The sequence below is a fragment of the Rhodanobacter sp. MP1X3 genome (genome assembly GCF_014207165.1).
In the GTDB taxonomy this organism is placed as follows: Bacteria; Pseudomonadota; Gammaproteobacteria; order Xanthomonadales; family Rhodanobacteraceae; genus Rhodanobacter.
The window spans coordinates 1-57,671 of sequence record NZ_JACHCO010000003.1 but is presented as its reverse complement, the minus strand read 5'-3'; the positions used below and the strand labels follow the sequence as shown (position 1 = coordinate 57,671).

Here is a 57,671-nt window from a genome sequence, read left to right as displayed (position 1 = left end):
GCTCAAGCAATATCCCGATAGTGAGGATGTGCAGAGCCTGTTGCGCGCTTTGTTACCGCTTATCGAAGCGGCAAAGGCAGGGAGAGTGCTGGAACCTGTGGGACGACGAGATATTCCAGGCGCCTATAACTTCGGCGATGGCGTTTACACACCTTATAGAGACCCAGACGTAGACGAGGCCTATTCCGAATTCTCGGCCGAAATGCGAGGGGGGCGTGACGAGGAAGAGAACGAGATCATTGCGAGCGTTCAGGCCATGATCGATGGAGCGAAAGCCCGTGACTGATCAAGGCCTGACTCCCGAGGAACTAAAGCAGCAACATGCCGCCGAAATCAGCCGAAGCGAAACTTTCGTTACTCATGGGGTGAGTGAGCAAGCGGCAAAGAGTTATTTGAAGACGCCGGAGGGCAACTTATATTTGCAGCGGCTTGTGCAAGCTGATCCGAGCAGTTCGGCATCGAAAATAGCCGACCGAGCCATGGATCAAATCATCTCCGGCCGCGAACTTCCCCGCATGGAGCTAAACAGCGACCCGCTGGTGAAGATCGTGCCGACCGGCAGCAAGGTCTCGCCGTATTCGCCGTTTTTCGCCAAGCAGTCCGCGTTCGAAGACGCGCTGCACCAGGGTCACAACCTCTCGGACCGTTTCGGCCTGCCGATCCAGAGCGAAGCAACGCGCTACGACGTCTATCAAATTCAGCCCAAGGCCCCTACCGAAGTTTTCGTCAATCATGTCGCCCCGACCTCCGAGCTGGGTGGCCTGGTAACCAAGCCCGGTGGCGCCGAACAATATCTGGTGCCGCATCGCGGCCTGTATACCGAACCCACCTACCTGAAGAGTCTGGACAACAGCCTCGCCGTGCAAACCGAGCGCAGCGTCGGCACCGGCCTGTCAGCCGACGCGGCCAGCAAAGGGTTGGGTGCATTAGGCGCCGCGGCCATTGCCTACGACGCCGCCACCACCGGACAACGCACCGCCGACCTTCTCCACTCGGGTAACCGCATAGGTGGTCAATCCGAAATCCTGCATTTTGGCGGCCGCAATCTAGGCATGCTGGCCGGCGCGGAGCTGGGCGCCACTGCAGGTGCAGCACTTGGCGTGGAGTCTGGCCCCGGCCTGCTTGCTACCGGTGCCATCGGTGGCATCGCGGGCGCGATCGGCGGCAATAAAATCGCCGATGCCATCGATCACCACCGCATCTACAACCAATCCGATAGCCAAGGGAACAGCTGGCGCTTTGATCCGCAACAGCCTTCGCAAGGCTGGACACGCCGGGACGAACACCACACCCTGACCGCCGATGCGACACTTTCCAATCAGCTGAATTTCCAGGCGTCGAGCACCGCGGTGCAACTGGCCTTGGCGAACCCTGGCACGCCGAAAAATCCCTATACGCAAGCGTCTGCTGCGGGTGACACACCGAGCATGAGGGATGCCCCCTGGACACGTGATGCGCAGACGCATACATGGTCGCGCGAGGTCACCGACCAAATACTCGAACACGGCATGGTCAGCACGCACCAGGAGACCGCCAACCCCGCACGTGCCACACAACTCAATCAGGCGGCACGGCAAACCATTGCCGAGAATGTCGCGGCCTCACCACAGGGCATGGCCCAACGCTATCAGGCCGCTTATACGCAGTACGGCTGGCACCAGTACGGCGCCATGCCCGAGGCGGTGACCCATGCATTGAAGGCACCCGACAGCATCGTGCAGGCTTCGGACGGCCATACCTACACGCGGGCGGCTGATGGGCAGTGGAACACGCCCGGCATGCTCTATGGCACGAATGCCGCCAACGGCAACGTGCGCGACGAACTCAACGCCACGCGGCAAGCACAAGCAGCGCATGCCACCACCAGTTCGCCTATTGCCGCGCCGGTGCGCCTTGACGATCCGGCGCATCCCGATCACCTGCTCTATCAGCAGGCGCGGGGCGCCGTGCACAAAGTCGACGCACAGATCGGCCGCATTCCGGACCAACGCAGCGACAACCTATCCGCCGCCGTCGCCGTAGCGGCGCGCAGCAGTGGCTTGAAACAGATCGATCACGTCGTAATGAGCGACGATGGCCGCAAGGCCTTTGCCGTGCAAGGCGATCTGCGATCGACCACTAAACACATCGCACAACCGGTGGAGACAGCGCAGGCGGTTCAAACGTCCATCGCACAAAGCAGTGCGGCGATGGAACAGGCGACGCAGAAGCAGCACGCGCATGCGCAGGCACCGACTCCCGTGCAGAACCCGCAGGAAGTGCAGCAGCAAAAAAGCGCTACGCCGTTATCGCGGTTGTAAGGGCTGCGCTGCGCGCGCAGACAGCACGCTTGCCGCAGGCACAAAGCTCCCCTTTTTATCCACTAACCCACTCTCTTTTCCCTCCGCATCCTGAAGTCCGGAATTGTACGAGTAGAAGAACATGGGTCCGATCGGTATCCGTTGCCCCAGATCATCGAACGCATCGAGCATCTCCTTCATTCCCTGACTGGCCGTCTGCCCCTTCGCGTTTGGAAACTTGGTAGCGTCGGTAAAGCCCCACTCTGTAATCCACAACGGCTTATTTCGACCCAATGCCCAAATATCCTGGCGCAATAAGGCGGTCGCGCTTTGGCCCGCATTGGCTGGCGATGCATAAACGTGAGTCCCGTAAGCGGTCACGTGATAGCTGGCGTTGTCGAGATAGTTAAAGCCATCGACACTCTTCAGCATCGCGACTACCTGCGCCGGATTGGAGAGGTTGTGTGATGGATGGCCTGGCGCGGTGTATCCATGCGCCATACCAAACGTGATGATCTGCGACTGCGGATAGTCGTTGGGTTCGTGCAGGATCTCTGCACCGGTCTTCAGGAACTCCCCATATCCGTGGAGCCAAGTGTGAAGCTCAGTCTGACTGGCACTGTGTCCGTTCGGCACATCCGCGTCGTAGTAGTAGCTATCGTCTTCATTGCCGAATTCGACGGCATCGATCGAAAGATTAGCTTCCTTCAAAGCCCCAAGCAGATGACGGAATCGCTGAGAAAACTTCTTCAAGTCGATCTGGCTTAATTTCTTCGCCCTCCAGCCGTGGTCATTCATCGGCAGTGCGTCATCGTAGTCTTCGTCCATCTGAAGGATGTTTATCAGCACTTTCAGATTTTGTTGTTTTGCCAGTCGAACCTCGTCGACGAAGTTGGCAACGCCCTGCGCCGATCCGGAAGTCGGTCCGTCACGAAACCAAGCGGCATGAAGCGTACGAATATCTTCCAGTGTCTTTTTCCGTGTGGCTTCGTCCTCCCTACTCAATCCGGAACGATCGATACCAATCGCCGAAACTTTTTGAGCGAGTACCGGACTCGATAGCAACGAAAGAGCCACCAGAATGCATGGAACGACCGGGATACTGGTTCGTTTCATTTCAGACATATGGTTTAGACCCAATAGGTTTTGTCTGCATTTTGGTCAATGCAAGATGCCGAGGACTGGAGGGCAATGGATACAACTAGCCGCACTTACTGACCTACAGTTCAAATACGTATGGCTGACCCCTGTTTTCACTACCTGCAGTGCTGCAGCTGTACGCCGTACTCGCGAGCGAGGTTATCGACGACATCGGCGGTCTGCAACAGATGGCGATCGTGTCGCCACTGGCCGCTACGGTAGCCGCCGATACCTTCGTGGTAAGCCAGGTACAACTGCTTCGGGTCCCACTTGGAGATACCCAACTCGCGATGGATGCGGTCGGTGTACCAGCCAAGAAAATCGAGCGAGTTGTTCATGTCCTTACGGCTCTTGAACCAGCGGCCGTTCGCCTTTAGATACTCCTGCCACACCGGATCCTGCGCCTGCGCGTAGCCATAGGCGCTGGACCGGCGCGGCAACGGAATAAACAGAAAGTGTGGCCGATCCGGGCGAGCCTTCTCGCGGAAGTCGGATTCCCGCTGCACGAACGCCATCAACACATTGACCGGGGTGCCCCAGCGTTTCTGCGCCGCGCGGGCATCGCGATACCAGCTCGGGTACTGCTCGAAGACCTGGCAGATGCTCTGGCTGTTACGAGGCGGCGCGGTGGCGCATCCGCCGAGGGCCAGCAGGCCGACAGCAAAAAGGGCGACGCCGAGACGTCGAGCCGTCGTGACGTTCCATATTCTGATCATGATCGCAGGGTAGCAGCCGATGGCGCGTGCGGTGGGTTGGGTATTACGGAAAATTCCCGACGCTTTTCTGCTGCACGACCAGTGCAGTTGTATCCCGTGGCGCCATCGAACTGCCATAGCACTGCGCCACAGTGGCATGCGCCTTCGATCATTGCTGCCTCCTTCGATTTGAACGCATGCTAATTCAAAGGGGTGCCATCTTGCCCGCGCGTTTTGCTTTTGCGTCGGCGTACTATCCGCTGGCCATTGCCGAATTGCCGAATTGCCGATGGTCGCTCGGTGTCCGGGCGGCAAGCGGTCACCACCAATCATCAGGAGAATGCCTTATGCAGACCCGTATCCAGGGCACGGTGATGCCCGTGCTGGAAGTGCAGCTTGATCCCAACGACAGCGTGTTCGCCGAGAGCGGCGAGCTGTCGTGGATGACCGCGTCGATCCAGATGACCACGCACACGCAGATGGGCGGCGGTGGCGGACTGATGGGCATGTTCAAGCGTGCCGTCGGTGGCGGTAGTTTCTTCATGACCGAATACCGCGCCGTGCAGAGGCCCGGTGAGGTCGCGTTTGCCACCAAGGTGCCTGGCCATATCGTGCCAGTGCCGGTGAGTCCTTCCAACGAGTACCTGGTGCATCGGCACGGTTTTCTTTGCGCTACACCGCAGGTCACCTTAGGCGTGGGCTTTCAGCAGTCGCTGGGCGCCGGCATTTTCGGCGGCGATGGTTTTCTGCTGCAGAAAATCGGCGGCAACGGGACCGCGTGGCTGGAACTCTCCGGCGAACTCATCCAGAAGAATCTGGCGCCCGGTGAAACCTTGCGGGTGCACCCGGGTCACGTCGGTGCATTCCAGGCCTCGGTAGGTTTTCAGATCACGACGGTGCCCGGCATCAAGAACGCGATCTTCGGCGGCGACGGCATCTTTCTGGCGGCGCTCACCGGCCCCGGCACCGTATGGCTGCAGACGCTACCCATCTCTCGCCTCGCCCACCAGATCGCCGAGTATCTGCCCTCTGGCGGCGCTGGCAGAGCGGCCTCGATAGGTGTGGGCGGTGGTCTGCTCGGCGGTATCGTCGGCTCGATGCTCAACGGTAACGACAACTGAGTTGCCCTTGACAACTTTTTCACCGTGGTGAGAAACAGCGGTCAACTTCACGCTGCCGAAGCACGCAAGCTGACCGCTCATTTTAATTGACCAGGTTAATTAACCTGGCTCCAATCGCCGCCCTCGCCTCAGCCGGCCTTGGCCCAGGCCACGGCATCCTCACCGGCGGGAATGCGCAGCGGGGTCGATGGGTCGGTTGCGGCACGCCACACCGCCTCGGCCACGTCGGGCGAGTGCGTGACCGGGCCGGAGTCATCGCGCATGCGGGCGAGCACGTTGGTCACCAGTTCGGTGTAGGCCTCGTTTTCCATGCCATGCATGTGGGCGCGGGCGTTGTCGCCGAAGCGGGTCTCGGGCGAACGCCCCGGCAACACCAGCCGCACGCGCACGCCGAACGGTTCGACCTCCGCCGCCATCGACGCGGTAAACGCGTTCACCGCCGCCTTGCTGGCGCTGTACACGCCGACCAGCGGCAGCGCTTTCAGGGTCACGCTCGAGGTCACGTTGACGATGACGCCGGCGCCGCGCTCACGAAACTGCGGCACGAAGGCCTGCGTCATCGCCATGGTGCCAAAGGTGTTGGTCTCGAACAGTTCGCGCGCGGTTGCCATCGGCGTCAGTTCAACCGGCGACGCCGCGCCGAAGCCGGCATTGTTGACCAGCACGTCGATGGGACCCGCAGCCTCGACAACCTGCCGGATGCTTTCCGCATTGGTGATATCGAGGGGCAGCACGCGCAAGCGCTCAGACTTGGGCAGCACGTCTTCGCGCGGCGTGCGCATGGTGGCGATGACCTGCCAGTCGCGGTCGAGGAAATAACGGGCGATCTCGACGCCGAAGCCGGACGAGCAGCCAGTGATCAGGACGGTATTCATGGGGAAACTCCTGCGGTAGTGCATGGGGGATAACGCCACGATAGGCCGCCAACACCGTACTCACTACAATCCAGAGTCCATGTTTCATCGTCAGGAATCCGGACATGATCGATCCACTCGCCGAGGTGGTGTCGCTGCTGCAGCCGGGCGCCCGGTTTTCGAAGGTCGTGATTGGCGCCGGCCCGTGGCACATCCACCGCTCGGATGCCGGGCAGCCGTTCTACTGCGTGGTGCTGGAGGGTGCATGCCATGTCGAGGTCGACGGGCAAGCAGCGCTGACGCTGCAGTCGGGCGACTTTCTGTTGGTGCCCGCATCTTGGGGCGTTGCCATGTCCAGCCTGGAGCCGCCGCCGGCGGGCATCAAGAGCCTGCCCGTCGCGCAGGGCAACGGCGTTTTCCGCATCGGCGACCAGGATGGCCCGACCGACCTGCGGATGCTGGTGGGCCACTGCAGCTTTGATTCGCCGGATGCCGACCTGCTCGTTGCGCTGCTGCCACGGCTGGTGCATATCCGCGGCGAGCAGCGGCTGGCGACGCTGATGACCCTCGTCGGCGAGGAGTCACGCGAGCAGCGGCCCGCACGCGAGGTGGTGCTGGCACGGCTGCTGGAAGTGCTGCTGATCGAAGCGCTGCGCTCGAACGCCGGCACCACGGCATCGCCGGGCCTCGTGCGCGGGCTGGCCGACGATCGTCTCGCGCTCGCGATCCGCGCGATGCACGCGCAGCCCGATCGCAACTGGACCGTGGCGCAACTGGCGAGTGAAGCCGCGCTGTCGCGCTCGGCGTTCTTCGAGCGCTTCAACCGCACGGTGGGCGTCGCTCCGATGGCCTACCTGCTCGCCTGGCGCATGGCCCTGGCCAAGCATCTGCTGCGAAAAAACGAAGCCGGCGTCGCCGCCATCGCCGAACGCATCGGCTACAGCTCGGCCAGCACCTTCAGCACCGCCTTCACCCGCCACGTCGGCCAGCCACCGACGCATTACGCGCGGGAGTATGTCCGCACGTCGGTGCAGGATCACGATCAGGAGCAGGTCATTAGCGTACGCAGCTAAAAGGTGTGGAAAAGAGCCTCTTACCCGGTTAGCTCTGTTGTTCGCCGGGTGCCTCAGAATCATTTTTAATGAACCTGCCCCCTTTTTGTTCGCCCCCTTTTTTGTTCCGAATGCTCTCAGCGGTGATGCTTGGCCGTGGCGGCGTTGCCATCAGTCAAACCTCGAAAATGCGGGTTATTCCAGGTGCCCCCAGGAGCTGGACAGAGGCTGGTTGCCATATACTGCCAAGACTCAAGGGGCGATTAAGTGGATTGTCCCATTGCAACCAAGGAGAGATGCTCAATGAAGTCACGTTACGTCAGGATTGCCATTGCCGGACTGATGCTCGTGTTGGGTGCGGTATCAGTCCAATTGCTTACGCCTTCCACGGCTTACGCACAGTCTTCGAGCACTGCTGCGATGACCAATGCGGATGTCGTCAAGTTGGCCAAGCTGGGTTTCGGCTCGGAGATCATCAAGGAAAAGATCAACGGGGCGTCCACGGTCAATTTCAAGCTGGAAGTCGATGATCTGGTCAAGCTGAAGAACGCCGGTGTTTCGCAGGACGTCATTTCCGCGATGCTCAAGCGTGCCGACGGTGGTGGCGCCTCCAGTACTGCCGCTGCTTCCGGCCCGGCAAATTATCCGGGCAGTCCTGCCGATGTCACCCTGGTCACGAAGGATGGCGGCAATGTGCACCTGCGTGGCATATCCGGCACGATGAGCACGACGAACGCCGTTGTCACGGTGCTGATGCATTACAACTATCCGGGTATGGCGGCCGGCGTGCGCACGCACGACACGCGACCCTCGTTCATTGTCAATTCGACGGATCAGCCGAAAGGTCGCATCTACATCGTATCGCTCGACGTGGACAAGGGAGACCAGGATCGTTCGCTGAAGATTGGCAATGCCCGCTTCTGGGGCGGGATGAAGAATGTAGGCGCTCCGGACAAGGACAACCAGGTCGACTACGACGCCGTCTCGATGGGCAACGGCAACCAGTGGAAGCTGACGCCGACCAAGGATCTGAAGCCCGGCGAATACGGCCTCTACAGCGGCGGACTGTTTGACTTCGGCGTCGACCAGTGATGCCGCTGGCTGTTTAAGCGAGTCAGTTTAATTCTGTTTGAAAGGGAGCCGCTTGCGGCTCCCTTTCCGTTCAAGCGCAGGCAATCGCGCGCAGGGGGAAAAATGGATGGAGGTCGGTCCAAGCCTTCACCTACCGTCGGTAGTGTCTCTGATCCCTTTGCATCGATTACCAGGGTTCAACGCCCTCCGTGCTGGTGAACCCGCCCGTCGGGCCATCGTCGGTAATCTGGGCCATCCGAACGGTTTCGGCGGCGCCTTCCTCGATCGACTGGTGGCCACTGTTTCCGTTGAGGTCGGTGGCGGTGTAGCCCGGGTTGACGGCGTTCACCTTGATGCCGGTGTCCTTGAGCTCGGCAGCGAGCAGTACGGTGAACATGTTCAGCGCGGCCTTCGAGGCGTTGTAGCCAGTGAGCTTGACGGCGGCGTACGCCCAGTTCGGGTCGGCGTTGAGCGCGATCGAGCCGAGGCCGCTGGATACATTGACGATGCGGCCGGCGCTGGATTTCTTCACCAATGGCAACAGTGCCTGGGTCACAGCGACGGTTCCGAAAAAGTTCGTTTCGAACGTGCGCCGCACGGCGTCGAGGTCGGTGCTGCCGGGCAGCCCGTCGCCCTGTATCGCGACACCTGCGTTGTTGACCAGGATATCGATGCAGCCCTCATTGGCCTCGATATCGGCAGCGGCGGCACTAAGCGATGCGGTATCGGACAGGTCGATGGCGACGAAGCGCACGTCGATGCCTTCGTCCCGCAAGGTTTTCTCGGCCTCCCGGCCGCGCGCTTCGTCGCGGGCACCGAGCAGTATGTGGTGGCCGGCCTTGCCAAGCTGCCGCGCGACTTCCAGGCCGATGCCCTTGTTGGCGCCGGTGACCAGGGCGATACGGCGATCTGCTGTGTTCATGGCGATTCCTTCGGATGGTGAGTGTGGAGGTGGTGCTGTACTGTGATATATGAATCATCCTTCGGCTTTTACATTCGCATATGCCTGTCGTGCCAACAGACGCGCTCAAGCCACGTAAATCGCCACGTCAGACGCGCTCGACGGCAACGGTGACGGCGATTCACGAGGCGACGATTCAGGTTTTGCTGTCCGATGGCATCGCCCGGCTTACCACGACACGCGTGGCGCAACGCGCCGGCGTGTCCGTTGGCACGATGTATCAATATTTCCCGCACAAGCAGGCGCTGTTGTATGCCGTGCTGGATCAATATCTGGACGAGGTAGTCGTCGCCATCGAAGAGGCATGCGCACGCTACAAAGGTGCGCGTTTATGCGATATGTCGGACGGCCTGGTCCGCGCATACCTCGATGCGAAGCTGCGTTACCTGCCCGGCTCACTCGCCCTGTATACGGTCGCCGCGGATCTGGACACGGCAAGCCTGATCAGCGATGTGCTGCAGCGGACCGACCGTGCCATCGAGCGTCTGCTGGCTAGTGCGCCGGACGCCGGCTTCGCCGACATCGCCACCGTCACGTTCGCCGTGCGCGCCCTGCTGGTGGGAACCGTGCGGGCCGGCCTGGAAAACGATGCATCCCCGGCAGCGCTGGCGATGCTACGTACGCAGGTGCCGCTGATGTGCCGGGCGTATCTGGTGGCGGCTTCGCGAGGCGGCGTTCCTTAGCAGAAACTGGGATCAGAGTAGCCTCTTCAAGGCATCTACCCCATAGAAAGTGCACTCTGCCCCGGGTTTTGCCAGTCAGTCATTAGGGTCTGAAAAGGCGTCTTTGAGAGGTACGCCACGATGACGCATCAGAGAACGCCAAAAAATGGAGAATACGTTCGCTGACATACTGAGGACGATAAGAATAATCCATCCCCAAATCTCCGAGTTGGGCGATCCCAACCAGCCATTTCGAGCGATGATAGAACGCAGCGCCTGCAATTCGACGACAAGCAAGATGGTGGCAAGCGTCCAGCCTCCCGTTAGCCAGAGCGATCGTCGATTGAACGAAGCTCGGATATTCCCATGGAACACGGAGCGCCCAAGCCAAAAGGCTACGGCGGCTGAGAATATGAGGAGGACCTCCCAACTGCCGGTGTGGTCACCGGTATACGTGGATGTATACCAGCCACGACCCACAGCATGGGTTTCTGTCACGGAGGAAGAATATTGGATGTAGGTCACTACACCCAGCTGGTTGGCGAGCCACTCTGAAATCTTCAGTGACCCGTACAGGATTCCCCCTGAGATGAGCAGTGCGATTATCAGGCGTTGGCGCTCACTACGTGCTTGCCACTTTACTTTTGGTGGAGAGAGCGGCTTCGTTAAGGCCGACGATGCCTCATCGGCTCGCTTCGTCGCATTTGCATCCACAACGCTCTTTCGCCAAGCCTTTCTTTGTTCGCTCTTGCCGCTCATGGCTATCGATTTCGTCAACTAAACAGGGGCCGAGTGTACTTTTTTAAATGCCAAGCGGAAAAGTTGACTCTGCCCCCTGTTTTTCTCATACCTTCAAAGTGCACTTGCCGCGTTTGCTTTCGCGACAGTACTGCCAATCGGACGAATGCCATCGGTATTGGCCAAACGCATCTCCAGGCCCCATCCCCAATGTTGCTGACCACCGGCGAAGTTATCGTCGATAGCGACGGCCACTTGATTGGCGCCCTTGTGCAGGGGAAGGTCGAACGATCCATTGGTCAGGGAGAGGCGTCCACCCGGCTCTTTGCTCGCGCCCTTGACGCCGTAGAGATTCTTGCTCTGGAACGCCAGCTTGCCGTTGACGAAGACCCAGACTTCTCTGGTCCATCCAATATCCACATGCTTGATCTGATCATGGTCAGCGTTGATCGTGGTCTTCAACCACATGCCGGCGATGGCCTGCCCAGTCTGCGCATCGCCGTACCATCGCGTCAAATTGATGAGGCCACCCGGATCGGGCGTAATCAGCTTCCACAACGCCGTCTCTTTCGGCATCGACGAATAAACAGGATCGATACCGGTGTTTTCCTGAAGCGTGGCATCCATCCGACTAGGCATCACGAACGGCGTTGAAGCGAGCCAATGGCGAACGACTCGGAGGTCACTCTTCGCGGGGTCGTTGAAGGCCACCGCAGGCAAGCCATCAACGACATCGGGAGCGAGGCTCAGGTGGGCGTAGGACGCCGGTCCATGCAGCCTGATCGTGCCGTCGGGGAACCCGCCGACCAAGGTTCCGACGGCCAGCGTTGGCGAACGCGCACCGTTGATGAAAACATTCATGCGTGCGCCGGAGAGCACCAGCTTGATGTGGTTCCAACCATCGGGATTAATAGGCGCGTGCGTTTGATACTGCCCATACAAATCCCATTCGAACACATGATGCGCCGTAGGCATGTACTGGATGCATTCCTCCGAGACAGCACAGTCCGCGCTAGATCGAAAATACAAAGCATCGGCTACGTCATCATGTTGGCGAAAGGTGATGCCGGTAATTCGCTCTCCTACAAATTTAGTGTCGAATTCCATCGTGCCATTGCTGAAATTGGTGTTCTTCAGCTCGGCATAACCCTTGTTGACCACAAGGACACCCTGTTTGGTCGGATCGTGTTGAAACGACACATCACCGTTCGTCACCCATTGCGCAGGTGTCATCGGAATAGGGGTAACGTCGAATGCAAGAATGGGTTGTGAGAGCCCCATGATGGAGGCAAAAAATAGCGAGCTTCGTAGCCAATAAAGCGCCGTTGCCCGGCTTATGTACTTGCATACCTTTGACACGTGTTCTCCCTCTCGCCTGACGCAGCATGGAGGAACACTGTATTGGCCACGCGGCGTACGCTTTGCTCAAATGTTCCGAAGCGGATCACTGATGTTTCAAAGCGGTCGCGTGCGTAAACGAAGCGGAACGGAGGTTTGATCTTGCGGCCTGGTTTTAGCCGTCGATGATGTCCACCAAAGGACGCGCGACTGTTCATCACGAACCGACAACAACGACGGCAAAAGTTGAGGGCATACTTTCAACTATGAAAAACCAACTTGTGATGCTGCTGCTCAGCCTTGGAGTAACCCTCCCGGCCGCTGCCCGGAATGTGCCTGCGCAAGACTGGCCCACGTTCGGCGGCAATGTGCAGAGCACCAGCGCCAACCCCGAGCCGACCGGCATCACGGCCGCCAATCTCGGACACCTTGTGCGGCAGCAGATAAAGATCGATGGCACGGTGGATGCCAGCGCCATCTATTTGCATGGCGTCAGCATCCATGGCGCCGCGCATGACGCCATCTTCGTCACCACCACCTATGGCAAGACGCTGGCGATCGACGCGGCTAACGGTGCGGTGTTGTGGAACTACACGCCAGCCAGTTACCAGCAAGTAGCCGGCACACGGCAGATCACCAACAGCACGCCGGTGGCTGATCCGGACCGTCAATTCATCTATGCCGCCTCGCCCGACGGTTATGTGCAGAAGCTGACGATCAGCGATGGTCATCCCGTATGGCGCACCGCCATCACCTTGCTGGCCAAGCGCGAGAAGATGGACTCGCCGCTGAAGTTTTCCCAAGGCCATGTGGTTGCCGTGACCGCCGGTTATATCGGCGACAAGCCGCCTTACCAGGGCCACGTCGCCGTTCTCGATGGCGCCTCTGGCAAGCTGCTGCACGTATGGAACTCGCTGTGCAGCGATCGCAGCGGTCTGCTCCAGCCGGCGTCCTGCCCGCAGAGTGATTCGGCCATATGGGGTCGCGCTGGCGCAGTGATCGATCCGGCCAGCGGCAACATCCTTGTCTCCACCGGCAACGCACCATGGGATGGCAAGACCGCCTGGGGCGATTCGGTGATCGAGCTCAATCCCGACGCCACCGCCATGCTGGGCAACTACACCCCAGCCAATACCGCGGCGCTCAATACGGATGACGCCGACCTGGGCTCCAGCTCACCGGTGCTGCTCGGCGGCGACCTGATCGCCCAGGGCGGCAAAGACGGTAAAATCCGCCTACTCAGCCGCAAGGCCATGGCTGGCGTTGCGCCGCACATGGACCACGAGCTGCAGATCGTCTCCACCCCCAGCGGCACCGATCTGTTTTCCCAGCCAGCAACTTGGGATCACCAAGATCAGACCTGGATCTTCGCCGCCGATAACGGCGGCACGGCGGCGTGGACGCTGGAGCACGGCAAGCTGCAGCAACAATGGAAAAACAGCACGGGCGGCACCAGCCCGTTTGAAGCCGGCGGCCTACTGTTTGTCTACGCCCCGGCAGGCGGACTGAATATCTATGACGCGGCGTCAGGCAAACACCTCACCACCCTGCCCTGCGGCGCCGGCCACTGGAACAGCCCGATCGTGCTGCAAGGCCACATCATCCTTCCCGAAGGGAACGCCAACGCTCACGCTGCCAACGGCGTGCTGAATATCTGGAGCCTGCCCGCCGGGAATGGCTGAGGCGCGTTACGCGTCTACCAGCGTTGGTCGTGTCGAGCCGCTACGCGGTTACGCACGTCGGAGCTACTGGATGCAGATCAAAGTACAACAGCAACGGGCTCTGACCCGGTTGGCCCGAGCTGTAGTGTCCCGGACAACTTTTCCCCATGACTATTCAGCGTCGGTATGCCGATATCCATGCATTCTCGATGAGCCATCGCTCGTGCGTGCAAAGCATGCCGGGTCCGCGGCAACTCAAAAACCCGAGGCCTCGTCATCATGATTCGAAAACGTGTAATCGCTGTGCTGTTCACGGCTGGCGTGACTCTCTCCGGCTCGGTGCTGGCGCAGGCTCAGGAAGTTCAGCCCGCTTCCGCCACCGCACCGGCAGCGGCGCCGAGTGCGACATCCAAAGCCACTGATAAAGCTGCCAGGAACGCTGACAAGGCTTCCAAGAAGGCTGCCAAGCAAGCCCAAAAAGCCAAAAAGCAGGCTGCCAAAAAGGCCAGCAATGCCGCCAAGGCCCAGAGAAAAAAAGATAAAGCAGCGGCGGCAGCGGCTTCACCTCCGCGCACGAAGTCACACAAGAAAGCCACTACCCCCGCTCCGCCCCCCGCCAGCGCTCCCGCCAGTGCACCAGCAGCTAGTAGCTCTGCGGGCGGGTGAAGTCATCGTTGTAATGGTTGTCAGGGAATCAGTGAACGTTGCATGTGCTATCTCATTCTGAGCCTGAGTTTTTTGCCATTGTTTGGAGCGTCCTATTCTCGCCGCAGGCAGCGCGCGGAGCCGTCAATCCAAGCCCTTACTCACCGTCGGTAGTGTCTCTGACACTTTTGTTCCTACGGCGGCCCCGACATAACACTCACGTCTTTGCCAATCTCAGCAAAAAGCGCGTCTCGCGTGTTTTTGTCAGCCTTCGATCCCGTGAGAAACGCGGCCACGATGACGGTGTGGCCGTTGGGCCAAGTGATGATGCCGATATCGTTATAAGCGGCCGTTTCGCCGTCCAGCGAATAGGAAGTGCCGCACTTGTCGGCAAAGCGCACGCCGGCGGGCAGGCCGGCGCGCAAACGAACCGGTTTCGTCTGGCCATACATCAGATCGAGCAGCCGCTTGGTCGAATCCGCCGAGAGCAGCCGACCCGTCCAAAGCTTTTCAAGAAGCTCGGGTGCTGCGTCCGGCGTCGTTCGATCGCGCGGGTCATTGAGATAGGCGCGATAACCGCGCCGCCGCCGTGCCAGCGCCGCCTCATCGGTTTCGTTGGTCGGGATGGTCTGTCCGTTAGCCGTCTCGTCGAAGATGTGGCTGATGTCGCCCTAGCCAAGGTCCACGCGCATACCCTCGATGCCGTGCTTGCGCAAGAAGTCCGTGACCACCTGCGGGCCGCCCAGCAATCGGATCAACGCATCGACGGCGGTGTTGTCGCTTTCGCTCACCGCAGCCGCCAGCAATCGCTCGACAGTGAAGTGCATCTGCTCCCCCGAGAAATGCGCGCCGATGGAAGGTACGGCGGTCCCATCCACAACTTGTGCGCGGGTGATCGTCACTTCCTGACTCAAACGAATGCGACCCGCATCTACCTGCGCAAGCACCGCCGCGGCGACCGGCGCTTTGAACACGCTCATCATCGGATAGGCGCGATCGGCGTTGATTCGGATACGCGCTCGCGTATCCAGGTCCACAACGGTGATGCCCAGGACACCGGGTTGCGCCTTATCGACGAGCTGCGCCAGCGCGTGTTGCAGGCGTGCATCTGGCGCTTCGGCAGCGATGGCAGGCGTGACTAATGAAAGTGCCAGGCACAGATTCAACCAGCGGCAGGTGAATAATCTAATGTACTTGCTCATGGATTTCCGAAGGTCAGGTGTGCGGCCAGGTCAATATCCCCCCACCTGACCTGACCCCGCACGTGTAGCGGCCCAAGGTGGACATAGATCATAGGGGATCGGGCTCTAACGTCTCGGTTAATACCGGAGGACATCGCCGGGGCCTGCGTTCTAAAACCGGGCAGAGCGGATTTTTGCTGTCGCGTCGAGAAAGTGACTCTGAACCAGTTTTAGTGCATTCTTTCGCCGTAAGATTTTACGTATGCTAGGGTTCCGCCCTTCGTCGCCCTATTCGAGCGTTTTTTCCTGACGCCCATGCAGCGGAAACCCGGTCCCTTGCCTGACGATCTTTCGTACTGTCCGGCCCAGGGAAGCAATCATCAGCAGACAGGGAGTTCAGCTATGGATGCAATCCATTCCAAGAGCGCATTTGTGTATGGAGAGGTCAGACGCGCTCTGCAATCGGGACGCTATGCACCTGGGCAGCGGATCGATCCGTCGGGGCTTGCAGCAGAGTTCAACACCAGCCCCACGCCGGTTCGGCTCGCGCTGTATCGACTCGTCGGTGAAGGCCTGATTGCCGATCACGCACGCAGCGGATTGCATGTGCCGCTGCTCACCGAAGTCGCGCTGCGCGACCTCTACGACTGGATGGAGCGCCTGTTGTTGATGGCCTGCGATATCGGTGTGGCGCGGACATTTCAGCCAAGCGCCAAGCTGGAGATCGCGTCCGCCGACGACGATCTGGTGAAGCTGACGTGGCAGCTGTTCGATGCGATCGCCCGCGCGACAACTCACTGGTCGCTGCACCATGCCGTGAAACGAGCCAACGACCGACTGGCACCGATACGACGGGCGAAAAAGGGATTGATCGAGCACGCCGACGAAGAGCTTTCGCAGCTGGACCGGCATTGGCGGACACGCGATATTCCCAGTTTGAAGTCTGCACTGCGCGACTATCACGAGCGCCGCAAGCAACTCGTGCCGACCATCGTGGCTTTACTGAACGACCGCATCGATTACCTCCACTAGATCGCACGCTGGCTACGCGCCATCGATCCGCATTGCGTGCCGCAATGGCAGCATGCGTCGACCGATGAGACGCCCGCGCAGGCGACATAGCACGACCGCCATCACACTCCGGGATTAATCACCGAATGACAACGCAATAATCATTGGCAAATGAAAATTGCCGACGCCTACGCTGCGCGCGTCATGGAACTGCCATGACGCGAACGTAGGAGACTGACATGAACACGAACGAGAACATCCGCACCGACACGCCGGAAGACGTCGAGCTCGGCGTCGCCAGCGTCGAGACCCAAGGCGGCCCGCTGATGAACGAGGTGATCGGTGGCTTCACCACCTCGGGCATTTCGCAAGACTAAGTCGTAGGGACGCGTCCAACGGGCGCGTCCCTTTTCTATGGGAATACGGACATGACCCGCTATGTACTGCGCGACGATCTCTCGTACTGCCGTATCGATCAACGACTGGTTTTTCTGGATATCGGCAGCGATCGGTACTTCCAACTTCCCCGCTCGCTGGAGCAAGCCTTGACCGCCTACCTCGATGGGGTCGAATGCGCGCAGTCGGAGATAAACGCATTGGTCGAACGCGCCCTATTGGTCGAACGAACGGATACGGCGATCCGTAGCCGTCCAAACATCGAACCCGCTGCTCGCAGTGCGGTGGAAGCACCGCAGCCGCTGCGGCATCTTCGCGTCGTCGAACTGATGGAGGTCTTTGCCATCGTGCTGCGCACGCGCGTCGCTATGAAGCTCTCTACGCTCAAGCACATACTCGATAGTCTTACCGCCGAAAGACATCTCAAAACAGCGCAAATCGAACCACATGCAGACATGTCGGAACCGCGCCGCGCCGAGGCAGCCGCCGTATTTCGCCGTGCGCGACTCTACGTGCCGATCGAGATGCGCTGCTTGCTCGACGCCATCGCGATGACACGATTTCTACTTAGACGACGCATCCACGCGCATATCGTCTTCGGCATCGCCCTCGATCCTTTCTCCGCCCACTGCTGGGTGCAGGTGGACGACCTCGTGTTGAACGACACCGTCGGCAATGTCGCCTCGCACACGCCGATACGAGTCGTGTGATGTACCGATACATCGCCTTGCTCGACGGACGTGGCCGCAACGGTCGCGATGGCCAAATCGATGAAACGCTTTGCCAGATCGGCCTTCCGCACCGGCTGACTTTAGGAAGCATCGACCTCTATACCGCCGATGACACGCCCGTTCTCCCTCTGGCATCCGGCGGCGCGCTTATCGGCCACGTCTTCCCGCGCGAGCAAAGCGCTGCATGTGGAACCATGGATCTCGCCAGCCTTCGCTCCCGACACAATCTCGTCGAGTACCTCATCGACCGGTTCTGGGGCGAATACCTGCTGCTGCTTCCGCCGGAACACGATTCGGATGCTGCGACAGTCATGCGCGACCCGTCCGGTGGTGTCGACTGCGTCTATTCGCTGCGCGAGCGCTTCATCACCTCCGACATTTCGATCGCGGCGCGATCGGGCCTTTACCGCAGGGAGATCGACTGGGACTTCATCCGGAGCAACGTGGTTTACCCGCACTACAAGGCCGGTGCTACCGGTCTTTCCGGGTTGCGCGAACTGCTACCGGGTTGCCAACTGCATATACACGTAAGCAAATATTCGATAGAGCAAGCATGGTCGCCATGGTCCTTCGTCGCTCCACCGCATAGACACCGCGATCGGCGCGAAGCGCAGGCCGACATTCGGCGTGTCGTGTCGTCCACGGTGAAGCGCTGGGCCGAGACGGATCGATCCCTTCTGCTCGAATTGTCCGGCGGATTGGACTCCTCCATCGTGGCCGCTTGCCTGCGCGATGCGAAAGCGCGCGTGGCGTGCTGCAATCTGGTCACGCCCGTGCCCGGCGCCGACGAGCGGCGGTACGCATCGTCGATGGCGGATCTGCTCGGTGTCGAGCTTCACATCGAAAAACTCGGCTTCGATGAAACGCATCTCGATTTTCAGCCGCCGCCGCACGCGGTCGCGCCCAGCACCTGGTTTCTGCAACACGCAGCCAATGAACTGAACGAGGCGATCGGCACGCCGCTTGGCATCAACAGCTTCTTCTCCGGCGGTGGCGGCGATACCGTCTTCTGCTACACCCGAACCGCGGCACCGGCTGCGGACGCCTTCCGCGAATGCGGAACGATCGCGGGCATCCATGCCATTCGCGATCTCGCCGAACTCCACCAATGCACGTTCTGGAAAGCCGGAAGGTTGGCTCTGCGGAAACGGCTCGCCTTAGCCAAGCCACCGCGCAAGCCGGATACGTCGTTTCTGTCTGCCGCCTGCGCGCAGGCCACGCTGGAACCCCACCCGTGGTTCGATGCACCCGACAACGCGCTGTGTGGCGACCGCGAACGCATCGTCGACCTCGCCGGCACCCAGGTCTTCCGGGACGGGCTGGCGCGCGGTGCGAAGTGGCAAATGCGCATGCCGCTGCTTTCTCAACCAGTAATGGAAGCCTGCCTGAAGGTGCCCAGCTGGATGTGGATTGCGGAGGGTCGAAATCGCGCCGTCGCGCGCGACGCGTTTGCGGACGTCCTGCCTCCCGACATCCTGCACCGCCGCAGCAAAGGAACCTTCATGAACTACGCCGGCGCGTTCTATCGCCGGAACAAGAGTCGACTCCGGGATTATCTGCTGACGGGGCAACTCGAAGCGCACGGGCTTCTCGACAACGATGCGCTACGGCAGTTCTTCGAGCGCGATCTGGCCGCCAGAGACGACAGGTTCATGCGCATCTTCGACCTGTGCGCCATCGAAAACTGGGTCCGCCACCAGTCCTGAAGAGCGCATTGCCCAAATCATGGAGCGCGCGCCGTCATGCCCGCTTTGGGTGTGCTGCACCGAACGCATCACATGACCGATCATCGACGATCACCTAGCCAACCAGCATGATCAGTCGTATGTCGCCGCCGACCGGCAGTAGCCGACCCATGGCGTACATTCGATTCGATGTAATGTATTACTAACTCGACAATCGATAGACAACGTATTGAGCGAGGCCAATGAAGACACGTATAGCAATAGCTATGGTGAAGCTGACGCTAGTGATTTTTGTTGTCACGAGTGGCGCTGCGGCGATGGCAGCGCCAGGGGATGCGCAGGCTCGATACCGCTCTCCGCTCCAGTTCGGCGTCGATCGCTCCAACATGGCCACGCAGTGGACACTCGCACCACCACAAGAACCCAATATCTCGCCGTTCCTTGCATCCGAATACAACAAACCAGGGGACTTCGAAGCGCGTCGTATTGCCGTACTTGATGGGATCGCGAGGATCCATGCGCAATGGTTTCGAGATGGATTCGGCAAAGGTTCTCCTGACCTTTTCGTTGACCTAGTGAAATTGGTACATGCCCGCGGTATGAAAATCCTGGCGGTGTTCGGGGCGGCCGCATCCGACTATCCGCCGGGTGCGTACCTGACAAAAGCGCAGAGCGGCTGCCCATGGGGTACATACCCTTTGAGCAAGATCAATCTCAGCGCCTACCAGAAACGCATCGAGGAACAATTCGCGGCAGTGCGCGCCGCGGGCGAGACCGTTGACGCGTTCGAAATCGGCAATGAACTTGATCTGTATTGCAATGATGCGGACAGTCCGACCGGTGCGGAATGGGCCAAACATCAATGGAAATGGTTCTTAAGCCCGGCTCAAGTTCAGACATTCGTGCACGGCTACGCGCCTTATCTAGCTGCCTCTGTCGCGTCTATTCGCAAATATTTTCCGAGAGCAAAAATCATCACCTACGGCAATTCCATGCCGGCGTCGGCACCGTTGATGGAGGCGTTAGCCAGCGTGCGGGATGCGGATGGGAAAATCACCGATTACACCAAATTGGTCGACGGCTATGGGTCACATCTGTACCCCGTTTCGAGTACCACTTTGAACATGGTCGAGGACGCAACCAACTCGCTACGCTACGAGGCAGCCCACTATCCGCATATCGATGAGAAACCCATCTGGATCACCGAGTGGAACCCTGCAGGGTCGAGCTGGTGGAACGGTCAGCCATGGTATTTTCAATACAACGCGCAAGGACAGCCTGGCGGCGAACTGAACAAGGCCGATGCTCAGGGCGTTTACGAGGCCATGGATCGGGCTGCCGCCATTCGCACCTTCAACCGTGATGTTGTGGAAAAGCTCCGCTCATCGACAACGGCATCGGTGAATATCAGTCACGTCTTTTATTACTCTTACGATTCTGGCGGAAAGTCACCGAAATGCGATCACGTCGAATATAACGGAGCACCGCACCTTACTGGCTTTTGCATTGATGGCCTGATTGATTCGACTACTGGTAATTTGCTGCCCGGTGTTGCAGCGGCGGTTGTTGATGCGGTGCGTTAGCGTGCTCAGTCTCAGAGGGAGTAAAGATAAAAGTCGGGTCACGTTCACTTATTCGTTCATCGGATCGAAATGTCCGCTCTCACCCACAACGGACATAATCAGTGGACGTTTCCGCGCCGTCCAACTTCAGCGCCAAGTCCGATCAAGGGGGAAAAATGCGCAGTGGCACAATCCTGATTTGCGTTGCCGCCGTTGCCGCGGTATTCGCTGGGCAAGCTCTGGCCGTCGACACTCCGACCAATGACGGCATAACAGCTAAGTGGATGATCGAAAAAGAAAGGGCTTGGGCAAACATGGCTTGCGGAGGGGAATGGGTTGCAACTGAGATCCTTGCGGACGATTTTCAGGGGACAGCTCCCAAAGGGATGCGCTACGGCAAGCCAAAAAGTGCGCCGACATACGACCCAAAGACTCAGTGGTCAACCGACTGCCGTCTGGATGAGGCAGATGTACGATTCTTCTCCCCTGATGTTGCGGTTGTTTACGGGGCAGAATCAAAAACGGTTGCCCTACCGGATGCAAAGCACGAGCGGCGTTGTCTAGTGTGGAGCGATATGTGGCTCCGGCGCAAAGGGCGATGGCAGATTATTGCCGTTCAAGACAACCGCGTTGAGTGCCCTACTAAATGACGCATGCCTGACTGATCGTTTGAGTTGGATTGCTACGCCGACGGAGTCCGGAGCTAGTGTCCGCCACCCATTGCAGCCGGTCACGAACGGCCGCTTTCTAGAAAGCCACTCTCTGCGTAGAGCGATGAATTTGACTAGAAAGACCGAACTCTTCTGATCAAGGATTAAACGCTCAACCTGGCCGCGTCGCCACCACCGGAGTCACGTTGGAAGCACGGCGCGCTGGTATCCCCATATCTTTAGCGACCTAAAGTAGAGAATCGGCACTGCGGAGGTCACCCGCAACGCGCGCTTCGCCAAGCTCATTGCCGAGCGTATAGAAACGCCCCCGCCGACACCGGCAAGTAGAAGCCAAATTGCGTGAGGAGGCTTGAGTCCATGGCACATCTCCGGTCAATGTGAAGCCTTGGTGGACGTCAAGTTGGCGCTCCACACGGTACCCTTTTGTTTTAGCGCAGTGAAAGGGTAGTCGCCGATGTTGTCTTCACGAGTAATTTGCCGGGATAAAGCCCCTGGCAGAATTGGCCGCCATTGACCGCAGGCTTGAACGTGTAGTGACTGCCATCTTTATCCGTTTCGAGAAAGCTGGCATTGACGCTGCAGTTGGATGGTTCATCGAAATGCAAGCTGACGAGTTTCGGGTTGAAGTTGGCGTTGACATGCGCCCGAGCTTTGACGGAATGCATGACGCCACCCCATTCGCCGGTCGGTGCCGATGTTTGTTGCGATAACACGTTGCCGCAGACACAAAGCAGCAGAGCGGCGGCGATAGCATGGGACTTTCGGTTGAAACGGAACATGGGAATCTCCTGGTGTGTTGGCTAGTTTTTCTTTTCGCCTACAGCCGCGATCAGGTTGCAACCAAGATGGGGCTCCATCTTGCCGGAGATGATCTCGTTGGCAACGCGTACTGCATCCTCGATTGTTTCGAGTGACTGCATAGTTTTAAGCAGGCCCAATGCTGGAGTTAAGCGGCGGCGAAGCTGTCCGCTTTGAACGAGTTGTTAGATGCAGCTAACGCACCCGATGCGTAGCCGATACCGATTGCCGGGACGGTTGAAGATCATGGTGACTCAATGCGCTCAGCAGCGCGACTGACGACGCCAGCGTTTGCGCGAAAGCTACCCGTCGCTTTCCCTGGGATGTTGCGTATCTCAAAAAAGTTAGGGCCCGTAAAAAATCTAAGCGCATGTCGAAAGTTTTTTGCAACCGCCATTTAGCAAGTGGACCGAAGATTCTGTACCAAGTCGACGGCGCCGCTTTACAAGAATAGCTCCCGATGTTGCTTACATCCGAAATAGCTCAAGCGTTTCTTTGATGTCGAAATCGCACTGAAACGCCGACTCACCGATGAAGTCGTAAATTGCCCTCACCTCACTGGCCAGATCGCTGTACCAAGGTTAGGTTTAACGCGATTGCGGGGGATTGGCGCAGCGGAAGTAGCTGGTTTTAGCCTCCCGCGTGGGGGTGATGTTGACCACACCGATTCCCGCTTCATTGGGGATCGTCAAAGCGACATAATTGATGCCGTCTTGAGGCCGCTGCTTAACCGACTCAACCGCTTCGTCCTGCAATACTTGGCGGCCGCCCCCCGCTTTAACCACACCAAGGTTTTGCGCTAGATACCAGTTACGACTGCTTTCATTGATCAGCTGACACCCTGCGGAAGCATCTGGCAATTTGTACCCCACGCTGAGGACCTTGCCATTGCCCACCGCCACCGTTTGCACAACGCTCTCCATGATGGAATTTTGGTTCATGTTGTAACTGCAAGCTGAAAGGAGTGCCGTAAGCAGAAAGGCGGCTAAAAAGCGCGTCTGTGTGATTTTGGAAAAATATGACACGTTACCGAACTCCTTTAAGGGCTGGTTATCGGATGTTTCCAATGGCGTGGACTCATAGCCTCACAAGTGTTTGTCTCCCCTTTCCGACAGATAAGCTTTTTCGGACTAAAGTCCACCTCGACACTATTCGCGCGGAACAGGCCGAGTCCGCCGATGTAGCCGACGACCGGAGCCCCGATGACCCGGAAGACTCATGCCATAGGTGGGTATCTGTGTCGGGTGGAAATGATGCGATCCGGGTAAGTTCGAGACAGACTGGAGCGCCCCGGACGATTTGGGCTACGCCCTTCGCAGATGCGACATCCGTGACGACATGGGATCTGAATAACTGATGTTATTGGTGGATTATCCAGGTCTGCCCCGGATAGCCGTGGCAGGCGTTCATATCCAATTCGGTGTTGCCAGTGTTCGAACGAATCCCGAGACAGACACCCGGCCCCAGGAGTTGGCTCGTGACCGTGTAGGTGTCAGGCTGGCCCGTAGGCGTGAGCATCCATTGCTGGTTTTTAACGCTGGCGCATGAAGCCATCTTCACTGTGCTGGTGTCGGCCGCGGCCACGCCCAGGCAAGCGCCTGATCCCGTGCGCTGGCTCTGGAAGCGAACGAAACCATGTCCGTTGGGAGAGCTGGTGCTCCAGTTTTCGGCCGGGTAGCCGGCGCATTTCGCCATGAACGGATGGCTGAGATCGTTTTCCTTAACACCCAGACACTTATCTGGCGCCGAGGTGGCGTTATAGACGTGGCTCGAATAGCTCTGGGCCTGCGCTGACTGCGCCAAGGCCAGAGTACTGGCGAGCGAGACAAGCGAAATAAGTAGTTTAGTCATCGGAGTTCCCTTAACGTCCGTAGGCGAGCGTTGATATTAGGGGGCTCTACGCCGGCGTCGGTCGCGTTTTTGGGGTAGTTGAAAGACTTTGAAGGGTAGCGTCAGAGGTGGATTGGGGTAGGGCTGGCATTTTCCGTTTCATTCAACCGTCGCATTTCATCGTTGAATCCGCCGTTTCGACAAAAACTCTCATCAATGAGGTTCCATTGCCTCACCGATGAGCGGTGGAGCCTCATCGATGAGGCTCGACGAGTCACACGTGAATCTTTTGCCTCAAGCCCTACCACGGTGAGGAATTCAGCGCCGAGCTAGTGTCGTGGAGGCGACAGATGGGTCTTCAGGGGAGGGGTTGTGCCTAGTCAAAAACCGTTACTCTCGGGATCGTCCCCGCAGGGACTGGAGCATGCATTAGCGCTGGCAGACGAACGGCGTCTGGCAGCGGCGATGCGGGTCGGACTGTTTCGGCTTCACCCGCCACAGCAACTCGTGCATCTCGTCCTACGCCCTGCGTTGTTGGGCGTGCTGGATGAGGCGCTGCAGCAAAGGTTAGTGCTGCTTCAGGCGCCAGCGGGTTACGGCAAGACGACGCTCTTGGCTCAGTGGTGGAACAGCCTCGGTAGCCGAGGCATAAAGGCGGCCTGGCTGACCCTTGATGAAGATAGCCGCATCGCGGCCGAATTCCTGACCTATGTGATCCACGCCATCGCCGCCGTTGGCATCGATGTTGGCGAATTGGCCACAGCAACCCTCCAGTCCGCCGAGCCGTCCGCGCCGCGAACCGAGCTCAACGCCCTCCTCTATGAACTCGATCGGGTTGAGGGGCCCCTAGTGCTCATTCTGGATGACTATCACCTGGCGCAGTCGGCACAGACAGATGGCCTGCTCGACATGTTTATCCGGCGCATGCCGGAAAACGTCCATGTGGTGATCGCCAGCCGCTTGCGACCTGGCCTGACGCTGCCGGTTTTGCGCGCGCAAGGACAGGTTCGGGAGTTCGGCGCCACGCAGCTTCGATTTTCTCTGAACGAGGCGTTCGACCTGCTGCGGCCGCAGCAGGTCAGCGACGAAAACATCACCGTCCTGGCAGCACGCACGGAAGGTTGGCCCATCGCCCTGCAACTCGCCGGCCTTTGGGTCCGCGAGCATCAGGACGCACAAGGATTGATGCAATCGTTCTCCGGCTCGGTCGACGACATGGCTGATTATCTAGCGACTCAGGTGTTCGCTGATCTGCCGGAGCACCTGCAGACGTTTCTGCTCGAGACCTCCATATTCGATCAGTTTGGCAGCGAACTGGCCGATGCCGTCAGGGGCAAATCGGACTCCATGCTTTTGATGGAGGAGCTAAAGCGCGTCAATGTCCTCCTGATTCCTATCGACCGCGAGCGCGTCTGGTTTCGTCATCATCACTTATTCTCAGAATTTCTCGCCGCGCGCAGAGGTCGGCTTGGGGAGGCTAAGGAAAAGATGCTGCAGCAATCGGCCTCGCGATGGTTCGAGAGCCGAGGATCGCTCCTGGAGGCTATTCGCCACGCCCGCGCCGGGGGCGAACACGCACGCACGGTAAAATTAGTGGAGCAAGCTGGATGCGTTCGCGTGTGCCTGGAAGAAGGCATCTCGCGCGCCCAAGCCATTTTCTCCCTCCTTAGCCCGGCCGAGATCGAAGCTTCGGCGCACCTGCGCCTGGCCCATTCGCTCCTGTGTTTCAAGGAAGGAAAACTTCAAGTCGGCGACGCCGAGTTGGAGAGTGCCAGGAGGATGGCCAAGCTCGGGCCAGATACGCTGGATGGGGAAAGGTTTCGTAAGGATCTGTTGATCGTCGAAATGCTTCGAGCCGGTTACGGAGACACCCAGCAGGCGGATGAAGATTACGACACCCTGGACGCCATGAGCGCCGCCAGTCGCGATACGGACCCTTGGCTAAGCGGGCTCTTGGACAATCTCCTGTGTCTGCATTTTTTGCGCTGGGGCGACATCGGCCGCGCTGAACTCTGTGTGCACAAAGCGCTCGGCTATTACCGTGATGCGGGCAGCCTCCACGGCTGCTTGTTCATGAACTTTCACCTTGCGACTTTGAGCCTTGCGCAAGGCCATCTCTCCAAAGCCGCTAACGCTTTACATGTCGCCGAGGAACTAACCTTCACCCAATTCGGTGGCAACACCAGTCTGCTGGCGATCGCGCAGACCCTGATGGCCGAGGTCGACTACGAGCGGAATGACGTGACGCGGGCGACCGAGCTGTTGAACGAAAACCTTGCGATCATCGCCGTATCCGAGGGGTGGGCAGAGATCTATGCCAGCGGTTATGGCACCGCCGCGCTGCTCTGCTCAGCGCGCGGCGATGTCGCCAGCGCCGAGCTCACGCTTGATCGCGGTATGGAACTCATGCTCGCCCGCGGGCTTCCGACGCTCGGTTGCCTGCTGATGGCGCGTCGTGCCGCCATTCTCTGCCGCGCCTGCCGTCTCGAGGAGGCCAGCGTATGGCTCGCGAAGGCCGAACAGGTCCAATTTCAGGGAAGCAACCTTACCTGGGTCGAGGCTGATGAGCTATCCATCACCCGAGCCAGGATTGCGCTTGCCAACGGCACGGCGGATGCGGCCCTGGACATACTGGAGGCAATTACCGTCGAGGCGGAGGCCCTAGGACACGTTCGTTCCACCCTACGCGCGAATGCTCTGCGCGCGCTCGCCCTGAGCGTCTTGGAACGCCCGGAGGAAGCCGCCAAAGCGCTGATCGGTGTCCTTGATCGGGCACGGGATGAAGGCTTCAGACGCATCTTCATAGACGAAGGCCCGCAGATGGCCGAGCTTCTTCGTGAAACGATAGGGCGCAAGGGTGCGAGCAACGTCTCTAGCGCCAACCTCGTCTTCGTGGCCGAGTTGTTGGCAAGCTTCGGAGAGCTGACGCGAGGCGACGAGCGCGCGCGACTACTGAGCGCCCTGACGCCACGGGAGCGTGAAATTCTCAGGGTGCTGTCGCGCAAGGTCGCCAATAAGGTGATTGCACGCAGCCTCGATCTGAATGAGAACGCCGTCAAATTTCACCTGAAGAACATTTACCGCAAGCTTGGCGTGGCGAGTCGGGCGATGGCCGTTACTGTGGCGGAGAAGCTCGAACTTTTGTCATGAAGTAAGTCAATAACTTGCACAACTTCACTGGTAAAAGAACCCTGATCGAATGCCACGTCAGACTAGTCGCGCCGTGAAGCATTTGAAGTTGCAATGAAGCACCCCGGCCGCGAGCAGCGGGGTATCAAGAGTTCGACGAGCCAAAGGCTACGCCCCATGCGGCGGGGAATTTGAGCCTTTGGAGCGATTAAAGCCGGTCTTCTTAATTCGGTCGTTGCGGAAATCTGCGGCGCTCGGCGTTGAAGAAGACGATCCACTACTTGAACACCACTTGGACGATGCAGCGCTCTTCGTGCTGAATATGCCACTACGGGGATCGCTACAGCATTTGACGGTAAATTTACCGGTAACTGTGGCTTCTAAACTTTCACACATAGCGGATGACACCGTCCCGTGGCTTTTATACGAACGCACCCATACAAATCCAAACAGGTGCGATCTAAAACGGTAGGCGGTCGCTTTCTGGCGACCTAAAAGGGATGATGACCGGCCGTTGTTGGCCGATGGTTGCCCTTGAGGTGCTGGTGACAGCCGCGCAAGCTGCGACGGGCAGAGGTCGACCCTAAGCGGCCGGTCGCTCGATAAGTATGACCATCTGTTTTGTTGCGCTTTCAATTTAGCGCGTTGAATCCACGCTCTCAGCCAAAAGTGGTTGTAAGGCCAGCGTTTGAAATTCATCTACGCGGAAAGCTAGTCATCCCGAGCGAGTTCGAGGCTGGTATTTTTTAAGATAAGTCCCGCTGATCCCAGGAAGCTTGTTTCAGATGGGAGCACATCACAGCTAGTCACCTACACCATTGGCTATCGTCAGCAGCTCAGATAACAATACACATTAGCCATCTCAATTCCTCTCATGCTGTGAACATTGGAGCGAGTATGCGTAGCACATGGTTAACGACATTGCTTATCGTAAGTTGCTTCGCGACCAACACCGATCATGCGAATGAAAGATCGATCAACCTCAAAGATGTCATTGTGAAAGCATCCAACGTCTCTGCCATTCCGAGGCCGGAAGACATCGCAACTGCGCTGCGCATCACCATCGGAAAGCCCTCCCTAAATGATGGCGGCGTAGATATTGGCGAGTTCGCTAATTATGTATATCCGGTGGGTAAAAACCCGTGGGGTATAACCTCTATTCGGCGTTCCTTTCATCTAGACGACAGTGGTCTACGCGAGGCAACGAACGATACTGTACTCAGTCTTGATCAGACCTATTGCGTTAAACCGGCTGATTTTCCGAAGACCATGAATCTCAAGTTGTTCAAAATACTTGAACCCTTTCCGGATGGTGGTGGCGCTACCGAGCACGATTTTTACATGGGAACCATTGAGGAAACTGGAAAGTTTTTGTCGATTGATTCAGCCGGTGAGCAGGGATGTGCGAAGTCAATTTCTCTAGCGTATCGATACCGTGAGCTTGGTGTTGCAGCAGCTCAGGCGAAGTCGCTTTGGGCCTCTACGGGACCGTTTGTAGCGAGCTCGCCGTCGACCAATGATCTCGCCACTCCATTTAAAGTGCATCCTCCCTTTTCCGCTGATGACTTCCTGAAGAAAGTCATGTTGCTCATCCAAGCGCATCGCGGTTACATCACCTCCGATGAGTTGAACAATGCTTTTGACTTAAAGATTGCACCAGTGCACGCAGTAGGTAATCGAGTGGCGAGTTATCATCTTCAAGAGCACAAGGATTGGTACATCGGTCTTGCGTATGCATTGAGCGGACCGGATTATCGAAGTAACCAAAAAGGCATCTATCCCGATGGCCAGGGGTCCACGGTGGACTTCAGCTTTCACTCTTACACGTTTTTGAGCCCTTCCGCGAATCCAATGTGCTTGGCTGCGGAAGTCGTCGAGGCAGGCCTGCTCAAGAATGGATGGTCTGAAGTGCCACAGGAGAAGCCCAATGCGGCGCGCCTGCCGTACGTGAATCCGATCGAATCGATTCTCTTCAAGATGCCTAATAGTGTTTCAAGCGTTAAGGTATTTGCGAAGACTTATCTATCTCAGTCTTGCGTGCTTGGCCTAAGAATTATTGGCGCAGCAAACTCAGCTGGATAAGTTGCTTTCACGCAAGAAAATCGACTACGCCGTAGATTATGTTGACTCGTTGCTCGTGCAGTTGCGATCCAGGCGGGTCAAGGTTCCTAGGCGCGACGACAGCGACGCAAAGGGCCGCTTAGCGTGGATTTTGGATTCCCCCAAAAAAAACGAGGCCGAGCTCTGGGATCCCAAGCGCTAGTTTTGCTCGGATCCGCTTCCGACCCGTAGCGGACATTCCAGAATTTTCACAATTGGTTATCCAAATTGTCCGTGATTCAGCCAAACTAGCGAAGGATCGACTGTTCCTTTTACATCAATCTTGCCAAGGGGAAGGTATGAAAAGGCTATTCGTCGTGGCTGCTATTATTGCCACGCTGCTGGTGGGCTGTGCTCCTGTCAAACATGTGCCCGTAGTGGTTGACCCCGCGGTGCTAAAAAATGCCCCGCAGCCGCTCTATCCAAATGACGCGATCCGCCATAAGGAACAGGGTTCGGTGCTGCTGCTCGTCCTCGTGGGGAAAGACGGGCTGCCGAAAGACATTAAAGTCATTCAAAGTAGCGGCTTTGATTCGCTTGATCTGGCAGCTATAAACGCACTTAGTCAGTGGACATACCGGCCCAGGACCGTCGACGGGGTGCCGGTGGAAGCCTATTTAAGATTTCCGCTCAATTTCAATTTGAAGCACGCCAAGCCAGTCGGGCAGCCGCAGCCCTACGCATCCGATACAGGTACTTCGCCTGCCGCATCGCCACTGCCAGGCGGTTGATGCAGCAATTTTAATGCGTGCGCTGATATCTGCTTCCGACCCATTCCGGACAGTTGCGACCTCAGCGGTGGAGCTGTCTGCTCACGATGCGACACCGCTACGGATGCGCCCCTACGCTCGGCGTGATGTCTTCCACAGGCGTCGGCAGCGTCACCTTGAACTCGATCTCTGACAGCTGCTCCGGCCCGATGGCGTGCTAGTTATAGTCAACCTCTCGAAAAGTACAAGTTAGCTTGCACTTATGGGCGATGTCGGTTCTTTGCCACTGTGAAATCGCCGGGTTTCTTGTCCGGTACGATCGACCATTCCGGTGCGAGTTCTAGCGTCCAGCCGCTGCCGGAAAGTGTGGTCGCGTTCGCGGGGGCGGCCACGGTCACGCTCGTCCAATTGTCATCGATCAAAGCAGCGCCATCCACTTTAAGCTTTCCCCAATCGGTGACGACCTGCAGCCTCGGATAGACGGTGCCATAAGGCGGTAGCGGGAAAAGAATGCTCGGATTGAACTCCGCTTTCATATGATGGGAGGGCAGGTGCAACACTGCACCGCTGACAAGTTGTGCGATCCAGATCTTGGCCTGTTTGTCGTGCGCCAGCGCTATGGTCTTTTCGTCCGCTTCCACGCCCGCGAGATTGTAGCGACGCCCCGCCTTGCGCGCCGCCGCCCCAATGTTGGTGGGAAGCGAAATATCAGCCAAGTGCGCGAGCATGTCGCCAAGGTCGGACTGCGCCGAAAGATGTTTGCGCCAATCCTTGCTGTAGTCGTCCAGCAGGAAGCCATAGGCCGGGCCGGACGCGAAGGCGAAGAGTCGCGCGTAGGCGTTGCCTTTCTCCGCGTCGCCGAGCGCGGCGGCGACCGTCGCGTCGTTCTGCCCGCTTAGCCGACGGCCGGTATACTCCGCGAGGCCTTCGTTCAACAGGAGCTGGTTTTCCTGATCGGCCGCGTCTTTGGCCTGCGCGCGGCGCCAGGCGCGGAAGATCAGCGCATCGCGGATGGCGGTCTTGCGGCCCGCCGTATCGGTCGCGGTCAGCGCGGCGGCCAATGCACGCCATTCCAGTCGCATGGTCGTGCGTCCGAACGCAGACCCGAGTTGCGCCTCCACGGGAGAGTTTGTGGGAAAGCCGAGGCTTTCCTGAATGACATGCCACGCTTCATGCGCCAGTTCGGTATTGCGCGTAGCGACATCGGCCGGCAGCGGCCACAGGATCATCGACCAGCGCAGGCCCTTCCATTCCACCGTCGTGCTGGAAATCAGAACTTCGCTGCCGAGCTTGCCCGTGAACACATCACCGGTTTTCGTGAGCGCGTCATCGGGTGTGTTTTCGTTGGCAACGATTTCACGCGTATCCGGATCGATGAACATGAGTGGTCCGCAGACACTCTTGCCCCACAAAGCGCCGCCGTCGCGGTCACACATCGCCTGCCGTTCGGCAAAGGCCGCGTGCGCGGCTTTGGGATCGATCGCTGTGGCGTGCGCTGACGCGAGCGTCAAGAACGCGGTTCCCGCCAGCGCGAGACCAGCAATGGTCTTCAACATCGGAATTCTCCTCAATCGTGCATGGGGGATACAGGACGGCATCCATTGCTCTACACGAGTACATCCGAACGAGCCCGTGACGACGACGTCGCCGTCGTTGCCCGACTTCACATCACATCGGAGTGCGCGTGAAGGCTGGCACTGTATTCGTCGTGAGTCCGGACCAACGGCAGGGCGAACATCAGAACCAGATAGATCAGCACCGGTATGCCGCCGGAAAATACGGACGTAATGACGAAAATCGACCGTACCCACTCGACTCGAATACTGGAGTAGGCCGCCAGTCCCTGACAAACACCGAAGAACCACTTGCCCTCCTCGATTCGGCACAGCCGACGAGGGCGGCCGGGTTGCGCTACAGCTGCATCGCTGTTGCCAGCGTCGACGACACCCACCTGCTCAAAGACCAATTCGACTTCTTTGCGGCTGAGAACGCGATTCTCTGGCGAGAGTTTCTCACCAATGGATTGTTCAAGATCGCGAAGAATCTCTTCGCAATCTGGATCGCGTTTGAGCCGCGTCCGAGCGTGCTCGAAATATGTCTGCAAGGCCTGATAAGCGTCTTCGTCCAACAGGAATGTTGTCGAGTGCCCGCTAAGTCTGATTTGAATGACTATTTGCATGATGGCTTACCCAACTCGTCGATGAGGCTTGTCAAAGACTTCCAGTACTCTCGAAACTCCGCCAGCTGTTTGCGGCCTGCTGCCGCAAGCTTGTAGTACTTGCGAGGAGGGCCCGTCTCGGATTCCTGCCACTCATAGTCCAACAGCTGCTCCCGTCGCATCTTGCTCAAGAGCGGATACAGGGTGCCTTCCTGGGTGGCGAAATCGGTCTTGCTGAGGCGTTGCATCATTTCCGCAACGTACACCCTGCCAGAAGATACGATCCCCAGGATCAGGAATTCCAGCAGACCCTTGCGCAACGTGTTGTACTTGTCCGGGTCCATATATCACCAGCTACCTTTATGCAAAAAGGTAGCTGGAGTCAGTCTTCTTGTCAAACCCGATTCTTTTCCGCTGACCGGCAGCTTCTGGCCGATTCTGTTGAAAAACTCCGACTTAACAAATAGACGTCCAAATTTTGAATCGCGACGGCAACGACAATTCGATTCTGTACAAATTTACACATTCAGGCCGACAGAAAGCGATTGTCGCGGCCGGATTTTCTCGCTTTAAACGATCTCGAGTTTTCGAAGCGAGTTTTTCAACACTATCGACCGATTCCGGCCAGTGGCATCGCGTAGATTAGGATGCCGGTGCGCTGATCATGATCGATTGGTTCTACTGATCAACTTCATCGGTGCGCGCGAGGCCTAGCAGGCCTGAGCAAGATATGCCCTGGGCGCCTTCATCCCACACTCACGAGCCTGGAATGGGCTCCCCTACATACGTCGCGGTGGCTGCCACATCCAGCCAGGCAAGCCTCAACAGAACGCCTACGTCTAGCGCTACAACCGAACCGTGCGCTACGCCTGGCTTGCACGAACCTTGTTCGACTCGATCGAGCAGATGCAGGACATGGCCACTCGCTGGCTACGGACTTACAACCACGAGCGCCCGAACATGGGACTCGGCGGCATCACCCCGATACAGAAACTGGCCCTTGCTGCTTAACTCCACTTTTGGTGTCTGTTAAAAATCGGGGATTGCCGTCGACGCTTTCACCGATGCATCGCTGCATGTCGGTGAGTGTCGTCTCAAAAGGCCGTGTCGTAGATTAAGGGAGCAGTACCGTTGGGCTGCCGAGACCGCGCCAAAAATCGCATCGATGGCGGCCGCTGAAATTCGAGGAAATATCAATCGGGCTTCTTAGCTCGATCACCGCGGCGCTTCCCGCGGTATTACCTGGACCTGGGAAAACCCCCGGCGCCTGACCGTACCGGGCATACATGCCAAGCCCATCCATCATGCTTTCCGAGAGCCATCGATTCGTGCCGCTCAGCGCATTGCCCGCGCCATCGTGACCAAAGAAATACGCTAGCTCGGTCGTATGTGCATCACCGTCAACAATGCTCGATACCTGTGGTACGGGGTAATCGTAGACGGGATCGGGTTGGCTGAACTCGTATTCGATGACGGGCACCTGATACTGCAGCGTCTCGCGCAGGTTATAAGCGGGGCAGCTGAAGAATTCGTCCGTTAAGATGGAAGACAAGGTCTGACCGGGCGTGGCGTTTTGGCCCAACGCGTACTCGGTGGCGATCGCATTGGCATTCGTTTTGCCAAAAGCGTTAACGAGTATGGCGTTCGCGTTGTTTAAAGTGACGTCATGACCAATCGTGCTGGTGAACTGCGCGATGAAGTAAGTGCCCTCGTCGAGATTGCTGCCCTCAATCACGGGCACGTGGCTGAAGGCGCCACTCGCCAAAGCATCTTGGGGTTCAGTCGGCAGGACAAACCCATCGACGTTCGGACCGATGGCGCCGCCGGCGGCGGTCAGAAAAGTGCTGACGGGGACTTGACGTAGGCACGCAGCGACGTCGTCGGCGTTGGCGCATCCGACCTCATCGACAATACTTTCATCCTGTTTCTCGGCGCTTGCCAACTTGGCGGTTGCAAGGCTTCCGGCGCTTTGCAATTGGACTCTTTCAAACAAGCCAGCGGCACCCGGCGAGACCATTTGATCAACGATAGAGAGCGCGCCTGCCGACTGGCCGAAGACGGTGACGTTCTTCGGATCGCCACCGAAGGCCCTGGCGTTCGAAGCAACCCAGCGCAGCGCGGCCTGTTGGTCGAGAAGACCGTAATTGCCCGAGACGTGATGCGCGTTTTCGTTGTCCAATGCCGGCGCCGCAAGAAATCCCAGGGCACCCAATCGATAGTTGACCGTCACGACAATCGCACCGATGCGACGCGCGATATCGTTACCGGTGTAGTCGGGGCCGTTGCCTCCGGGTGCGACGCCCGCATCGCCATAGCGAAAGCTGCCGCCATAAAAAAATACCAGCACGGGTCGACCTTGCGTCGAAACACTGGGTCGGTAGACATTCAGCGTCAGACAGTCTTCGTTCGTGCTGGGTGTCCCCAGGGTCGATGTCTGGGGGCAGGCTGCGCCAAAATGGTCGGCTGGTCGCGGTTGCTGCCAACGGGTTGCTGGAGTTGGTGGTTGGAAGCGCAATGCCCCCACGGGCGGCGCGGCATACGGGATGCCAAGAAATGTATCGACGCCCCTTTGGCTCTGCCCGATCACCGCACCACTGCCCGTCGTAACCATCACGGATTGCGCGCGAGCCTCTACAGAGAGAACGCATGTTCCGAGGGCAAGAAAAGTCGTGCAGGCGAATACGGAAAGACGTTGCATAAAAATGTCTCAGGAAGAACCAAGGATGGTGATGCGAAGATGGCTGAATGCGCCAAGGCGGACCGGCATCGAAGTAAGGCGCCTCACGTCGGTCAAGACGGAGCGCCGCGCCTAGAACACGATCTGCGTGCGAACGCCTACCGCGTTGCCCCAGTCTGGCCCGGTATAGCTGCCCACTTTATTGTCGGTGTACCAACGAATGTAGTTGAACATCAGGCGTGACCAATCGTTGAGATACCAGTTCAAACCGACCGTGTAGGCATCGCCGTCACCGCCATGTGGCGCCCCGGTGAAGTCGTAGTGATCCACGCGTGCCGCCAGTTCCCAGCCCCCCAAGCCACCCGACGTGACCGGATGAATAACGTTGGTGCCGTGCCAGCTGCCATCGCGACTGGAAAAGCCGGGCGTTTCGCCAGTCATGAGCCAGCCGGCCGAGAGCGCCGAGCCATGTCGCGAGACTGCGTCGCTCGTGCTGGAGTCGATCGTGCGTTTGGCGTATTCGCTCATCAGCCAGAAGCTTTTGTAGACGCCGCCCAACTCAAAGCCAGAACCATGATCCTGCGTGGGGTTGGCAATCGAACTGGCCGACACATCCAGGTTTTGGTTGAAGGAAAATGCAATCGATGGCGTGTTGTTGATGCTGGCGACACCGCGACTGATGTTCTCGTAGTAATACCAGGCGCCGACGTGGATAAATCCGTCGTCGCCCTTGAGCGGATTCCAGTGCGCACGGGTGAGATAGGTAATGGAGTCGTCGGTAGTGCCGGTTGTGGAGGATGAGGGTGCGTCCCCGCTGACCGATACGCTGTAGTGCCAATTGGTGCCATACACAAACAGCTGCGTGCCCAAACCGAAGGAATCGTTCAGTGGCTCACCGACTTCGCTGGCCGCACTGCGCTGCATGAACGGCACGCGCGCCAACTCGGACGAACCCTCCGTGCCTAGATCCTTGAGGAAATTACCGACATAGAGCTTGCTTTGTTCACCGAATATCTTCATTTGATACGTCAGATACGTCTGCCGTAGGGAGACCTTGTCACCGGCGAATTCGGCTTCTACGTGGTAACCCAGAGGACCGATCGTGCCTTCCCCGCCGAGGCGGGCGCTTTCCAGATCCGCGCCGCTGATATTGCGCCCCGCGTATTTCGAGTCGTTCGTTCCGGTGAAATCGAGCAGGAGACGTCCATCCGGCTTAAAGGTAAAAAAGCCATCATCGCTGCTGAAGCGCGGACCGGCCTCGTTATGCTGGCCCCACGTGATGTTGTCATTGCCACCTTGGGGGCCATTGGCGGCGGTTTGTGCTTGCGCCACCGCTATGTCGTTATCGCGCACGTCACTGATCGCCGCCTGCACCTGTGCTGGCGTCTGCACGGCCGGTGTGGAGGCGATGGCGGTTGGAGGCGTTACGGGGCTTGCCGGGCGAGCGAGCACTTGGGCCACTTGGCCATCCGTTTGACGTTCGTGTTTTTCAACAACAGTGAGGCGTTGTTTAAGCGCTTTGATCTCCGCCGCCTGTTGCTTGACCAAGCGCACCAGATCGGCGTTTGAGATTTGGTCCTGCGCATGCAACGGAAGGGAGACTCCTACGATGGCGCCCATCACCATCGTGGGAAGAACGCGTGCTAATAAAGGCATAGTGCGATTCCGGCAGTGTGTCGAAGGGGACATCGCTGTGATTAGCGATTGTCGTCGGTCGTAGAGGGATTAGGCGTTGTCCCGGCACGTGGGAACAGCGGGTAAGGCGTAACACCGCTACCGCCAGGAAAGAAACCGTGCACGCGCGCCCAGGTTGCGAATAAACCAGGCCATGCGGACACCAGGGTGCCCGGTTGGCCGAGTCCCCAGCCGTGACCGCCTTTTTCAAAGACATGCAATTCGGCCGGCACCTGCGCCTGTCGCAACAGATCGAACAGCGCCAGGCTCGCGCCGACATTGGCGATCGGATCGTCCACGGCATGCGCAATAAAGGTCGGCGGCATAGTGTGCGATACATGTAGTTGCACCGTGTACGCCGTGGCGGCATCTGCTTGCGTAGACAACTCGCGGACGGAGCGCGTGGTGGCATAGGGCGGTTGCAGCGAGGTCACCGGATAAATCAGTCCAGCAAAATCGGGGCGAGACGACTGCTGGTCGACCGCATCGGTAGGCGTGTAGAAATTCGTCTCTGAACGCGTTGCCAGAATGCCGGCCAGATTGCCGCCGGCCGAGAAACCAATCACACCAATGTGATGTGGATCGATGCCCAGCTGGCTGGCCTGCGCGCGCAGGACGCGGATCGCACGCTGTCCGTCTTGAAAGGGTGCGACGGCCTTCCAGTGATCGGCTGGCAAACGGTAATAAAGCACCACGGGCGTCACGCCAATGGCCGCCAACCATTGCGCGGTCGGATTGGCCTCATTGCCTACTTCAATACGAAAATAGCCGCCACCACCCATCAGCAGCACCGCTGCGCCGTTTGGATGTAGCGGGCGATAGATGACGATGCGGGGCTGGCTGATGTGGGAAACCGCGCCGACGCCGCTACCCGTCTGCCCGATGCGCTCGGCACCACGCGGGCCATCGCCACTGTCCGCAGGTACGCCGGCAGGCCATAGGTCGATGGATTGAGGTGATAGCACCGCTGACGCCGGTGGCGAGTTCTGGCCGTAGGCGTCGGTCACAGTGGCGCAGACAAGCAGCAGTGCAAGCACAGCGAGTAGACGATTCATGGCACATCTCCATGCGTAATAGGAATGTGGGGGATCGGGCGGCGCAGCCGCGACGCATCGCCACGCCGCGCGGTGCCTAGCTGGTCCTGATCGAGCGCGTTTTCCCAACGCGCCACGACCATGGACAGTACGAATAATGTGGATGCCGCATAGAAGGTCAGCACGAGCCCCGCTAGATTCAGCAATACACCGAGCCCGAATCGTCCAATGGTGAACGCAATTGCACCAAACGCACCTAAAGGCGCCAGTTTCATCAAGATGTGTGCCCGCTTGATAAACCCGTCCCTTAAAGGTTTGAAGCGTTGGGCCAGCTCCGGCGCAAGATGACCGAGCAAGGCGCCCAGTGCGATTGCGACCAGCACCTGCACATAGGGCTGACGATGAAGTGGAGGGCTCGCCGACTTCACCGCCAATCCGGCATCGATATACATCATGTTCCCTTGTATTAGCTGGCTCGCCAAAACCGCAAACCTATCGGCACTTTTGTACTCCTGCGACGACGCCAGCCGAAATAGCCTATTCCGGCTAACCGCTTCCGGCTAACCGCTCCGATCGTGTGCGACCATCGACCCGAACCCTACCCCGTAGCGCCGGGTTGACAAGACCTACGAACTCGCAGGCGATACGGCGTTTACGATGGAGGACTTGGCGGTCGCTGCTTCCACGCAGCTCAATCGAAAGATCGCCTATCGCAATCTTTCGCCTTCTGAGTACGAATCTGCCCTGCTCGGGATGGGTCTACCCAAGATGATCGTCGACGTAGTCGTCGACGCTGACGCGGTGGCTTTGAAAGGCGGTCTGGACAGTTCTTCACGTGAGCTTTCAACACTGATCGGAAGGCCGACCACAGCGCTTGCCGAGGCCGTTCAGTCAGCCCTCGCTGCGTAGTGACTGAAGCGAAACGACAGATGCAGACGCTGTGAATGCGTGACTTCTTCTGCCGTTGTTCGCTGAACTCGTCGCTGTTGGAAACCGTCCCACCCCCACTCTTTCGCCCTATGATTCTGGAGCGTGTCGCTTCGCTTATCGAAGTTGCAACTCCTCAAGGAGATCTGCATGAAGACAATGCTTACAATCGTTGCGGGCTTATTGATATCCGCCTCCGCAGCCGCTCAGAGGCCAGCGGACAAGCCGCAGGCCTGTTGGGTCGAAACCTCAGCGGCCACGATGGATGGCGCCATGGGTGGCGCAGGACTTCGCGATACAAAAATCTGGCACAGCACCATTTCCGGCGTACTTGTTCGGGACGCCAAGAGCGATGTTTTAATCGACACCGGCTTTGGCCCGAACGCCGAGGCACAAATGAACGAATTGCCCGCGCCCGCCCGAGCTTTTGGATCGCAGGTCGTTTCGGGAGCAAAGGACCGCAAATCAATCGTCGATGCACTTGCGAGCGTAGATGAGCAGCCTTCTCAGGTTACCCGCATCCTCATCACGCACGCCCACTATGATCACCTTGGCGGCGCAACACAATTAGCAGCCCCCATCTACATCTCGCCCGCCGAGGTGACATGGATGGCCGTTCAAACGACGCATCCGACCATTACGCCGCCGTCGCTCATCGCGGCAGTGAAGCCTCGGCTGAAGGTGCTGAGCTACGACTCGGGCCCATATCTGGGCTTCAAGAAGAGCAAGGACATCTATGGCGATGGGACGATCGTCGTCGTGCCCCTACCCGGCCATACCCCAGGCTCGCAGGGATTGTTCGTAAAGCTCGGCCGACGTAACGTGTTTCTCATAGGCGACGCCGCCGACACCCTGGAAGCGGCAGAACGCGGCTTACCCAAGAGCCCGGCCATTCGCAGCAACACTGACTCCGAGCCTGAGCTAGCCGATACGACGACGAAACAAATAGCAGACTTCCATCGCGCGCATCCTGACATTGCAATAGTCCCTGCGCACGACCGCGTTGCGTACACCAACGTCTTCGGTAACCCATCCACCTGTGTAGCCGATTTCCATTAGCGACAACGATTCCATGGGATAGAAGCAGACCGTCATGCCAAGTAAGGTACTCGACGAACTGTTCCCATCCAGAATGCCGCACCACATCGGTGAGATGAGAGGGTGTTATACGCCTCCGACTCCATGCGGACATTTGCTCACGCGCTTGCCAACATCAAGGTGATGCTTAGATGCGAATTTTTGCACTCGTTTTATTGATTGCCGGCATGGTCGGCCTGTGTGGTGCGATAGGTTTCCGACCCGCCGTTACGCCCAATCTCGCGACTGATGGTTGAAGGTGCACGCTGCAAGGACGCGGCGATAGAACGAATGGATTGGCCTGCCACCAATCCCCGCGAAATGACCTCGCGCTCGTGTAGTGTCAATGCCCGCGGCGAGCGTTTGCGCAACGCTGGACGGATGCCACCGGACGCCGCAAGAATGCTGCGAACCGAGGAATGGTGCCGATCGAAGAGTTGGGCGATCTGATGCAGCGATCCACCCCACCGCCAACGATCCCACATCTGGGACTTCTGATTTTCCGTGTACTGGCTTCGGGTTCGATGCTTCATATGCAACACTCCCGCAACCTGAGCAGTCGTCAGTGTGTTGCATCGACCGGTTGAGACCGCCACCCATTGCTGACATTACTTCATCTCGTGACATTCAAATCTAGAGGCTTTTTCAATATAGGTGGCTGACAGATGAATCACGATTCGCACGTTTTGGCTCTGGTAGCCTTAGGTGCCCCGCACTGGACATGGGTCGACTATGGCATCGGTGCAGTTGCCAGTGCCGTAGGCGCTGTGGAGCTTTTAAGACGCACACTGCGTGATAAGCAGAACGCGAAAAGGAAGGCCACGTTCCACGCATCGACTGAAGATCATCGGCCGCGCCGTCGACACTTTAGAAAACGAAATCGCTAGAAATGCCCAAATTTCAAGATCAATGACCTTGAGCGCCAACTTGATTCATAGGCAGATCCGCTGACGACCCGTTTCCGTCAGTCGCGAGCGTCCGCTTTGAGGAAGGCTGATAACCCGTGAGTGTTGGCTTCGTTACGAGATTCTGCGAAGTCAGCTCGCGAAGCGGGTGTGGGCATGAATGACTTGTCACATCTCAGCGAGCGCGCTGATCCTGACGTAATGCCCGTCAGGATCACGAAGCGCCAACTCTCTGATACCCGTGTTGGGATTCACATTGGGCTCCTCTTCGAGTCTGGTGATGAGCGCGCGGGTCCTGCCTGCCCTTGCGGGCAAGACTATGCCCGTGCAAGCCAGAGACAGGCAGATACCGCCAGACTATCTTCGCAGCGATGGTCTGACGGACAACCTCGGCACCGTATTCGGTCAGCGTCGGCGCGCAGCGGCAATCAATCAGCGCCGTTGTGTGGTGGCCGGCGCGCGGCCTGTATCAGCAGCGCCAGCAGGGCCGCCAGATCCATCCAGGCGAACCAGTTGCCCCAGCGCCCGTACAGCGTATGCGTCCCGCGTAGCGGCAGGTCGCCCCCCAGTTCGGCATCGTGTTTTTCGCTGGACGCCTCGGCCAGCACGCGGCCACGGTCGTCGCTCAGCGTGAGGCGGCCGGAACGTGCCGCACGCGCCACGGCGAAGCCGCTTTCCACACCGCGCATGATCGCCATGCGGCTGTGCAGCCAGCCATCCACGCTGAAGTCCCATGCGGGCACCAGCAACAGCTGTGCGTCCCGTGCGGCATACGCCTGGCCAATGTCGTGGAAGTCCATGTCCTTGCAGATAGCCAGGCCTACGCCGGGTGTGCCCTCGAGCATCCGGTAGCTGTCGCCCGGCGTGTATTGGCTCTCGAATCCGGGAATCAGGTGGTGCTTGCTGTAAGTGCTCGGTACGGCCGCGCCCGGCTGAAACAGCATCACCATGTTGCGCTCCGCCCGCGGGTCACCCTTGAAGTCGATGCCAGCGTCCAGAGTCAGGTCGTGCTGCTGCGCTAGGGCAGCGAACGTGGGGACGGTGGCGTCAGCGGTGGCAAACGAAGTCTCCGGGATTACCACGGTGCGGGCGCCCTGGCCGGCGAGGCGATCGATCGCCGCCACATAGCGCGCTTGCAGCGCCTGGCCGTCCGGGGTGTGCAGTGCAGGCCGGATCGGCTTTTCCAGCGACACCAGACCGATCCGCATCGTGGCGGTCGCCGGTGCCTGCAAGCGCCAGCCGCCATAGGCGGCAGAGCCACCGAGCAGTAGCACGGTGATCACGGCGACGGCCGCGCGGGCGCGCCTCGAAACCGCCGGTGACATCTGCATCGCGAGCGCAGCCGGCAGCAGCAACAGCAGAAAGCCGATGCCCCAGAGACCGGTGACAGCGGCGATCTGAATCACCGGCAGCGCATCCATCTGGGTATAGGCGATGCAGCCGAATGTGCCGTGCGGCGAAAACTGCGTGTTGAGGTATTCGATCGCGATCCATAGAGTCGGCACCGCCAGCACCGCCGCGATCGCGCGGCCACGCAGCAGCAGCCGCCGGAACAGCAGCGTGCACAGGGTCAGCATCAGGGCGGGCTCGCCGATCACGAGAAGGATCGTCGCCAGCGGCAGGCCGATGTAGCCGTGCAGGTAATCCCACTGGTTCAGCCCGCCGATGGCATACGCCGCGAACGCCGCCAGTGCGGCCCAGCGGGCGCGAACGCGCGCTGCCAGCAGCAGCACCGGCAGCGGCGCCAGCCAGCTCAGCCACCACAGCGGATGCAGGCCGCTGCCATACCACCAGAGCAGCGCCGACAGCGCCGTGGCGCTCAGCTCGAGCGCCAGCCACTTGCGATCAACATTTGATGCCATCGATCAGTCTCCCCAGCGATTGCAGATAGAAGTGGCGGAACTGCGCTTCGTCGTAGCTGAAGCGACCCGCGCGATACAACGCGATCAGCCCATGCGAGTGCGCCCACAGGGTCATCGCCACATCCCACGGATCGTCCTTGCGCAGTACACCGCGACGCATGCCTTCGACGATGGCGTCAGCGATGACGGTGAGCGTCGGCGACTGGCGCTCGCGAAAGTCCTCGGGAAAGCGTCGCGCATCGTCACGACGCAGCGAGAACGCGTGATCAAACAGGTGCGGATGGGTCAATGCGTAGTCCAGGTACGGTTCCAGCAGGGCGACCAGGCGCTTGAGCACGTTCGGGTGCTGCGCGCGCGCCTGCCATTCCTGCGCCACTGCGTTGAAGCTGTCGTCGGACAGTCGCTTGAGCAAGGCTTCGCGATTCGGGAAATGTCGATAGATGGCCATCGGCGTGATGCCGACCGCCTCAGCTACGCGGCGCATGCTGACGGCATCGGCGCCGCCGTTGTCAAACAGCCGGTGCGCGGCGCGTAGGATTTTTTCGGCAGTGCTTAGGCGAGGCATGTATACAGTGTATACATTCAATTACCGGTGCATCAAGTGACGCGCGGCGGGGACTTCCCGAAACGCGCACATGACCGCTTTGCGGCATGCATTTTCGGCAGCCGACTGGCCGGTGTTGGCCGATTCCACCCCCGGCCAACGCCAATCAGGATGCCGACGCGCCGATCACCACCGGCGCATTCACGTGTTCGCCTTTATCGGCGTGCGCCCGCGCTTTCATCTGCCGCCAACGGGCGTACTGCGCGGCCTTGGCCGGGTCGGGATCTTCGTAGCCCTGCAGCCAGAAGCGGAACCAGTCCAGATTTCTTTCGTACGCGGCCAGCTTGTGCTTGGGCTGGAATTTTTGATGCGGCTCGTTCGGAAACACGTAGAGGTCCGCGCGGTGCGCGCGGATCAGCGGAATCTCGTAGTCCAGCGCATACAGGTACTCCTGTTCGGAGTGCTGAAAGAGAATCGGCGCGTCGATCCGATCCAGCTGGAACACCGGTGACAGCGCTTTCCAGCGCGCCGGTGTGTCGCTCGGCGAGCCCAGCCCCCACAGGCTGCGCAAGCCCTTGGCGAAGGCGTCGCCTTTCATGCTGCCCATCAGGTCGTACAGCGGCGACAGTACCGGATTGGCGACCGACGCGGCGGCGAGCAGGTGCGAGTGGGCGAGCGTCCACATCGTCACCTCGCCGCCGAAACTCAATCCGCCCATGCCCACGCGCGCACGGTCGATCTCGCCCTGCCGGGCCAGCAGATCGATCGCACTCTCCACCGCGGTCAAGCCCTCGCCATAGCGCGCCACCGCGTCCATCGTGAAGCCGGGGCGTCGGTCGATACACAGCGCGGAGATGCCGGCCTGCGCCAGCGAAACCAGCGGCCACTCGTCCCCTACGCCACCGCGCAGAAAGCCGGCGCAGCTGTAGTAGGTGATAAACAACGGCGCCGGCGCATCACCGCCACGTCGCGCCGAAAAGAACCAGCCCGCGAACCGTTGCCCGCTTTTGTCCTGCCATCGCAGCAGTCGCACGGGCGGCGCCTTGAGCATGTCCATGGCGAGCGCCGCATTCGGGTCGAACAACACGCGACGTTCTCCGCTGCCCACGTCGATGCGCTCCAGCCGCGGCGGCCGATCGGCCTGCGCCGTCACGCACACCAGCGTCGCCGCCGACACGCCGCAGTTCGATGCGGTATCGCGCCCACCGTTGGCCAGTCCATCGGTCGCTGCCACCACATGCACATCGCCGCGCGAAACATTCCATCGAAAAATCGACTGCGCCATGCCCATGTACGGATCGGTGACGGTGAATAGCACCTCGTCATGCGCCGGCCGCCACTGCATCGCCGTGATGGCCTTGCCCGTGCACAGCGCCGACACGCAGCGCACGGCGCGACTCGCCTGCGCGTGCGGCAGCGCGGACAGCAGAACATCCGGTCGCACCTGCTGCCCGGCGGCGTCGCCGATATGCGTAAGCCACGCCACTCGTTCGCCCTGCGCATCGGCAACAGACTTCCACGCATCGCCATCGACGCCTGCCGTGTCATTAAGCGGCGACGACACGGCCGGTACCTCTGCATCGGCAAGCGCCCGACGCGCGCCGGTCGTCAGGTCGATCTGCGCCCAGCGATCCGGCCGATCGGCCAGCAGCGGCAGATGGTCGAACCACACCGTGCTGAAGCGCTGCGTCGCCAGGCGTCCACCGACAAAGCCGGAGCGAAACAAGCCCTGGCCGATCGGCACGCTCGCGTCGATGCGGATACCGTCGTCGTACTCGCCCTGCTCCGCCGCTCGCACATCGTCGCGCGTCGCGCCGACGCTGTAGCGCAGTACCTTGCCGCCCTCGCCAAGGTTGAAATCGCGCACGTCTGCCGCGTCGTGCGTCAGCGCTTGCGCGCCCGAGCCGTCGGCCGCCGCGCGCCACACGTCGATCGTTCCATCGATCAGAGCGAGGTAGTAGATCCAGCGACCGTCGGGCGACCACACCAGCTTGGGCGACAGCGAGCCGCCGGCCGAATCGCGCAGCGGCACGCCGCCGTCGCCGACGCGTCGCGGCCACGGCTCGTCCAGGCCCTGTACGTACCACTCGGCGTCGTAGGTATGGCGCGCCACCGACGCGCGCTCCACCCGAAACGCCACGCGGCGGACGTCCGGCGACACCGTCGGGCTGGCGATATCCGCCACCTCCAGCAGCCGACGCGGCGACATGTCATCCGCATGGCACACGCACACACACGCAACCGACAACGCGCCGACTACCCACAGCCGCCGCACCATCCACTTCATCAAAGACATGCTCTTTCTCTCCCGCCATCGCGGGATGCCGGCCGCGCCGGCACCCCGCCGGCATCACCAGTGCTTGGATACGGAAACGCTCACAAAGCGGCCGATCGGCGAATAGTTGGTCGAGTCGTACGCCGCCACATACAGCGGCGACGTCACCCGGTACAACGGCGGATCGCGATCGAGCAGGTTGTCCAGCGTCAGCGCGAATTCCAGCCCCGACAGCGCATCGTCGCGCGGGCCGATGGCATAGCGCAGCGCGGCATCGAACGTGGTGAACGAGGCGGATTTCACGCCGTCGATCCGGTTGGTCACGCCGCTGCGATAGTTGGCGAACAGCGAGGCGGTAAACCCTTCCCTCTTCCAGTCCGCACCGACGCGGCTGCTGATCTTCGGCGGATTGAACAGCGTGCCCGACAGCGCGTACGCCGGCCCGCCGGCCACGGTCTGCTGCGAGCTGTCCAGCCAGCTGGTCGCGCCGCGCAGCGTCAACGCGCCCTGCCCCAGGTGGAACCGGTACGAGCCCGACAGGTCGACCCCTTGAATGCGCTGCTGCGCGGTGTTGGCGTACTGCGTGTAGATAATCGCCGCCACCTTGCTCGGGTCGTACGGCGCGCCGACATAGTTGTAGAACGTTTCCGCATTCGCCAGCACGTCCGCCTGTGTCTGCGCGGTCGGCGCCGTGTCGACGAACGGCGCGTAGATCGGGTTGTTCAACGCATGGCTCGAATTGGCGATCGGCTGAATCACCCGATCGCGATAGTCGATGCGATACCAGCTCAGCTCTGCCTCCAGCTCGCGCAGCGCCTCGGGATGAAACGCCAGCGACACCGAGCGCGTATCGGCCCGCTCCGGCTTGAGCTGCTTGTTGCCGCCATCGAGCACCAGCACGGTGGAACCCGCGGGATAACCCACGCCGCCGAAACTGCTCGGCGAAAACAGATACGCGTTCTGCGCATAGTTCTGCTCGAACAGCGTGGGCGCCTTGAACGATTTGCCCCACGAGGCCTTCAACGTAAAGTCCATGTTCGGGTCGTACAGCAGGCCCAGCTTCGGCGTCGTTACGCCGCCGAAGGTACTGTAGTCCTCGCCGCGCACCGCGGCGGTCACGTCCAGGCGCTGCACGCCGCGCACCTGCTGGTCCGCGCCGATCAGCGGCAGATTGAATTCCGCATACGCAAACCGCGTGCCCTCGCTGCCGCGAAACGTATCGGCCGCGGTCACGTGGTCGACATCGCGAAAGCCGTTGTCCCGGTAGCCGATGCCGGCCGCCAGCCGCGCATCGCCGCCGGGCAGCGCAAACAGCGGCCCTTCGGCGCCCAGCTCGTAGCTGTGGCTGGTATTGCAGTAGCAGGCATCGGTCAGAGCCGCCGCGCCGCTGGCCGTTACCGTCTGCACTAGATACTCGTGGTGCTCGCTTTGGCCGGACGTCGCGCCGAACGTCAGCGACCAGTCGCCTGGCAACCAGAATGCCAGGCTCGGCGAGATCAGCGTCGTCGTGGTATGCGGCGTCGCCCGGCTGACAACGCCTTTGTAGTTGTACGAAAACAGCTGGTCGCGCGTGGTGCTCAGCGCATCCAGACGCAGTTCGGCAAAGTCACCCAGCGACTGGTGCACGCTGAGCAGGCCGCTGCGCAAATCGCTGCCGGGATACAGCGTGGCGGGGTCGACCAACTGCTCGGTGTAACTACGCTGGCTGCTGTAGATCGGGTCGACCGATTCGTCCTTATACGTGGCGATCAGCCCGCCCGTGCTCCACGTGGTACCAGCCGTGGCGTCGTACTCGCGCGTGCTCATGCCGCCCTGCGTCGCCGTGCCGAAGCGCGAGCCCACCGTCACGCCGTCGTAGTCACGCTTCAAAATCACATTGCCCACGCCGCCCACCGCATCGGAGCCGTAGATCGCCGACGCACCGTCGGCGACGATCTCGATGCGGTCCACCGCCTCCACCGGTATCGCGCTGATATCCACCGCCTGGGTAAAGCCGCCGTAGGTCATGCGGCGCCCGTTGAGCAGGGTCAACGTGGCATCCGCACCCAGGCCACGCAGGTTCAGGCTCGATCCGCCGGTGAGGTTCTGGTTCGCGTTACCCGCACCGGCCAGGTTGCCGCTGAGCACGCCCGGATTCTGTCCACCGGAAAAGTTTTGCGGCACGCTGCGTATCACCTCGCCCAGGTCGGCGAAACCTTCCTGCTGCATCTGCTCGCTGCCGATCGACACCACCGGCGACGGCGTGCTGCCGCCGCGGATACGCGTGCCGGTCACGGTCACCGTGGCCAGTTGTGCCGCTGCCGGTGTCGAGGGCGACGCGGTCGTTGCCGCGCCGTTGCCCGCCGAGCGCGGGGCGGAGGCGGCGCTATCCGGCACGCTCACGATCACGACGCCTCTATCGCCGGCCTGCCGATAAGAAAGCCCACTGCCCTGCAGCAGACGGCCGAGCGCGTCGCGCCAGCTCATGCGCCCATGCACCGCCCTCGCTTGCTTGCCCGCTACCAGCGCGGGTGGATAGTCCATTCGCAACTCACTCTGTTGGCCGAGCGCATCGAGCGCCGCGGCCAGCGTGCCGGCAGGCAGATCGATATCGGTGTCGATCGGTGAGCCGGTCACTGCGGTCCGCGCCGGCGGGCTCGTATCCGTGGCGGCTTTCTGTGCCCGCGTCGGCTCGGCTGTGCCGGTGGCAGCGACCAGCATGGCGATGGAAACGGCGTGTCGTAACGTATTTGTTTTCATAGTTGCGTCCTTTGCTTTCCCCTGAGGTTGGCCCTGTTGGCCTGCCGATCCGGTCGTGTCCCGGCCTTGGCAAGGTCGTCGGGCAAGAACTGTTTTGTGAGTGGCTTGCAGAGGCGGCAGTGCATCGCTGGCTTGATATCACCGCACTGCCGTCTTTCAACTTCCCTCGCAGATCCGCAACGACGCACGGCTTTTGCTGCCTGACGGCTATGCCGAGGATTTGCGCGTAGCTACGTTAAACGTAGCTCTCTTAATACACTACGTTTAACGTAGTATCGAAGTCAAGAGTACTTCCGGAAGCTTCCACATATGGAAAATCCGGACTTGCCCACGCTTGGCTGAGAAAAGACAGCTCGCCGTCTACAGTCGCCGACTACGCGAGGCGCGGGAGACCTATGACATCTCGCAACGCAAGTTAGGCATCAAGGTGGGCCTTGACGAATTCGTCGCGAGCACCCGAATCAACCGCTACGAAAAAGGTGTCCACCAACCTAACCTGCAAACCCAGCAACGGCTGGCGAACGCTCTCGACCTCCCATTGGCCTACTTCTACGCTGAGGACGACGAGCTCGCGAAGCTGATCTCGGATTTCAAACCCAAAGGTAAGCGCGAGCGCTAATAAAACACTGCCCCAAGGTAAGGACACGCTTCCTACACGGGCACCGGTACGGCATCTCCGACCGCGGATATCCGGCTCCGTTATCCAGAACATCGGGGTAATCCTGCCGTAGCTACGATTTACGTAGTATCGAGATCTAGCGCTCTTCCGGAAGCTTCCGCATATGGAAGTCCGGAACTCGAAAACGCTTGACTGAGAAAAGACAGCTCCCCGTCTACAGCCGCCGGCTGCGCGAGGCGCGGGAGGTCTGCGGCATCTCGCAGCGCAACCTGGGCATCGACGCAGGTCTCGACGATTTCGTCGCGAGCACCCGCGTCAACCGCTACGAAACCGGCGTCCACCAGCCCGACCTGCAAACCATGCAACAGCTGGCTAAGGTCCTCGACCTCCCTGTGGCGTACTTTTATGCCGAAGACGACGAACTCGCGCAACTGATCAAAGACTTCAAAGGCTCGGGCAAACGCAAGCGCTCACGAGCCAAGCAGCCTTGATGCAAAGACCCTCCATATGCAGTCGCGAGTCTGGCTAGGCCGCAGAGCAGCTTAGATCTAGATAACGCGGGCGTGGATGCCTGAGATAGTGCGGATTCCGGTGAAGCTGGTCACTCATTCCGGTTGACACTTGTCGGCTGCGCTGGTGCTGGTCATGGTGCGAACTATCGTTTTGATCCAGTAGATCGCTAAGCCAGATGCTCGCCAGTCGGCATGTCGGTCGACGGGCCATATCGGACGCGATCCCACTCTTGGATGGCATTCGCCAACTCGCACGAAGCGTCGAAGGAAGTGTAAAACCGGCCTTTTTCTGGGCTGACAGGCTGGCTGGATATCGCCTGTGTACCGTCGCTAACCCAGGCCTGGGCAAATCTGGTTGCCCGTATAGATTGGAGCGTCCGGAGCGGCGCGTTGTTTGGTGTCCTCCCCCACCTTAGAATGGCCGTAACGCCTGGTGCGGCGGGCATCCGTCGGCTCAGGGACGCTGACGGACTATCAGGGATGCATAACCATGGCAACAGCCGCCAAGCACCGGGAAATCACCCAGGAAGAAAAGGAGTCTGCGGAAGCCGAAATTGTAGAACAGTCGAAAAGGATTGAGTTCTACATGACCGAGTATTCCGTAGAAATTCTCGCTCAAAAGGTGCAGGACGGTGAATTTATTGTTCCGCCATATCAGCGTGAATTTACCTGGGAACAAGATCGAAAGTCTCGCTTCATTGAGTCGGTCCTGATGGGACTACCAATTCCGTTTCTTTTCTTTTGGGAAATGCCCGACGGGAAGCTCGAAATCGTTGATGGCTCACAGCGTTTGCGAACGCTGGAGGAGTTCGTTCTTGGAGATCTCAAGCTATCTGAGTTGCAAGCCCTTCCGAAGATTTCGGGATTCCGATTTTCGGATCTACCGGACTCCCGACAGCGGAAAATAAAAAACAGGTCTATACGCGGCATCGTGCTTAACGAACATGCTGATGAGCAAGCACGATTCGACATGTTCGAGCGTATCAACACCGGCAGCAAAGCAGCTAACACGGCGGAAGTGCGGCGCGGTGCGCTGGCGGGGCCATTTATGAGCATGGTCATCGAGCTTGCAGAAGCTCCCGAACTGGTTGAGCTGGCTCCTGTGTCTGCTGCCCAAATTAAGGAAAGAGAGCGAGAAGAGTTGGTGACCCGCTTCTTTGCCTACGGAGACGGTTTGGACGGCTACAAAGACCGTCCTTCTGAATTCATCTTTGGCTACACAAAGAAGATGAATGAGTCTTTTGAAAAAGATCCTGCGCTCGCAGATGCCTATAAGGCACGTTTTTTTGAGACGTTGAGCTTCGTCAAGAGTGTCTTCCCATTTGGGTTTCGCAAAGCCAAATCAGGTAAGGCCACTCCTAGGTCACGCTTCGAAGCAATTGCAATTGGTTCTTACATGGCTTTGCAGAGCGCCCCCCAAATTGTCATGCAACCGCCAGATGTAGAGCATTGGCTTAATGAAACAGACTTCGCAAAAATAACTGGGTCGGACGGTGCGAATGCCGTTAGTCGGCTCAAGAGGCGTATGGAGTACGTCCGCGACCGATTGCTGGGGAAATAATCATGGAAGACGTGAGGCAGCTGTTTGAAGATAGGCGGAAAGAAATTGATGCTTACCTGGACTTCCTCGCTGACATGGAAGCATCGGCAAGATCCGGACCGCCTCGGCTTTCAGGAGGCGCGACCATATCTGTGCAGCAACAGCGGATTCTGTATTCAGGGGTATTTCTGCATCTCTACAACCTAGTCGAAGCCACTGTCGTTCGATGTGTCGACGGTGTCACAGACGCAGCCATTTCCCAGGGGAAATGGCTGCCCTCTGACCTAATTCTGACGCTCAGACGCGAGTGGGTTAGGGTCATGGCCAGAACTCATGTGGAACTCACCCACGAGCATCGCTTAGACAGCGCTCTAGCCCTATGTGGACACATGGTTGACTCACTGGCGGTCAACGGGTTCAAGATGGACAAGGGAGGTGGCGGTAACTGGGATGACGCAGCCATAGAGGGCATCGCGGCACGGCTTGGATTCCAGTTGGCGGTCAGTAAGCCTGTCTATTCGGCCATTAAGAGGCCTTTCCGAGACGACAAGGGGGCGATGGAAATAGTTAAAAGTCTGCGCAATTCCCTGGCGCACGGTGGGATATCATTTGCAGAGTGTGGTGAGAACGTGACAGTCAGCGAGCTGCGCGACCTCTCCAAACGTACGATTGATTATCTGTTTGAGGTGGTCGAGGCGTTTGCTTTGTACGTCAATCAGCATGAATTTTTGCAAGAAGATAGAAGGCCAGTACCCGCTTGAAGACTCAGGAATCTAAGCGGAAAACCTCGGCAATTGAGGCGGTGGACCTGTTCTGCGGCGTGGGTGGGCTGACGCATGGCCTTGCCCTCGGGGGGATCATGGTCCGCGCCGGTATCGACCTCGATCCGATTTGCCGCTTCCCTTATGAGGCCAACAACTCGGCAACCTTCATTGAGGAAGATGTCAAAAACCTGTCCGCCGATACGGTCAAGCGGTTGTTCAAAGGGAAGCAATTGAGGTTGCTTGCTGGCTGCGCCCCATGCCAGCCCTTCTCGACGTACAGCAGAGGCGGCCGTCGTGGAGGAAGCAATAAGGATTGGGAACTTGTCGTGAGCTTTGGCCGATTGATTCGGGAAGTTCAGCCGGACCTCGTGACGATGGAAAACGTGCCCCAAATGGAGCAGCACCCGGTTTTTCAGAAGTTCCTGAAAGACCTAGAGGGCTATCACGTGGCGTGGAGCGTTATTGAATGCTCGGCCATCGGCGTTCCCCAAACCAGAAAGCGCTTTGTGCTTTTGGCTTCAAAGCTTGGTCCGGAGGGACTTTCGATACCCACATCCCACTACCGGCAAGTGACGGTCAGAGATGCGATTGGACATCTCCCCTCCGTTTCCGCCGGTGAGGCGCATGCGAATGACCCAATGCATGCCGCCCCCCGGCTCAGCGCCATCAATATGGAAAGAATCCAAGCGTCGCGACCTGGGGGTACGTGGCGGGACTGGCATCCAAGCCTCCGTGCGGCCTGCCACCAACGGGAAACAGGCGACACGTATCCGAGTGTCTACGGCAGGATGTCATGGGACCAGCCGGGCCCGACGATGACCACCCAGTGCTTCGGATACGGCAACGGTCGCTTCGGTCATCCCGAACAGGACCGCGCAATTACGTTGCGCGAAGCTGCGGTTCTCCAAACGTTCCCGGCCAAATACCGCTTTCTCCGGAAGGGAGAGAGGGCCACGTTCTACCTTTTGGGTAGGTTGATTGGTAACGCGGTGCCCGTGCGTTTGGGCGAAGTCATTGCCGAAGTGCTGCGCAGTCACGTAGCACTTTATGGTCAACGCCGCCGCGCTGGTTGATATTAAAACGACGTTGAAAGATTGACTTACGGCGCTACGGTATGGCGTATTTGCCAAAAGACATTCCCGAACCGCTGATCGTATGGTTGCTTGTAATGGCTGAACACCGTTTCGGTAAGACCTGAACGCGGTGCCGGTGCTGACGCCTCAGATATATGTGTCGAAAGCGGACGTTATACAAAAGGGGTTCACTCCCAATCCCTTATCAGTCCGTTCTGGCTGCTACTTTACTCGGCGTCTAACCACGGCAAGCGATACCGCCGCCCGATTCCCTTGCTGTAAATGGGAAAGCTCACAACGACGTACTTCCGAAGTGCGTATCCGCTTGTCGAATAAGCACTTCATACTCCGCAATGAGCCTATTCCGGTCAGGCGCGACATCAGTTGGCATCTCCAGTTGATAAACGAGTGCAGAGAGAACCCCTTCGGCGAAATGGGCTTGTGCCAATGAGTGCCTGGCGATATTCATGAGCTGATAAAAGTCTGGTGAAAACAGTAGCCGCCGTCCGATACACGCGTATCCCACTTCGACCTTTGAACCGCCGTGAACAAATCCGTTATATGTGTCTAGGTCGTAGCTATACGCTTGGTCGACGAAGGGAACCAAGGCCGCCGGTAGAAAGTGCTTGAGCACCCCGCGCGTAGAGTCCAAGAGCTCACTCAGATGTTGAGTACGTGGCTTACCACCATCCGCAGGCAGCCGCTTAGGCATCTTGTCGGTCTCAAGAAAAGATTCCACTTCCTCATCCGATGAGGCGGTTGGCAGCGTGAAAAATACTCCGCGCGCCAATGCTTCGATCTGCGGTCGAAATAGCGTGACTGCAGGGTAGCCATAGTAGGGGTCGTGCTGAGCAAGCAGGTGCGTCAATGCTACGGAGTGCTCAATTGAGCTCGTGAGCAATGCTCGCGAAAGTCTCTGACGACGAGAAAGCGCGTCAGGAGCGAGTTTGTCAATCGCAACCCTAATGTCTCTAGCGATGGCATTGACCACCCGTGCTATCGCGGCCATTTCCGAGCTATTCATGACGTCGCTGCTGACCATCTTTCTTCACCCAAAATGGAACGTTCAGTTACTAGTTATCGAATAGGTGAATCTGAGCTGGCCCCTTTATCGGTCAGCAAGATGCTTCGAGTCGGCTAACGCCGCTCAGCTTTTCCACCTCTGGAAGTGAACCCGCTGCGCGTACCACCAGCGACCGAAGAGAGTGGCGACGAAGAGCGATCCCACGCCTAAAAGGATACCAAGCATGCGGGCATTGCCCAGATCCTCGCGACTGAGGAGATCGACCACGGAGTAGACTTGTCCCAACAACAGCAACACGAAACCGGCCCACCACGCGACCAGGTAACGGCGGTAGATGCCATAGGCGCACGCCAACAACATCAGGCCGTTGACGACGGCTCCCAACCGTACGGCTCGCGGATAGCGCTCGATCAGTGCACCGCCGGCATGGATAACGCCTGCGCCCCTGCCCTGCAGCGCTCCGACAAAGCACATCACGCCGAACAGGCAGAAAACGCCGGTAACGATAAGGATAAACGGCGGACGCGCGTCGGACGGCCTCGATGCGGGCAATGCCAAAGTGGCCTCTGGCGATACCGGTGCATGCAGCGCCGTGCGAATCACCTGCGAAAGCCACGCGGGGTCGCCGCGCGAGAACCAAGCAAACAGGCGCGTCATGCCAAGCCCCAACGCGAACATGCCGATACCTGCCAACGGCATGAATGCGGCGGCAGATCCTTGCGCGGCAGCCGGCAGCGACAGCAGCACAAACAGCGCACAAAACCCGAACCAGTACGCCATGAACAACTTCACAAACCAGCTAAGCCCGAACCGCCCGGTCAGCACCACCTGACCGTTGGCCTGACTAAAGCGCCCCGTAAACACCGGCTTGAACGAATTGCCGAACATCGGCACCACGCGTCGCAGCGAAACCCGCGTCTCGCTCACGCGACCCACCGCCGCTTGCTCGGCAACCCGAAACAGCGACCACGACTTCGTCGCCGCCTTCAACCGCGCCACGGATTCCGTCAGCCCGTAGCCACTAATGAACTCAACGGGTTCAGAACCGCCCCAGATATCCTTGATCCATCGAAACATCACGCCCCCGCATCCATTCCCGTTAGTGCCCTGACCCGGTTAGCTAGCTGACCCGGCCGGCTAGCTATGCTGCCATATCTTTGCAGTGACCCGTGGCGATCTCGTCCGGCACATGACGCGCACCGATGTATTTGATCAGTAGAACCCGTCGATCTTGATCAGCACGCCGGCCTCCTATCCAGCGCAAGGCCACCGGCCGGAATCGGCCAACAACGGCCTGTCGCATGCTAATAATTCATGCCGCAAAGCAGCCATTCCGGTGAGATTTAACGCTGGAGTTAAGCGGCGGCGAATCCTCCCGTCTTAACAGATATGGGTCGGAAGCAGACTTAAACATCGCTTAAATTTTCTAATCGCTGTAGCCCGAAAAACTGAAACCAAAGCGAGTCTCTTTGCCGTGCAAATGCAGTTCTTCTCCAACATGGAGCTGATTTGCCAGAACATCGCTAAGGCAAAAATCCGTATCGCGATTGTTGTCATGACTTGTGATCGTTACGGTGTAAAGACAGAACGGACTCGCCCGCATATGCCTATAAATTTCTTTGACGATCACCGATCGTTCTGCTGAATTACCGTAGAACTTGGTCAACTCATCTGGGATGACTATGAGCACCACTCTGTAAGCTAGAAATCCAATAGCAAAAATGCCTAGTGCTAATGCTGCTATCGACCGCGTACTCTTTCCCCTTCGCCACTTCTCAGCAAGATTTCTTCGCCACCCAAATCCAAACCACCGAAGCAGGCCCAAGAGCACAACGTAGACCCCACCGACAACTGCAGCTTGCAGCCTGAAAGAAGGATTCGGAATGAACCACATATAGAAAGCGATGCAATCTACGATCATCGGGGCACATAACATCGTCAAAAGTGCAATCTCGAACCAGCGCGGTGGCTCATATTTTATATGACGGCTCATTGTTGAGGCCCGCGAAGAAATATTGCCAAGGAATTCGTTTTGGTTGGAAGAGGAACATTCCGTAAGTCCTGCAAACTTGCCTGAGAACGTCGCGGCGCCACAGTCACGTTTCCTGATCTACGTTCGCAAGTACGTTATTTTTTTGCATGATTGATCGTTTGAATGTCAGCAAGCGCCGCCGCCGCGTCCTTGGTCTCTTCCTCTGCTTGCTGCATCAATCGATCATCGTTCTTATCTATTGCTTCAGCAACAAGTCGCAGGGAATTTCGCCGACCTCCAAGATAGCGAAGCATCGCTTGCTGCAGTGGGTAGTTAGAGTCTTGTGGTCCGAGCTTCGCCGCCGCAATTTCGTTATACGGTAGCTCCCACTTTGGCACCACGTCAGTTTCTAATTCAGCCGCAAACTCCTTTGTAGAAATGGCACCTGCACGAGCCTTGTCGTTCAATCTGTTCGTGGCATTGATGGCAATCACGTTCTGGGGCCCGACGGCAGTTAGTGCGCTCCTAAACTGCAGATCACCTTCTGTAGTAGCGGATGGGTTTTTAAGCGGCCACATCATCAGACCTAGAGCTAACGCACCGCTGCCGGTGGCCATCAACACGCGATTGACATCCGATTTCGCCCGCGACTCAAGATCAAGTGGCCGAGCAAGCAAGAAACCCATCGCCAAACCGGCCACTAGCCCACCTATATGGGCGCCGTTATCTATGCCTGTGTGTGCAAACCCGTAAAAAAGGTTGTATCCCACAAAAAGAAGCGTGCTGTTGCGATGCTCTTGCACGACTGCCTTAGGCACCCGGTTACGAGGATTGAGAACGAACACCAGTAAGCCACCAATCAGGCCAAATATTGCACCCGACGCGCCAGCGCTATTCACTTCCGGGTTCCACAGGAGACTGACCATACTGCCAGCAAGCCCTGCAAACACATAAAGCAAAATAAATCTGAAGCTACCAAAAAGCCGTTCGATCATTCGCCCGTTTTGAAAGAGCACAAACATGTTGAGCGCAATATGGATGATCCCAAAATGGACAAACATGGAAGTGAAGAGCCGCCACCATTGGCCACCCATGGTCATCGGGCCATAGTTGGAACCCCACTTCATGACTAGATTACTGTCTGCATCAAAGACACCAACGCCCCCAATGCACATCGCCGCGAATACAATCAAATTGATCGCGATAATTATGAGGGTGACGGGTGCTCTCGGACTTAGGCGATCCAATCGCTGATGGAAATCTGATTCCTCCAAGCGCGCCTTAGCAAACTCAGGTGTCTGTTCGCTTGGGAGGAGATTCTCAATTTCACCAGCATCCAACCTGCTGTTCGTGCTGAATTTGATGAATTGCTTCTTTTCTCGATCCGAGCGAACCATGATGTGAAACGAATTGCCGTCACGTGCGACGTTGAAAAGCGCATCCAATGGAAAGCAATGCTTTTCTTGCAAGCCAAACCAAAACGGTCGCCTTCTTTTTCCGTAAATTTGGAAGTCCGTTTCGCCGATCTGCATGGTACCGGCTCCCGTGAAACGAAAGGAGTCGGCGCCGACCCGAGTGTGGCCAACGCTTTGACCGAACTTGACTCTGAAGACTCGGTCGACGTGGCTGGAGCCTACGTCGGCTGCTGACATTCCTGAAGGAGAATCTAGCGTCGTCTTGGAGATGACAGCACTCGACTGTGACCGAATCTGCTCTTTGTCTTCCATCTCGCCCCCGATTTGGTTGATCTGTTTAGCCTGCTTTAGGTTCTTAGCGCTCAAACGAGCATGAGGTTTCGCCATTCGATGGCAAACCAGATGTAATGCTCGGGGCTACGCGCTTCCACTTAAATGAAATGTTAGACGGCTCACCGGACACGGATGGATACCGCTGACGAGGTTTCTGCAATTAATTTAATGCCTTGATAGAGCCGCCCATCGTTGATGCCCCTGAGCGATTCGGTGTTGACGAAACTGAGATGACACTCGCCAGGCCATCCAGGGCCGCCAGTAATTGCATCTCGGAATGCGTCGAGGTTACAGCCAAAAAGGTGGCCGCCCGAAGGCTTTGCTGCGTGCAAGTAAGTGCGCCAAAAGTCTGGCTCACTAGTAATTCCTGTGCAATCAATAGTGATGATGTTCATACCGTCTAACGCTGGAGTTAAGCGGCGGCGAAGCCGGAGAGTTCCTACGCAAAAGTGGACACCGACTGGTTAGCCGCATTGTGCCTCGAACTCGATGGGAGAACGATACCCCAACGCGGAGTGCAAGCGCT

Annotated in this window: 48 protein-coding genes and 3 pseudogenes (1 of these 51 running past the window's edge); 25 read left to right on the top strand and 26 right to left on the bottom strand. The window is 58.7% G+C overall.

Annotation, left to right across the window (positions count from 1 at the left end; translation table 11 throughout):
- On the top strand, positions 1-286 hold the 3' portion of the coding sequence (locus tag HDE79_RS09390; RefSeq protein WP_184601716.1) for a hypothetical protein. 59 nt of this gene lie to the left of the window's left edge; the window shows 286 of its 345 coding nt (coding positions 60-345); its start codon lies off the left edge, out of view; the stop codon is at positions 284-286.
- Between the two features lie 193 nt (positions 287-479).
- Positions 480-2,300 carry an XVIPCD domain-containing protein gene (locus HDE79_RS09385; protein WP_184601715.1) on the top strand — a complete coding sequence of 607 codons (1,821 nt, stop codon included), beginning with the start codon at positions 480-482 and terminating at the stop codon, positions 2,298-2,300.
- Here HDE79_RS09385 and HDE79_RS09380 read toward each other — a convergent pair.
- Both HDE79_RS09380 and HDE79_RS09375 read right to left on the bottom strand, forming a co-directional pair.
- Complete coding sequence (locus HDE79_RS09380) at positions 2,286-3,395, bottom strand: hypothetical protein (RefSeq protein ID WP_184601714.1); 1,110 nt, start codon at positions 3,393-3,395, stop codon at positions 2,286-2,288. The genes HDE79_RS09385 and HDE79_RS09380 overlap by 15 nt on opposite strands.
- 140 nt (positions 3,396-3,535) lie before the next feature.
- Positions 3,536-4,135: a hypothetical protein gene (locus tag HDE79_RS09375; RefSeq protein WP_184601713.1), complete on the bottom strand. Its 600-nt coding sequence runs from the start codon at positions 4,133-4,135 to the stop codon at positions 3,536-3,538.
- A gap of 326 nt (positions 4,136-4,461) precedes the next feature.
- On the opposite strand from HDE79_RS09375, the gene HDE79_RS09370 reads away from it, so the two are divergent.
- Entirely contained in the window at positions 4,462-5,235 is a 774-nt protein-coding gene (locus tag HDE79_RS09370; RefSeq protein WP_184601712.1) for a TIGR00266 family protein, read from the top strand.
- Between the two features lie 128 nt (positions 5,236-5,363).
- Here HDE79_RS09370 and HDE79_RS09365 read toward each other — a convergent pair whose 3' ends face one another.
- The gene (locus HDE79_RS09365) at positions 5,364-6,110 is read right to left on the bottom strand and encodes an SDR family oxidoreductase (protein ID WP_184601711.1); all 747 of its coding nucleotides are present in this window, start codon (positions 6,108-6,110) and stop codon (positions 5,364-5,366) included.
- Positions 6,111-6,214: 104 nt separating this feature from the next.
- Between HDE79_RS09365 and HDE79_RS09360 the strand changes: the two genes are divergently transcribed.
- Both HDE79_RS09360 and HDE79_RS09355 read left to right on the top strand, forming a co-directional pair.
- The gene (locus HDE79_RS09360; RefSeq protein WP_184601710.1) at positions 6,215-7,162 is read left to right on the top strand and encodes an AraC family transcriptional regulator; all 948 of its coding nucleotides are present in this window, start codon (positions 6,215-6,217) and stop codon (positions 7,160-7,162) included.
- Positions 7,163-7,444: 282 nt separating this feature from the next.
- A complete protein-coding gene (locus tag HDE79_RS09355; protein ID WP_184601709.1) occupies positions 7,445-8,233 on the top strand; it encodes a hypothetical protein in 789 nt (262 codons plus the stop codon).
- A gap of 166 nt (positions 8,234-8,399) precedes the next feature.
- Here HDE79_RS09355 and HDE79_RS09350 read toward each other — a convergent pair whose 3' ends face one another.
- Positions 8,400-9,134 (bottom strand): SDR family oxidoreductase, encoded by a 735-nt coding sequence (locus HDE79_RS09350; protein ID WP_184601708.1) that lies wholly within the window; start codon positions 9,132-9,134, stop codon positions 8,400-8,402.
- A gap of 80 nt (positions 9,135-9,214) precedes the next feature.
- On the opposite strand from HDE79_RS09350, the gene HDE79_RS09345 reads away from it, so the two are divergent.
- Complete coding sequence (locus HDE79_RS09345; protein ID WP_184601707.1) at positions 9,215-9,856, top strand: TetR/AcrR family transcriptional regulator; 642 nt, start codon at positions 9,215-9,217, stop codon at positions 9,854-9,856.
- Positions 9,857-9,931: 75 nt separating this feature from the next.
- On the opposite strand, the gene HDE79_RS09340 is transcribed toward HDE79_RS09345, so the two are convergent.
- Entirely contained in the window at positions 9,932-10,594 is a 663-nt protein-coding gene (locus HDE79_RS09340; RefSeq protein ID WP_184601706.1) for a hypothetical protein, read from the bottom strand.
- Between the two features lie 93 nt (positions 10,595-10,687).
- On the bottom strand, positions 10,688-11,773 hold the full coding sequence (locus HDE79_RS09335; RefSeq protein ID WP_184601705.1) for a hypothetical protein: 1,086 nt from the start codon (positions 11,771-11,773) through the stop codon (positions 10,688-10,690).
- A 404-nt stretch (positions 11,774-12,177) separates the two neighbouring features.
- On the opposite strand from HDE79_RS09335, the gene HDE79_RS09330 reads away from it, so the two are divergent.
- A complete protein-coding gene (locus HDE79_RS09330) occupies positions 12,178-13,593 on the top strand; it encodes a PQQ-binding-like beta-propeller repeat protein (protein ID WP_184601704.1) in 1,416 nt (471 codons plus the stop codon).
- Positions 13,594-13,851: 258 nt separating this feature from the next.
- Complete coding sequence (locus HDE79_RS09325; RefSeq protein ID WP_184601703.1) at positions 13,852-14,238, top strand: histone; 387 nt, start codon at positions 13,852-13,854, stop codon at positions 14,236-14,238.
- 173 nt (positions 14,239-14,411) lie between these two features.
- On the opposite strand, the pseudogene bla reads toward HDE79_RS09325, so the two are convergent.
- Positions 14,412-15,419: pseudogene (gene bla, locus HDE79_RS21960) on the bottom strand (class A beta-lactamase).
- A 381-nt stretch (positions 15,420-15,800) separates the two neighbouring features.
- On the opposite strand from bla, the gene HDE79_RS09310 reads away from it, so the two are divergent.
- The 6 genes from HDE79_RS09310 (at position 15,801) to HDE79_RS22235 (ending at position 21,433) form a co-directional block, all read left to right on the top strand.
- On the top strand, positions 15,801-16,430 hold the full coding sequence (locus HDE79_RS09310; protein WP_184601701.1) for a GntR family transcriptional regulator: 630 nt from the start codon (positions 15,801-15,803) through the stop codon (positions 16,428-16,430).
- A gap of 218 nt (positions 16,431-16,648) precedes the next feature.
- Complete coding sequence (locus tag HDE79_RS09305) at positions 16,649-16,786, top strand: benenodin family lasso peptide (protein ID WP_184601700.1); 138 nt, start codon at positions 16,649-16,651, stop codon at positions 16,784-16,786.
- A gap of 51 nt (positions 16,787-16,837) precedes the next feature.
- On the top strand, positions 16,838-17,515 hold the full coding sequence (locus HDE79_RS09300; protein WP_184601699.1) for a lasso peptide biosynthesis B2 protein: 678 nt from the start codon (positions 16,838-16,840) through the stop codon (positions 17,513-17,515).
- Positions 17,515-19,242 carry a lasso peptide isopeptide bond-forming cyclase gene (locus tag HDE79_RS09295; protein WP_184601698.1) on the top strand — a complete coding sequence of 576 codons (1,728 nt, stop codon included), beginning with the start codon at positions 17,515-17,517 and terminating at the stop codon, positions 19,240-19,242. The genes HDE79_RS09300 and HDE79_RS09295 overlap by 1 nt, the downstream gene beginning before the upstream one ends.
- A gap of 245 nt (positions 19,243-19,487) precedes the next feature.
- Positions 19,488-20,804, top strand: a complete 1,317-nt coding sequence (locus HDE79_RS09290) for a hypothetical protein (RefSeq protein ID WP_184601697.1) — start codon at positions 19,488-19,490, stop codon at positions 20,802-20,804.
- A gap of 101 nt (positions 20,805-20,905) precedes the next feature.
- A complete protein-coding gene (locus tag HDE79_RS22235; protein ID WP_184601696.1) occupies positions 20,906-21,433 on the top strand; it encodes a nuclear transport factor 2 family protein in 528 nt (175 codons plus the stop codon).
- 449 nt (positions 21,434-21,882) lie between these two features.
- On the opposite strand, the gene HDE79_RS09280 is transcribed toward HDE79_RS22235, so the two are convergent.
- The 3 genes from HDE79_RS09280 to HDE79_RS09270 form a co-directional block, all read right to left on the bottom strand.
- Entirely contained in the window at positions 21,883-22,233 is a 351-nt protein-coding gene (locus HDE79_RS09280) for a hypothetical protein (protein WP_184601695.1), read from the bottom strand.
- Positions 22,234-22,839: 606 nt separating this feature from the next.
- On the bottom strand, positions 22,840-23,277 hold the full coding sequence (locus HDE79_RS09275; RefSeq protein ID WP_184601694.1) for a hypothetical protein: 438 nt from the start codon (positions 23,275-23,277) through the stop codon (positions 22,840-22,842).
- Between the two features lie 334 nt (positions 23,278-23,611).
- A complete protein-coding gene (locus HDE79_RS09270; protein ID WP_184601693.1) occupies positions 23,612-24,103 on the bottom strand; it encodes an RICIN domain-containing protein in 492 nt (163 codons plus the stop codon).
- Between the two features lie 351 nt (positions 24,104-24,454).
- Between HDE79_RS09270 and HDE79_RS09265 the strand changes: the two genes are divergently transcribed.
- From HDE79_RS09265 to HDE79_RS09255, 3 genes are all read left to right on the top strand, one after another.
- Positions 24,455-27,232, top strand: a complete 2,778-nt coding sequence (locus HDE79_RS09265; RefSeq protein ID WP_184601692.1) for a LuxR C-terminal-related transcriptional regulator — start codon at positions 24,455-24,457, stop codon at positions 27,230-27,232.
- An 876-nt stretch (positions 27,233-28,108) separates the two neighbouring features.
- Positions 28,109-29,293 (top strand): hypothetical protein, encoded by a 1,185-nt coding sequence (locus HDE79_RS09260; RefSeq protein WP_184601691.1) that lies wholly within the window; start codon positions 28,109-28,111, stop codon positions 29,291-29,293.
- Positions 29,294-29,610: 317 nt separating this feature from the next.
- Positions 29,611-30,042, top strand: coding sequence for an energy transducer TonB (locus HDE79_RS09255; RefSeq protein ID WP_184601690.1), 432 nt, complete (start codon positions 29,611-29,613; stop codon positions 30,040-30,042).
- 239 nt (positions 30,043-30,281) lie between these two features.
- Here HDE79_RS09255 and HDE79_RS09250 read toward each other — a convergent pair whose 3' ends face one another.
- From HDE79_RS09250 to HDE79_RS09240, 3 genes are all read right to left on the bottom strand, one after another.
- Complete coding sequence (locus tag HDE79_RS09250) at positions 30,282-31,574, bottom strand: hypothetical protein (protein WP_184601689.1); 1,293 nt, start codon at positions 31,572-31,574, stop codon at positions 30,282-30,284.
- A 110-nt stretch (positions 31,575-31,684) separates the two neighbouring features.
- Complete coding sequence (locus tag HDE79_RS09245) at positions 31,685-32,200, bottom strand: PspC domain-containing protein (RefSeq protein ID WP_184601688.1); 516 nt, start codon at positions 32,198-32,200, stop codon at positions 31,685-31,687.
- Entirely contained in the window at positions 32,191-32,523 is a 333-nt protein-coding gene (locus HDE79_RS09240) for a PadR family transcriptional regulator (RefSeq protein ID WP_184601687.1), read from the bottom strand. The genes HDE79_RS09245 and HDE79_RS09240 overlap by 10 nt, the downstream gene beginning before the upstream one ends.
- 457 nt (positions 32,524-32,980) lie before the next feature.
- On the opposite strand from HDE79_RS09240, the pseudogene HDE79_RS09235 reads away from it, so the two are divergent.
- A pseudogene (locus HDE79_RS09235) lies at positions 32,981-33,190 on the top strand (transposase); the annotation flags it as partial.
- A gap of 103 nt (positions 33,191-33,293) precedes the next feature.
- Here the strand turns inward: HDE79_RS09235 and HDE79_RS09230 are convergent.
- From HDE79_RS09230 to HDE79_RS09215, 4 genes are all read right to left on the bottom strand, one after another.
- Positions 33,294-34,877, bottom strand: a complete 1,584-nt coding sequence (locus HDE79_RS09230; RefSeq protein ID WP_184601686.1) for a carboxylesterase family protein — start codon at positions 34,875-34,877, stop codon at positions 33,294-33,296.
- Positions 34,878-34,988: 111 nt separating this feature from the next.
- Positions 34,989-36,512 carry a porin gene (locus tag HDE79_RS09225; RefSeq protein WP_184601685.1) on the bottom strand — a complete coding sequence of 508 codons (1,524 nt, stop codon included), beginning with the start codon at positions 36,510-36,512 and terminating at the stop codon, positions 34,989-34,991.
- Positions 36,513-36,553: 41 nt separating this feature from the next.
- A complete protein-coding gene (locus HDE79_RS09220) occupies positions 36,554-37,585 on the bottom strand; it encodes an alpha/beta hydrolase (RefSeq protein WP_184601684.1) in 1,032 nt (343 codons plus the stop codon).
- Positions 37,582-38,016, bottom strand: a complete 435-nt coding sequence (locus HDE79_RS09215; protein WP_184601683.1) for a hypothetical protein — start codon at positions 38,014-38,016, stop codon at positions 37,582-37,584. Before HDE79_RS09215 ends, HDE79_RS09220 begins: the two co-directional genes overlap by 4 nt.
- A 205-nt stretch (positions 38,017-38,221) precedes the next feature.
- Here HDE79_RS09215 and HDE79_RS09210 point away from each other — a divergent pair, with 205 nt between their 5' ends.
- Complete coding sequence (locus HDE79_RS09210; RefSeq protein ID WP_184601682.1) at positions 38,222-38,473, top strand: hypothetical protein; 252 nt, start codon at positions 38,222-38,224, stop codon at positions 38,471-38,473.
- Between the two features lie 168 nt (positions 38,474-38,641).
- Positions 38,642-39,550: an MBL fold metallo-hydrolase gene (locus HDE79_RS09205; protein WP_184601681.1), complete on the top strand. Its 909-nt coding sequence runs from the start codon at positions 38,642-38,644 to the stop codon at positions 39,548-39,550.
- Positions 39,551-39,774: 224 nt separating this feature from the next.
- On the opposite strand, the pseudogene HDE79_RS09200 reads toward HDE79_RS09205, so the two are convergent.
- The 5 genes and pseudogenes from HDE79_RS09200 to HDE79_RS09180 all read right to left on the bottom strand — a co-directional run.
- Positions 39,775-40,101: pseudogene (locus HDE79_RS09200) on the bottom strand (helix-turn-helix domain-containing protein); the annotation flags it as partial.
- Positions 40,102-40,901: 800 nt separating this feature from the next.
- Entirely contained in the window at positions 40,902-42,335 is a 1,434-nt protein-coding gene (locus tag HDE79_RS09195; protein WP_184601679.1) for a nitrilase-related carbon-nitrogen hydrolase, read from the bottom strand.
- Positions 42,319-42,900 carry a TetR/AcrR family transcriptional regulator gene (locus tag HDE79_RS09190; RefSeq protein ID WP_184601678.1) on the bottom strand — a complete coding sequence of 194 codons (582 nt, stop codon included), beginning with the start codon at positions 42,898-42,900 and terminating at the stop codon, positions 42,319-42,321. Before HDE79_RS09190 ends, HDE79_RS09195 begins: the two co-directional genes overlap by 17 nt.
- A gap of 145 nt (positions 42,901-43,045) precedes the next feature.
- Positions 43,046-45,175 (bottom strand): Atxe2 family lasso peptide isopeptidase, encoded by a 2,130-nt coding sequence (locus tag HDE79_RS09185; RefSeq protein ID WP_184601677.1) that lies wholly within the window; start codon positions 45,173-45,175, stop codon positions 43,046-43,048.
- Positions 45,176-45,229: 54 nt separating this feature from the next.
- The gene (locus HDE79_RS09180; protein WP_184601676.1) at positions 45,230-47,893 is read right to left on the bottom strand and encodes a TonB-dependent receptor; all 2,664 of its coding nucleotides are present in this window, start codon (positions 47,891-47,893) and stop codon (positions 45,230-45,232) included.
- A 334-nt stretch (positions 47,894-48,227) separates the two neighbouring features.
- Between HDE79_RS09180 and HDE79_RS09175 the strand changes: the two genes are divergently transcribed.
- The 5 genes from HDE79_RS09175 (at position 48,228) to HDE79_RS09155 (ending at position 52,401) form a co-directional block, all read left to right on the top strand.
- On the top strand, positions 48,228-48,512 hold the full coding sequence (locus tag HDE79_RS09175; protein WP_184601675.1) for a helix-turn-helix transcriptional regulator: 285 nt from the start codon (positions 48,228-48,230) through the stop codon (positions 48,510-48,512).
- A 188-nt stretch (positions 48,513-48,700) separates the two neighbouring features.
- A complete protein-coding gene (locus HDE79_RS09170) occupies positions 48,701-49,003 on the top strand; it encodes a helix-turn-helix transcriptional regulator (protein ID WP_184601674.1) in 303 nt (100 codons plus the stop codon).
- Positions 49,004-49,514: 511 nt separating this feature from the next.
- Positions 49,515-50,585, top strand: coding sequence for a DUF262 domain-containing protein (locus HDE79_RS09165; protein ID WP_184601673.1), 1,071 nt, complete (start codon positions 49,515-49,517; stop codon positions 50,583-50,585).
- A gap of 2 nt (positions 50,586-50,587) precedes the next feature.
- Positions 50,588-51,325: an MAE_28990/MAE_18760 family HEPN-like nuclease gene (locus HDE79_RS09160; RefSeq protein WP_184601672.1), complete on the top strand. Its 738-nt coding sequence runs from the start codon at positions 50,588-50,590 to the stop codon at positions 51,323-51,325.
- A complete protein-coding gene (locus tag HDE79_RS09155; RefSeq protein ID WP_184601671.1) occupies positions 51,322-52,401 on the top strand; it encodes a DNA cytosine methyltransferase in 1,080 nt (359 codons plus the stop codon). The genes HDE79_RS09160 and HDE79_RS09155 overlap by 4 nt, the downstream gene beginning before the upstream one ends.
- Positions 52,402-52,693: 292 nt before the next feature.
- On the opposite strand, the gene HDE79_RS09150 is transcribed toward HDE79_RS09155, so the two are convergent.
- The 4 genes from HDE79_RS09150 to HDE79_RS09135 form a co-directional block, all read right to left on the bottom strand.
- Positions 52,694-53,425 (bottom strand): hypothetical protein, encoded by a 732-nt coding sequence (locus tag HDE79_RS09150; protein WP_184601670.1) that lies wholly within the window; start codon positions 53,423-53,425, stop codon positions 52,694-52,696.
- Positions 53,426-53,548: 123 nt separating this feature from the next.
- Positions 53,549-54,502 (bottom strand): hypothetical protein, encoded by a 954-nt coding sequence (locus HDE79_RS09145; protein ID WP_184601669.1) that lies wholly within the window; start codon positions 54,500-54,502, stop codon positions 53,549-53,551.
- A 349-nt stretch (positions 54,503-54,851) separates the two neighbouring features.
- Positions 54,852-55,418, bottom strand: a complete 567-nt coding sequence (locus HDE79_RS09140; RefSeq protein ID WP_184601668.1) for a hypothetical protein — start codon at positions 55,416-55,418, stop codon at positions 54,852-54,854.
- Between the two features lie 134 nt (positions 55,419-55,552).
- Positions 55,553-56,929, bottom strand: a complete 1,377-nt coding sequence (locus HDE79_RS09135) for a rhomboid family intramembrane serine protease (RefSeq protein WP_184601667.1) — start codon at positions 56,927-56,929, stop codon at positions 55,553-55,555.
- Positions 56,930-57,671: the final 742 nt, after the last annotated feature.

What these genes read in the sequence shown, in the direction of transcription:
- HDE79_RS09340 (WP_184601706.1), bottom strand. Translation starts at nt 10,594, where the DNA reads ATGAGCGGCAAGAGCGAACAAAGAAAGGCTTGGCGAAAGAGCGTTGTG.
- HDE79_RS09380 (WP_184601714.1), bottom strand. Translation starts at nt 3,395, where the DNA reads ATGAAACGAACCAGTATCCCGGTCGTTCCATGCATTCTGGTGGCTCTT.
- HDE79_RS09220 (WP_184601684.1), bottom strand. Translation starts at nt 37,585, where the DNA reads ATGAATCGTCTACTCGCTGTGCTTGCACTGCTGCTTGTCTGCGCCACT.
- HDE79_RS09370 (WP_184601712.1), top strand. Translation starts at nt 4,462, where the DNA reads ATGCAGACCCGTATCCAGGGCACGGTGATGCCCGTGCTGGAAGTGCAG.
- HDE79_RS09310 (WP_184601701.1), top strand. Translation starts at nt 15,801, where the DNA reads ATGGATGCAATCCATTCCAAGAGCGCATTTGTGTATGGAGAGGTCAGA.
- HDE79_RS09205 (WP_184601681.1), top strand. Translation starts at nt 38,642, where the DNA reads ATGAAGACAATGCTTACAATCGTTGCGGGCTTATTGATATCCGCCTCC.
- HDE79_RS09195 (WP_184601679.1), bottom strand. Translation starts at nt 42,335, where the DNA reads ATGGCATCAAATGTTGATCGCAAGTGGCTGGCGCTCGAGCTGAGCGCC.
- HDE79_RS09360 (WP_184601710.1), top strand. Translation starts at nt 6,215, where the DNA reads ATGATCGATCCACTCGCCGAGGTGGTGTCGCTGCTGCAGCCGGGCGCC.
- HDE79_RS09260 (WP_184601691.1), top strand. Translation starts at nt 28,109, where the DNA reads ATGCGTAGCACATGGTTAACGACATTGCTTATCGTAAGTTGCTTCGCG.
- HDE79_RS09330 (WP_184601704.1), top strand. Translation starts at nt 12,178, where the DNA reads ATGAAAAACCAACTTGTGATGCTGCTGCTCAGCCTTGGAGTAACCCTC.
- HDE79_RS09290 (WP_184601697.1), top strand. Translation starts at nt 19,488, where the DNA reads ATGGTGAAGCTGACGCTAGTGATTTTTGTTGTCACGAGTGGCGCTGCG.
- HDE79_RS09270 (WP_184601693.1), bottom strand. Translation starts at nt 24,103, where the DNA reads ATGACTAAACTACTTATTTCGCTTGTCTCGCTCGCCAGTACTCTGGCC.
- HDE79_RS09245 (WP_184601688.1), bottom strand. Translation starts at nt 32,200, where the DNA reads ATGCAAATAGTCATTCAAATCAGACTTAGCGGGCACTCGACAACATTC.
- HDE79_RS09355 (WP_184601709.1), top strand. Translation starts at nt 7,445, where the DNA reads ATGAAGTCACGTTACGTCAGGATTGCCATTGCCGGACTGATGCTCGTG.
- HDE79_RS09165 (WP_184601673.1), top strand. Translation starts at nt 49,515, where the DNA reads ATGGCAACAGCCGCCAAGCACCGGGAAATCACCCAGGAAGAAAAGGAG.
- HDE79_RS09345 (WP_184601707.1), top strand. Translation starts at nt 9,215, where the DNA reads ATGCCTGTCGTGCCAACAGACGCGCTCAAGCCACGTAAATCGCCACGT.
- HDE79_RS09215 (WP_184601683.1), bottom strand. Translation starts at nt 38,016, where the DNA reads ATGTATATCGATGCCGGATTGGCGGTGAAGTCGGCGAGCCCTCCACTT.
- HDE79_RS09305 (WP_184601700.1), top strand. Translation starts at nt 16,649, where the DNA reads ATGAACACGAACGAGAACATCCGCACCGACACGCCGGAAGACGTCGAG.
- HDE79_RS09150 (WP_184601670.1), bottom strand. Translation starts at nt 53,425, where the DNA reads ATGAATAGCTCGGAAATGGCCGCGATAGCACGGGTGGTCAATGCCATC.
- HDE79_RS09385 (WP_184601715.1), top strand. Translation starts at nt 480, where the DNA reads ATGGATCAAATCATCTCCGGCCGCGAACTTCCCCGCATGGAGCTAAAC.
- HDE79_RS09280 (WP_184601695.1), bottom strand. Translation starts at nt 22,233, where the DNA reads ATGTTCCGTTTCAACCGAAAGTCCCATGCTATCGCCGCCGCTCTGCTG.
- HDE79_RS09365 (WP_184601711.1), bottom strand. Translation starts at nt 6,110, where the DNA reads ATGAATACCGTCCTGATCACTGGCTGCTCGTCCGGCTTCGGCGTCGAG.
- HDE79_RS09240 (WP_184601687.1), bottom strand. Translation starts at nt 32,523, where the DNA reads ATGGACCCGGACAAGTACAACACGTTGCGCAAGGGTCTGCTGGAATTC.
- HDE79_RS09145 (WP_184601669.1), bottom strand. Translation starts at nt 54,502, where the DNA reads ATGTTTCGATGGATCAAGGATATCTGGGGCGGTTCTGAACCCGTTGAG.
- HDE79_RS09255 (WP_184601690.1), top strand. Translation starts at nt 29,611, where the DNA reads ATGAAAAGGCTATTCGTCGTGGCTGCTATTATTGCCACGCTGCTGGTG.
- HDE79_RS09180 (WP_184601676.1), bottom strand. Translation starts at nt 47,893, where the DNA reads ATGAAAACAAATACGTTACGACACGCCGTTTCCATCGCCATGCTGGTC.
- HDE79_RS09230 (WP_184601686.1), bottom strand. Translation starts at nt 34,877, where the DNA reads ATGCAACGTCTTTCCGTATTCGCCTGCACGACTTTTCTTGCCCTCGGA.
- HDE79_RS09190 (WP_184601678.1), bottom strand. Translation starts at nt 42,900, where the DNA reads ATGCCTCGCCTAAGCACTGCCGAAAAAATCCTACGCGCCGCGCACCGG.
- HDE79_RS09160 (WP_184601672.1), top strand. Translation starts at nt 50,588, where the DNA reads ATGGAAGACGTGAGGCAGCTGTTTGAAGATAGGCGGAAAGAAATTGAT.
- HDE79_RS09140 (WP_184601668.1), bottom strand. Translation starts at nt 55,418, where the DNA reads ATGAGCCGTCATATAAAATATGAGCCACCGCGCTGGTTCGAGATTGCA.
- HDE79_RS09325 (WP_184601703.1), top strand. Translation starts at nt 13,852, where the DNA reads ATGATTCGAAAACGTGTAATCGCTGTGCTGTTCACGGCTGGCGTGACT.
- HDE79_RS09375 (WP_184601713.1), bottom strand. Translation starts at nt 4,135, where the DNA reads ATGATCAGAATATGGAACGTCACGACGGCTCGACGTCTCGGCGTCGCC.
- HDE79_RS09350 (WP_184601708.1), bottom strand. Translation starts at nt 9,134, where the DNA reads ATGAACACAGCAGATCGCCGTATCGCCCTGGTCACCGGCGCCAACAAG.
- HDE79_RS09225 (WP_184601685.1), bottom strand. Translation starts at nt 36,512, where the DNA reads ATGCCTTTATTAGCACGCGTTCTTCCCACGATGGTGATGGGCGCCATC.
- HDE79_RS09295 (WP_184601698.1), top strand. Translation starts at nt 17,515, where the DNA reads ATGTACCGATACATCGCCTTGCTCGACGGACGTGGCCGCAACGGTCGC.
- HDE79_RS09135 (WP_184601667.1), bottom strand. Translation starts at nt 56,929, where the DNA reads ATGCAGATCGGCGAAACGGACTTCCAAATTTACGGAAAAAGAAGGCGA.
- HDE79_RS09210 (WP_184601682.1), top strand. Translation starts at nt 38,222, where the DNA reads ATGGAGGACTTGGCGGTCGCTGCTTCCACGCAGCTCAATCGAAAGATC.
- HDE79_RS09185 (WP_184601677.1), bottom strand. Translation starts at nt 45,175, where the DNA reads ATGTCTTTGATGAAGTGGATGGTGCGGCGGCTGTGGGTAGTCGGCGCG.
- HDE79_RS09300 (WP_184601699.1), top strand. Translation starts at nt 16,838, where the DNA reads ATGACCCGCTATGTACTGCGCGACGATCTCTCGTACTGCCGTATCGAT.